Origin of the sequence: Rubinisphaera italica (genome assembly GCF_007859715.1) — a bacterium.
Classification (GTDB): Bacteria; Planctomycetota; Planctomycetia; order Planctomycetales; family Planctomycetaceae; genus Rubinisphaera; species Rubinisphaera italica.
This window is the reverse complement of the sequence record NZ_SJPG01000001.1, coordinates 4,956,803-5,014,473: the sequence shown is the minus strand read 5'-3', so window position 1 is coordinate 5,014,473 and position 57,671 is coordinate 4,956,803. Positions and strand designations below refer to the sequence as shown.

Annotated in this window: 53 protein-coding genes and 1 pseudogene (2 of these 54 running past the window's edge); 33 read left to right on the top strand and 21 right to left on the bottom strand. The window is 52.0% G+C overall.

Going from position 1 to position 57,671, the window contains the following annotated elements; all coding sequences use genetic code 11:
• Both Pan54_RS19170 and Pan54_RS19165 read right to left on the bottom strand, forming a co-directional pair.
• Positions 1–295, bottom strand: the 5' portion of a protein-coding gene (locus Pan54_RS19170) for an HYExAFE family protein (protein ID WP_146505015.1). The gene continues 218 nt to the left of window position 1, outside the view; 295 of the gene's 513 nt are visible here — the first part of the coding sequence; it begins with the start codon at positions 293–295; its stop codon lies off the left edge, out of view.
• Positions 296–372: 77 nt separating this feature from the next.
• The gene (locus tag Pan54_RS19165; protein ID WP_165441864.1) at positions 373–1,227 is read right to left on the bottom strand and encodes an SDR family oxidoreductase; all 855 of its coding nucleotides are present in this window, start codon (positions 1,225–1,227) and stop codon (positions 373–375) included.
• 214 nt (positions 1,228–1,441) lie between these two features.
• Here Pan54_RS19165 and Pan54_RS19160 point away from each other — a divergent pair, with 214 nt between their 5' ends.
• From Pan54_RS19160 to Pan54_RS19150, 4 genes are all read left to right on the top strand, one after another.
• Positions 1,442–2,338 carry a DUF58 domain-containing protein gene (locus tag Pan54_RS19160; protein ID WP_146506496.1) on the top strand — a complete coding sequence of 299 codons (897 nt, stop codon included), beginning with the start codon at positions 1,442–1,444 and terminating at the stop codon, positions 2,336–2,338.
• 201 nt (positions 2,339–2,539) lie between these two features.
• On the top strand, positions 2,540–2,668 hold the full coding sequence (locus Pan54_RS26610) for a hypothetical protein (protein WP_261343185.1): 129 nt from the start codon (positions 2,540–2,542) through the stop codon (positions 2,666–2,668).
• 128 nt (positions 2,669–2,796) lie between these two features.
• Entirely contained in the window at positions 2,797–3,264 is a 468-nt protein-coding gene (locus Pan54_RS19155) for a hypothetical protein (RefSeq protein ID WP_146505013.1), read from the top strand.
• A gap of 275 nt (positions 3,265–3,539) precedes the next feature.
• A complete protein-coding gene (locus Pan54_RS19150) occupies positions 3,540–3,863 on the top strand; it encodes a hypothetical protein (RefSeq protein ID WP_146505012.1) in 324 nt (107 codons plus the stop codon).
• 302 nt (positions 3,864–4,165) lie between these two features.
• Here the strand turns inward: Pan54_RS19150 and Pan54_RS19145 are convergent.
• Together Pan54_RS19145 and Pan54_RS19140 are read right to left on the bottom strand one after the other, a co-directional pair.
• A pseudogene (locus Pan54_RS19145) lies at positions 4,166–4,483 on the bottom strand (type II toxin-antitoxin system HicB family antitoxin); the annotation flags it as partial.
• Positions 4,480–4,734, bottom strand: coding sequence for a type II toxin-antitoxin system HicA family toxin (locus Pan54_RS19140; RefSeq protein ID WP_207310178.1), 255 nt, complete (start codon positions 4,732–4,734; stop codon positions 4,480–4,482). The pseudogene Pan54_RS19145 and the gene Pan54_RS19140, both read right to left, overlap by 4 nt.
• Positions 4,735–5,135: 401 nt before the next feature.
• On the opposite strand from Pan54_RS19140, the gene uvrA reads away from it, so the two are divergent.
• The 5 genes from uvrA (at position 5,136) to Pan54_RS19115 (ending at position 17,244) form a co-directional block, all read left to right on the top strand.
• Complete coding sequence (uvrA, locus tag Pan54_RS19135) at positions 5,136–11,519, top strand: excinuclease ABC subunit UvrA (RefSeq protein WP_146505011.1); 6,384 nt, start codon at positions 5,136–5,138, stop codon at positions 11,517–11,519.
• A 416-nt stretch (positions 11,520–11,935) separates the two neighbouring features.
• Positions 11,936–12,895 carry an SDR family oxidoreductase gene (locus tag Pan54_RS19130; RefSeq protein WP_146505010.1) on the top strand — a complete coding sequence of 320 codons (960 nt, stop codon included), beginning with the start codon at positions 11,936–11,938 and terminating at the stop codon, positions 12,893–12,895.
• A 109-nt stretch (positions 12,896–13,004) separates the two neighbouring features.
• Positions 13,005–15,344, top strand: coding sequence for a polysaccharide biosynthesis tyrosine autokinase (locus tag Pan54_RS19125; RefSeq protein ID WP_146505009.1), 2,340 nt, complete (start codon positions 13,005–13,007; stop codon positions 15,342–15,344).
• A gap of 414 nt (positions 15,345–15,758) precedes the next feature.
• Positions 15,759–16,172 (top strand): hypothetical protein, encoded by a 414-nt coding sequence (locus Pan54_RS19120; protein ID WP_146505008.1) that lies wholly within the window; start codon positions 15,759–15,761, stop codon positions 16,170–16,172.
• Entirely contained in the window at positions 16,129–17,244 is a 1,116-nt protein-coding gene (locus Pan54_RS19115) for an autotransporter outer membrane beta-barrel domain-containing protein (RefSeq protein ID WP_165441863.1), read from the top strand. Before Pan54_RS19120 ends, Pan54_RS19115 begins: the two co-directional genes overlap by 44 nt.
• 129 nt (positions 17,245–17,373) lie before the next feature.
• Here Pan54_RS19115 and Pan54_RS19110 read toward each other — a convergent pair whose 3' ends face one another.
• From Pan54_RS19110 to typA, 3 genes are all read right to left on the bottom strand, one after another.
• On the bottom strand, positions 17,374–18,048 hold the full coding sequence (locus Pan54_RS19110; protein ID WP_165441862.1) for a 3-keto-disaccharide hydrolase: 675 nt from the start codon (positions 18,046–18,048) through the stop codon (positions 17,374–17,376).
• A 145-nt stretch (positions 18,049–18,193) separates the two neighbouring features.
• Positions 18,194–18,688 carry a hypothetical protein gene (locus Pan54_RS19105; RefSeq protein WP_146505005.1) on the bottom strand — a complete coding sequence of 165 codons (495 nt, stop codon included), beginning with the start codon at positions 18,686–18,688 and terminating at the stop codon, positions 18,194–18,196.
• Between the two features lie 50 nt (positions 18,689–18,738).
• Complete coding sequence (gene typA / locus Pan54_RS19100; protein ID WP_146505004.1) at positions 18,739–20,556, bottom strand: translational GTPase TypA; 1,818 nt, start codon at positions 20,554–20,556, stop codon at positions 18,739–18,741.
• Between the two features lie 278 nt (positions 20,557–20,834).
• Here typA and Pan54_RS19095 point away from each other — a divergent pair, with 278 nt between their 5' ends.
• Complete coding sequence (locus Pan54_RS19095; RefSeq protein ID WP_146505003.1) at positions 20,835–21,569, top strand: (5-formylfuran-3-yl)methyl phosphate synthase; 735 nt, start codon at positions 20,835–20,837, stop codon at positions 21,567–21,569.
• Positions 21,570–21,956: 387 nt separating this feature from the next.
• On the opposite strand, the gene Pan54_RS19090 is transcribed toward Pan54_RS19095, so the two are convergent.
• Entirely contained in the window at positions 21,957–23,006 is a 1,050-nt protein-coding gene (locus Pan54_RS19090; protein WP_146505002.1) for a ThiF family adenylyltransferase, read from the bottom strand.
• A gap of 285 nt (positions 23,007–23,291) precedes the next feature.
• Between Pan54_RS19090 and Pan54_RS19085 the strand changes: the two genes are divergently transcribed.
• The 23 genes from Pan54_RS19085 to Pan54_RS18975 all read left to right on the top strand — a co-directional run bounded on the left by Pan54_RS19085 (position 23,292) and on the right by Pan54_RS18975 (position 43,959).
• A complete protein-coding gene (locus Pan54_RS19085) occupies positions 23,292–23,654 on the top strand; it encodes a hypothetical protein (protein WP_146505001.1) in 363 nt (120 codons plus the stop codon).
• A gap of 139 nt (positions 23,655–23,793) precedes the next feature.
• Complete coding sequence (locus Pan54_RS19080; protein WP_146505000.1) at positions 23,794–24,360, top strand: ParB N-terminal domain-containing protein; 567 nt, start codon at positions 23,794–23,796, stop codon at positions 24,358–24,360.
• Positions 24,361–24,610: 250 nt separating this feature from the next.
• A complete protein-coding gene (locus Pan54_RS19075; protein ID WP_146504999.1) occupies positions 24,611–25,345 on the top strand; it encodes an ABC transporter in 735 nt (244 codons plus the stop codon).
• A 38-nt stretch (positions 25,346–25,383) separates the two neighbouring features.
• Complete coding sequence (locus Pan54_RS19070) at positions 25,384–25,815, top strand: hypothetical protein (protein ID WP_146504998.1); 432 nt, start codon at positions 25,384–25,386, stop codon at positions 25,813–25,815.
• Between the two features lie 219 nt (positions 25,816–26,034).
• Positions 26,035–26,520 (top strand): hypothetical protein, encoded by a 486-nt coding sequence (locus tag Pan54_RS19065; RefSeq protein WP_146504997.1) that lies wholly within the window; start codon positions 26,035–26,037, stop codon positions 26,518–26,520.
• Entirely contained in the window at positions 26,477–27,889 is a 1,413-nt protein-coding gene (locus tag Pan54_RS19060; RefSeq protein WP_242631369.1) for a terminase large subunit domain-containing protein, read from the top strand. Before Pan54_RS19065 ends, Pan54_RS19060 begins: the two co-directional genes overlap by 44 nt.
• Positions 27,890–28,073: 184 nt before the next feature.
• Positions 28,074–29,141 carry a phage portal protein gene (locus tag Pan54_RS19055; RefSeq protein ID WP_146504996.1) on the top strand — a complete coding sequence of 356 codons (1,068 nt, stop codon included), beginning with the start codon at positions 28,074–28,076 and terminating at the stop codon, positions 29,139–29,141.
• 164 nt (positions 29,142–29,305) lie between these two features.
• Positions 29,306–30,223, top strand: a complete 918-nt coding sequence (locus Pan54_RS19050) for a hypothetical protein (protein WP_146504995.1) — start codon at positions 29,306–29,308, stop codon at positions 30,221–30,223.
• Between the two features lie 431 nt (positions 30,224–30,654).
• Positions 30,655–31,137 carry a hypothetical protein gene (locus Pan54_RS19045; protein ID WP_146504994.1) on the top strand — a complete coding sequence of 161 codons (483 nt, stop codon included), beginning with the start codon at positions 30,655–30,657 and terminating at the stop codon, positions 31,135–31,137.
• A 240-nt stretch (positions 31,138–31,377) separates the two neighbouring features.
• Positions 31,378–32,580: a phage major capsid protein gene (locus Pan54_RS19040; RefSeq protein ID WP_146504993.1), complete on the top strand. Its 1,203-nt coding sequence runs from the start codon at positions 31,378–31,380 to the stop codon at positions 32,578–32,580.
• A gap of 199 nt (positions 32,581–32,779) precedes the next feature.
• Positions 32,780–33,286, top strand: coding sequence for a hypothetical protein (locus Pan54_RS19035; protein ID WP_146504992.1), 507 nt, complete (start codon positions 32,780–32,782; stop codon positions 33,284–33,286).
• 601 nt (positions 33,287–33,887) lie between these two features.
• The gene (locus Pan54_RS19030) at positions 33,888–34,196 is read left to right on the top strand and encodes a hypothetical protein (protein WP_146504991.1); all 309 of its coding nucleotides are present in this window, start codon (positions 33,888–33,890) and stop codon (positions 34,194–34,196) included.
• 109 nt (positions 34,197–34,305) lie between these two features.
• Entirely contained in the window at positions 34,306–34,665 is a 360-nt protein-coding gene (locus Pan54_RS19025; protein ID WP_146504990.1) for a hypothetical protein, read from the top strand.
• Positions 34,666–34,860: 195 nt separating this feature from the next.
• Positions 34,861–35,292 (top strand): hypothetical protein, encoded by a 432-nt coding sequence (locus Pan54_RS19020; protein WP_146504989.1) that lies wholly within the window; start codon positions 34,861–34,863, stop codon positions 35,290–35,292.
• Between the two features lie 18 nt (positions 35,293–35,310).
• Positions 35,311–35,775, top strand: a complete 465-nt coding sequence (locus tag Pan54_RS19015; protein WP_146504988.1) for a hypothetical protein — start codon at positions 35,311–35,313, stop codon at positions 35,773–35,775.
• Entirely contained in the window at positions 35,776–36,288 is a 513-nt protein-coding gene (locus tag Pan54_RS19010; RefSeq protein ID WP_146504987.1) for a hypothetical protein, read from the top strand. It begins immediately after the preceding gene.
• Between the two features lie 100 nt (positions 36,289–36,388).
• Positions 36,389–37,147, top strand: a complete 759-nt coding sequence (locus Pan54_RS19005; RefSeq protein ID WP_146504986.1) for a hypothetical protein — start codon at positions 36,389–36,391, stop codon at positions 37,145–37,147.
• Positions 37,148–37,326: 179 nt separating this feature from the next.
• Complete coding sequence (locus Pan54_RS19000; protein ID WP_165441861.1) at positions 37,327–37,764, top strand: hypothetical protein; 438 nt, start codon at positions 37,327–37,329, stop codon at positions 37,762–37,764.
• Between the two features lie 148 nt (positions 37,765–37,912).
• Entirely contained in the window at positions 37,913–39,607 is a 1,695-nt protein-coding gene (locus Pan54_RS18995) for a hypothetical protein (protein WP_146504984.1), read from the top strand.
• Between the two features lie 60 nt (positions 39,608–39,667).
• Positions 39,668–40,813, top strand: a complete 1,146-nt coding sequence (locus Pan54_RS18990; protein WP_146504983.1) for a hypothetical protein — start codon at positions 39,668–39,670, stop codon at positions 40,811–40,813.
• Positions 40,814–40,818: 5 nt separating this feature from the next.
• Complete coding sequence (locus tag Pan54_RS18985) at positions 40,819–41,529, top strand: glycosyltransferase family 2 protein (protein ID WP_165441860.1); 711 nt, start codon at positions 40,819–40,821, stop codon at positions 41,527–41,529.
• 50 nt (positions 41,530–41,579) lie between these two features.
• A complete protein-coding gene (locus Pan54_RS18980) occupies positions 41,580–42,542 on the top strand; it encodes a glycosyltransferase family 4 protein (RefSeq protein ID WP_146504981.1) in 963 nt (320 codons plus the stop codon).
• Positions 42,543–42,849: 307 nt separating this feature from the next.
• Positions 42,850–43,959: a DUF1207 domain-containing protein gene (locus tag Pan54_RS18975; RefSeq protein ID WP_165441859.1), complete on the top strand. Its 1,110-nt coding sequence runs from the start codon at positions 42,850–42,852 to the stop codon at positions 43,957–43,959.
• Between the two features lie 125 nt (positions 43,960–44,084).
• Here Pan54_RS18975 and Pan54_RS18970 read toward each other — a convergent pair whose 3' ends face one another.
• The 13 genes from Pan54_RS18970 to Pan54_RS18910 all read right to left on the bottom strand — a co-directional run.
• Positions 44,085–44,402 carry a DNA methyltransferase gene (locus tag Pan54_RS18970; protein WP_146504979.1) on the bottom strand — a complete coding sequence of 106 codons (318 nt, stop codon included), beginning with the start codon at positions 44,400–44,402 and terminating at the stop codon, positions 44,085–44,087.
• Positions 44,403–44,501: 99 nt separating this feature from the next.
• Positions 44,502–45,926, bottom strand: a complete 1,425-nt coding sequence (locus tag Pan54_RS18965; protein ID WP_146504978.1) for a hypothetical protein — start codon at positions 45,924–45,926, stop codon at positions 44,502–44,504.
• Positions 45,926–46,639: a hypothetical protein gene (locus Pan54_RS18960; protein WP_146504977.1), complete on the bottom strand. Its 714-nt coding sequence runs from the start codon at positions 46,637–46,639 to the stop codon at positions 45,926–45,928. Before Pan54_RS18960 ends, Pan54_RS18965 begins: the two co-directional genes overlap by 1 nt.
• The gene (locus Pan54_RS18955; protein ID WP_146504976.1) at positions 46,636–50,952 is read right to left on the bottom strand and encodes a hypothetical protein; all 4,317 of its coding nucleotides are present in this window, start codon (positions 50,950–50,952) and stop codon (positions 46,636–46,638) included. The genes Pan54_RS18960 and Pan54_RS18955 overlap by 4 nt, the downstream gene beginning before the upstream one ends.
• 10 nt (positions 50,953–50,962) lie before the next feature.
• Entirely contained in the window at positions 50,963–51,895 is a 933-nt protein-coding gene (locus tag Pan54_RS18950) for a hypothetical protein (protein ID WP_146504975.1), read from the bottom strand.
• Positions 51,892–54,309 carry a phage tail tape measure protein gene (locus Pan54_RS18945; RefSeq protein WP_146504974.1) on the bottom strand — a complete coding sequence of 806 codons (2,418 nt, stop codon included), beginning with the start codon at positions 54,307–54,309 and terminating at the stop codon, positions 51,892–51,894. The genes Pan54_RS18950 and Pan54_RS18945 overlap by 4 nt, the downstream gene beginning before the upstream one ends.
• A gap of 35 nt (positions 54,310–54,344) precedes the next feature.
• The gene (locus Pan54_RS18940) at positions 54,345–54,545 is read right to left on the bottom strand and encodes a hypothetical protein (RefSeq protein WP_146504973.1); all 201 of its coding nucleotides are present in this window, start codon (positions 54,543–54,545) and stop codon (positions 54,345–54,347) included.
• Between the two features lie 35 nt (positions 54,546–54,580).
• Positions 54,581–55,036 (bottom strand): hypothetical protein, encoded by a 456-nt coding sequence (locus Pan54_RS18935; protein WP_146504972.1) that lies wholly within the window; start codon positions 55,034–55,036, stop codon positions 54,581–54,583.
• A gap of 49 nt (positions 55,037–55,085) precedes the next feature.
• On the bottom strand, positions 55,086–55,529 hold the full coding sequence (locus tag Pan54_RS18930; RefSeq protein ID WP_146504971.1) for a hypothetical protein: 444 nt from the start codon (positions 55,527–55,529) through the stop codon (positions 55,086–55,088).
• A gap of 30 nt (positions 55,530–55,559) precedes the next feature.
• Positions 55,560–56,057, bottom strand: a complete 498-nt coding sequence (locus tag Pan54_RS18925; RefSeq protein WP_146504970.1) for a hypothetical protein — start codon at positions 56,055–56,057, stop codon at positions 55,560–55,562.
• On the bottom strand, positions 56,054–56,521 hold the full coding sequence (locus tag Pan54_RS18920) for a hypothetical protein (protein WP_146504969.1): 468 nt from the start codon (positions 56,519–56,521) through the stop codon (positions 56,054–56,056). The genes Pan54_RS18925 and Pan54_RS18920 overlap by 4 nt, the downstream gene beginning before the upstream one ends.
• Complete coding sequence (locus Pan54_RS18915) at positions 56,518–56,904, bottom strand: hypothetical protein (RefSeq protein ID WP_146504968.1); 387 nt, start codon at positions 56,902–56,904, stop codon at positions 56,518–56,520. The genes Pan54_RS18920 and Pan54_RS18915 overlap by 4 nt, the downstream gene beginning before the upstream one ends.
• A gap of 57 nt (positions 56,905–56,961) precedes the next feature.
• Positions 56,962–57,671: the 3' portion of a major capsid protein gene (locus Pan54_RS18910; protein WP_146504967.1), read on the bottom strand. It continues 232 nt past the right edge of the window; only the last 710 of its 942 coding nucleotides appear in the window; its start codon lies beyond the right edge, outside the window; the stop codon is at positions 56,962–56,964.

Here is a 57,671-nt window from a genome sequence, read left to right as displayed (position 1 = left end):
AAGCAAATACCAGCAGACTCCGAAAGTCCGCTCCAAACACATCCTGCCATTTGATCAGAGCCGAGATATCTTCAACGGTCACCCAGTTTTCCCACTTCCGACCGCCTGTCCGCTTGCGACCCTTTACATCAATCAGCAGATTCTGCGAACCAGCCGAATAGACGATAAAATCCATCGATTTGAGCGAGACATCAGCCATCAAAGCCCGCCGGGTCTCATCGACCGCAACATAAGCCGTCCGCTGCTCACGCAGATAAGCTTCAAAGGCAGCTTCATATTGATTGGAGCGGATCATTGGACTTACTTTCACAAACAGGTCATGAACAATTGATCCTATCGGCTCCCTCCAAACCTGTCAATTCGTATAGAGCATTACTCCTTGATCGCCTGCCGCAACCCCTCACGAATTGTCGGGAACTTCAGGGACTGCATGAGTTCATCATGCATCCGATGGTTCTTGCAGCGTTTATTGAATCCACGATCCCCTTTGGGATCCGGTTTGTCAGCCGTGAAGACCGGAGCCGCAGCCTCAAGCAATTCGGCCAGCAGTGTATAATAAGCCCGACGAGTGATCGGTTCGTCATCGACGATCAAATACTTTTGATGTAACAACTCATTCACGCCCGCAGCCAGTACCGCCTGCACGGCATCCTCGACATGAATCAGATTCAGCCACGCCTCAGGATTTCCCGCTATCGGCTCGGACTGCTGACGTTCTTTCATACGAGCCAGCAGTCGATCCGGGCCATAGATTCCGGCAAGTCGCAAAACTGTCCCCGTGCATTCCGCATTCAGAACCAGTTGCTCAGCTTCCAGGCAAATCTGTCCATTCTCTCGCGTCGGCTCACAAACCGACTCCTCATCAACCACCGATCCATCCATCTGGCCGTAAACAGATGTGCTGGAAATGTAGATCATACGACTGACCCGCTGCTCCAGTTCGGTCAACACATTTCGCAATCCCTCCACATAAACAGCACGCATCGAATCCCCAGCCTTCCGATCGAGACCCACCGCATGCAGCACGACGTCTGCATCTGGCAAACTCTGCAAACTGGCGGCATCCATTACATTACAGACAATCGGCTGCAACCCCTGCTCGGCAAACTCCTGCGCCCGCTCTTCCGAACGCGTCGTCACCGCCACCGAAAACCCCTGCTCCTGCCAAGCCCGCGCAGCCCGGGAACCAAGATAACCGCAACCAATAATAAGACGATTGTAAGACATGGGCATTTAGGGTTTAGGGTTTAATTCTTCTGAAAGCTTGATGCGATCTTTTTTCAGTCAAGTTTGGCATCGCAAATTTCTACATTTACTGTGCAATTTTGGATTTCCAATTTCAACCTCGACAAAGAATCTTCAGTTTACACACGACTCAGACTGTCTTTGAGGATACAATTCAACCTTCAACCTTCAACCTTCAACCTTGCAACCTTCAAAAATGCCTACAGCCGAACAGTACCTCAAACCCGAAGTCATTCGCAATGTCGCTCGGCTCGACTTACGGGCGCGGTTCATTGTCGAAGGCTTTCTCAGCGGATTGCATGCTAGCCCGTTTCATGGGTTCAGTGTCGAGTTCAGCGAGCATCGTCGCTACTCCACGGGAGATGACCCGAAGGATATTGACTGGCTCGTGTATGCCAAGACGGATCGCTATTACGTCAAAAAATATCAGGCCGAGACCAACATTACCGGCTACCTCATGCTCGATCTCTCCGAGAGCATGGGCTACACCTTCCGCCAGCAGTTGACCAAATTCGAATACAGTGTTTCTCTGGCAGCCGCGCTGGCTTACATGATGATCCATCAGCAGGACCCCGTCGGCCTCGTCACTTTTGACGAAAAACTGCAGACCGTTCTCCCCGCGAAAAGCAGGCGGACCCAACTGGCCAGCATTCTCGCCCTGCTCGCCAAAGCCAAACCGACCGGCCCCACGGAAGTCGCTCAAGCCCTGAAATTATTCGCCCCGATGGTCCGCCATAAAAGTCTGATCATGCTCTTCTCGGATCTCCTCGTCGATCCCGAACCGGTCATGCACTCCCTCCGGATGATCCGCCATGCCGGTCATGATGTCATTCTCTTTCACGTGCTCGATGAAGCCGAAGTGACATTTCCCTTCTCGGGCTCGGTCGCCTTGCGGGACCCCGAAACCAACGAAGAAATGAAACTCGACGCCTCCGGCATGCGACGCGACTACCTCGATGCCATGCAGGCTCTTCGCGACCAGTACAAAAAAGACTGCCAGAACATGGGCATCGACTTCGTCCCCATCGACACCAGCCAACGCTTCGACAAAGCCCTCATCGAATACCTCTCCCAACGCCAGGCCCGCTTCTAGGAGCATCCTGCTCCACCCGATAGTTGTCCATGGACGCTGAGAGTTCCAGTCCGCTGAGTTTGCTCCTGCAGTTCGCCGTAGGATATTGTGGATGGCACTCAACCGCGTTCCAGATGAATACCGGAAAATTAACAAACCCGGGTGGCGGGGTTGCTCTCGAAGAGAAACCACCGAATTCTTGAACGTCGCAAGAAGTCCAAAGTGATTGCCAGGTTTCTCTATTTGATCCACTACGGCGAAACCTTCAATCCCGAAACAATGCGCTCGGCTAATCAGGCCCTGGAAGTTTACGATAATTACGATAATACGGTGTGGTCCAAAAACCTTTAATCAATACTCTTCCAATCGGTTGACGTTTGTTTCAACCAGACTCTACCCATATGATTATATGATGCGTGACTATCACCCTGCATTCACAATTCCATTCATTCGCAATTTATAAACTCACAGGAGTTGTCATGACAGAACCTCAAAAGAAATCGGCTCTCGTATCCGCCATTTTTGTCGGCGTTCTATCTCTGGGACTTCCCTGGATGACAATGGAGAGCGGGAACACCTTTCGAGGGATTGGATTTCCATTCGCTGGAGGAACCGTTGATGTTTCAGCTTTCAGTGGTTCCTCCACTTTTCTCGTGAAAATTCCCTTCTGGTTTCTGGTCTTTCTCTCGATTGCTGCGAGTGTCATTCAGTTGTTGAGAAACAACCCGTCTTTTGCCTTTCCTCAATTTATCAAATGGGGGATGGCGATTTTCCCAGTCGTCTGGATAAGCAGTACCATGCTGCTGGTCATCTTCTCCGCTCAGGCGACACTCGGCATTGGTTTAATTCTCGGCCTGGCTTCCGCACTCATTCCACTCATCTGTCTTTTCCTGCCCGCAGGCATTTCTGACAAATCAGACCCTCATAACGATGCGAATGGTGCCTGACAAACACTGGCAATAATAAAGCGACGACTTAGTGGATAGACTACCAAAATTCCAAAATTTCAGCGTAATTCCTAGCATTTAGGCAACATTCTTAGCGAATCCTACTTACTTCACTGAAAACAAGGAGGTCACTCTTCAACAAAATCACTTCTCAACTGCTCACGCATCTTGACTGCTGCAATTTAGCAAATCGGGATCAGACAAGAGACACTTTTGGGGTATCTCAACAAGTCGATTCTCTGTCTCACTTTACGATTCCCATGTGGGATATCTTGATGGATGTCGCCCTACAGGAAATGTTTGGAATTCGGCTACCACCCTCAATAAATCCCTGGGAAGGACTATTGGTATTGCCCGCTGGTTATCGCCTGCTCTTTTGTCTCAATCAAAAATACGCTCGGCAAGTCAGAGCCGACATCAGGAAACGCTATTTGGATAAGGATCGTCCAGAAGATTCGCTTTCGATATTCGCTGCCTATGGCTTACATATTCAAGACGATCTCATGCGCGAACGCGAAGGTCTCCAATTTCTTGCCAGGCAGGCAGATCATTTTTCTTCACAGGACAACTTCATTTTCATTGTTCAAGACTGTTGTTGAATTACCTTTAACCAGATCGACATGTATTACTGAAATCAACTGCTGTTCAATAGCAGTAAATAGATTCCCGTTCATATCCACACCCGCTGGAGTTCCAGATCTCACTGTCATCTGAGGGATGAATTTCACTTACGGTGGGGTTGTGGCATGAATAGCATCGAAAAAAACATCGGCGAATCTCAGAGCGTTATTGACCGGTGTTAAGCACGTTGTTCAATATCTTTCTTCTTTCGAGATGAAGTCTTGGCTGCTTTTTTCTTCTTTATTTTCGAAGTATCCTTCCTGCTCCCACCAATCATCTGAATGGCTGCCTGCAATTGTTCTGTGACGAACGCATTGAGGCTCTTTCCAGCCAAGGCAGCTGCAATGTTAATCTGGCGGTGCAATTCAGGCGGAATTCGGGTGACAAACTGTCCGGAAAATGGCTTGTCGGGAGACTCACCACGCTCGGTGCAGAATGCAAGGTAGTCATCGATCGATTCACGAAACGCTTTGCTCAACTCAACGACACTCTGGCCCTGGAATGTAATCACGTCGCGAGTGTTGATGATTTCCCCGTGGAAAATCTCCGCTTGGTCATCGAACTCAACTTTGCCGATGTAGCCTTTGTATTCCATCATGGAGTGACTCCCGATTCTGTCAGGAACCGCCTCATGGATTTGACGGCTCCCTTGTCGGTTTCTTTCTGTGGGTGTGGTCGATGAAAGATGGCGCGGACTCCATTCAGGGCGATCCGCACTCTTGATCCTGCCCCTTCGGTAATTTCGGCACCAGTCGACTTGAGCATCGCTTCAATATCCCGCCAGACAATATTCGACCTGACCGGATCCTCGAAAACTGCTGCCAGGGTGCGTCGATGTTTGGGTCCCATGCCAATTTCCATAGTATCACTGGGTGATACTGTCGTCAAGGTGCGTCTCTGTAGTCAGTACACCCGCATCATGATTGTTTAGTCGCTTATTCACCAGTGGCTATTATGACCAGATTCAAAGATGGGACAAGCAAGCATCCGACCAGACTATTCCGACATGTCATTTGAATACCGCAACTTCCGCAACTCCATTCCATGCAAAAAATCTGCGTTTATCCGCGTCCATCGTCGCTTCATAACAATAGTAACCAGCACTCAGTCGCATTTACTTTTGCTGATATCTCCCCCACTCCCCTCGAATTCTCTCTGTCCAGATTGTCTGACACTCCCGAACACCTATAATCCCCCTTAAACCTAAAGTTTTCAGTTTTGACTCACAGGATGAGGGTACGGCAGTATCGATGGCGAAAAATGAAATTGTGATTCGTGGAGCACGAGAACATAATCTGCAGGATGTCTCGGTCACACTGCCGAAAAATAAACTGATTGTCATGACTGGCGTGAGCGGCTCTGGAAAGAGTTCGCTTGCGTTTGATACGTTGTACGCCGAAGGGCAGCGGCGGTATATCGAATCGCTTTCAACCTACGCCCGGCAGTTCATGGGGCAACTGCCCAAGCCGAATGTCGATATGGTCAGTGGGCTTGCTCCCTGTATTGCGATTCAACAGAAAGTGACCGGCCGCAATCCGAGGAGTACCGTCGGCACCATCACCGAGATTTACGATTATCTGCGCATCCTCTATGCCCGCGTTGGCCAAGGATACTGCTACGTTTCCGGTTTGCCGATTCGGGCTCAAACGAGTGATCAGATTATCGATACGCTGCTCACCTATCCGCCCAAAACCGAACTGCAGATTCTTGCTCCGCTCGTTCAACAGCAGAAAGGAGAGTTTCGCGATCTGTTCGAAGATTTACGAAAACGGGGTTATCTGCAGGCACGCACGGATGGCGAATTTCACACGTTGAATGAGCCGCCGACATTGCGAAAAAACTACAAGCATACGATCGATCTCGTCATCGGGCAGGTGACGATCGGCACTGATGGTCGGACTCAATTTGCAGAAAGTGTCGAAGCCGCCCTCAAGCTCGGCAACGGACGGCTTATTGGAATTGTGACCGAGCCGAAAGCCGCACCAGTCGAACGGCTCTTCAGTGCACAATACTCCTGCCCGGAAAGTGGCATGAGTTACGAGCCCCCTTCGCCGCAGTTGTTCAGCTTCAACAGTCCGATCGGCATGTGCCCCGATTGCAACGGCCTGGGTGAACGGTTCGATTTTGAAGTCGATAAAATTGTGACGGAGCCTGGTAAGTCGATCAGCAGAGGCGCCATTCCCCTGATCGGCTCGTTTGGCAAAGTTGGCAAGGCGAAGAAGAATCGATACCGGGGAGCTGCCCGAATTGTTGAAAGTCAACTTGAGTTGACCGAGGGCTCGATTATCAAAACCGCCTGGAAAAAACTCCCTGAAGAAGCTCAGAAGTTGATGCTTTATGGCTTGGGTGACCGTGAGTTTTATTCCGCTTCCACATACGGAAAACGCTTCCTCAGCCATTACGGCAAATTCTCGGGTTTCATTGGCGAACTGCTCGACAGTTACCGCACCGCTAAGAATCCGATGCGGAAACGCCAACTCGAAAAATATATGGAGACAACTCCCTGTACGAGTTGCGAAGGAACTCGATTAAATCGGCAGGCTCGTAATGTGCGGCTGAACTCGACTGACAAAACCTTCCGCAAGACGCACGAAAATTCTGAATTGAGTATCACTGACGTCTGCGAATTGACGATTGCCGATGCTCATCAGTTTTTCAATGAAATCAAACTCGATGAAACTCAGCAGCTCATCGCCGAGGATGCCCTGAAAGAAATCCGCGGACGCCTCAGTTTCCTGCTGCAGTGCGGACTCGAATATCTTTCGCTAGCCAGAACTGCTCCCACACTTTCCGGCGGAGAGAGTCAGCGAATTCGCCTGGCCGGTCAGATCGGCAGCGGTTTATCGGGCATCGTTTACATTCTCGACGAACCCTCTATCGGATTGCATCCCCGCGATAACGACCTGCTGCTCGGCAGTCTGCTCAATCTGAAAAACATGGGGAACACCGTCGTCGTCGTAGAGCACGATGAAGAAACGATGCGGGCAGCCGACTATGTGGTCGACTTCGGACCCGGGCCGGGGCATCGCGGCGGAGAAGTCGTCGCGGCTGGTTCCTTTGACGATATCCTCAACTGCGAACGCAGCATCACGGGACAGTATCTGGCTGGCACTCAGGCGATCGAAATTCCGCAGGAACGACGCAGTCCCAAGGGACGTGCGTTAAAGATTATCGGAGCCCGTCACAACAATCTGAAAAATGTCGATGTCGAAATTCCACTTGGCTGCTTTGTCTGTGTGACAGGAGTGAGCGGTTCAGGGAAAAGCTCTCTTACGAACGATGTTCTCTGGCAAATCCTCAATCGCGATGTCAATCGCGGCAACGGCAACCCTGGAGAGTTCGAACGGGTTGAAGGGCTCGAAGAAATCGATAAAGCGATCGATATCGATCAAAGCCCGATCGGGCGGACGCCCCGCTCGAATCCTGCGACTTATGTCAAAGTATTCGATCTGATTCGCGATCTCTATACGAAACTGCCTGCTTCTAAGCTGCGAGGATACAAACCGGGCCGATTCAGTTTCAATGTGGCTGATGGTCGTTGCGAAGCGTGTGAAGGTCACGGAGCCAATAAACTCGACATGGATTTCCTGGCCGATATGTGGGTCACCTGTCCGGTATGTGAAGGAAAACGATTTCGACAGGAGACACTCGAAATCGAATACAAGGGTCACAATATCGCCGATGTTCTCGATCTGGAAATCGGCGATGCGATGCCATTGTTCGAGAATCATCCAAAAATCTATCGGCACCTCAAAGCACTACACGATGTCGGACTCGATTATCTAAAACTCGGCCAACCTTCGCCGACCCTCTCAGGGGGAGAGGCACAACGCATCAAACTTGCTCGCGAACTCGGGAAACGTTCGACCGGCAAAACGCTTTATCTCCTCGATGAACCGACAACTGGACTCCATTTTCACGATGTCAAAAAACTGCTCGAAGTCTTACATCAGTTCTGCGAGCAGGGAAACACAGTCGTCGTCATCGAGCATCATCTCGATGTCATCAAAACTGCAGACTGGGTGATCGACCTTGGCCCCGAAGGGGGAGCAGGTGGTGGAGAGATTGTTGTGGCTGGGACACCGGAAACGGTTGCCAAAAATGCGAAGTCCTACACGGGACGTTCGCTGATTGCCTCGCTGCCGGATGTGAAAACGAAAGCCCGCAAGAAAAAAGCCAATAATCGCAGCAATGGTCACAAACTGACGGCAGCCGAACTGCGGCAGATCTCGAAACAGATCACGATTCGCGGAGCCCGACAGCACAATTTGCAGGATGTCGATGTCGCGATTCCCCGCAATCGCATCAGTGTTTTTTCTGGCCCGAGTGGTTCCGGCAAAACGTCATTGGCGATGGACACCCTTTATGCGGAAGGCCAACGACGTTATGTCGAATCGCTTTCGGCTTACGCCCGGCAGTTTCTGGGGCAGATGCCGAAGCCGAAGGTGAGCCAGATTCAGGGACTTTCGCCTTCCATCGCCATCGAACAGAAAACCGTCGGAGCGACGCCCCGTTCCACGGTCGGCACCGTCACGGAAATTTATGATTATCTCCGCGTCCTCTACACACGACTCGGAACCCTTTACTGTCCAGATTGCGAAATTCCAGTCACACAGCAGACAGTTGATGATATTGTCAATCAGGTTCTGGAATCCCCTGATAAAAGTAAAGCCTTAATCACCGCAGCGGTTGAATTGCCCAAAGGGCAGACGTTCGACAGTCTGTGGGAGTCGTTGAATAATCAAGGATATTCCCGCGTCCGCATTAATGGTGAAACCCATTCTCTTGATGCTGTGCCGAAACTCGATCATAAAGCCCGACATCAACTGGATGTGGTGATTGACCGAATTGCGATCAAATCCTCAAAAGCAGGCCGCAGTCGTATTGCCGAATCTGTTGAGGTCGGTCTCGGTTTTGGTCACGGTCATATTAAGCTCGTACTTGTTGATGAAGACTTGCCCGAACCGAAGTGGCCGACGCGTGAGTTCAGTGTCCACTACAGTTGTTCGAGTTGTGGTCGATCATTCGAACAACTTGTGCCTCAGAATTTCTCATTCAACAGCAGTCTCGGCTGGTGCGATTATTGCGAAGGCCTGGGCATCGAAGAAGGGGTCAGTCAGTCAGCGATCATCGCCGACTCCTCCCGCTCGCTGCTCGATGGAGCGGTCTCGGCCTGGCCGGACCCGCAGACGCATCCCCAATTCCGAAACTTTCTGGAAGGGATGTCACAGGCTTACGGGATTCCAATCGATGTTCCTTTTGTTGAACTGACGCCGAAACAGCAGCGAATACTCTACTACGGTTCCGATCAGGAAATCTCGATCCCGAATCAACCGGGGTTGACCGTGAAGTACAAAGGTCTCTTCCCCGGCCTGCACGAAGCCTCGCGCATGTCATACGATTATCGTCGCGCCTTGTACGATCAACTCGGCGAGCAGGATTGTTCTCAGTGTCAGGGGAGCAGACTTCGCGAAGATGCGGCGAACATGCGGCTCGAACGCCTCACGCTTCCGCAGTTGTGTCGACAGCCATTAAACAGTGCCTATGAGTTTGTCAAAAGTCTAAAACTGAACAAAGAGGAGAAGAAGATTGCTGGCGATCTGGTGGAAGAAGCCGAGCATCGGCTCAAGTTTCTGATTGATGTCGGTCTCGATTATCTCAATCTCGATCGTGGCATGCCCACTCTTTCAGGCGGGGAAAGTCAGCGGATTCGCCTGGCGGGTCAACTGGGGCGTTCATTGACTGGCGTTTTATATGTTCTGGATGAGCCGACGATTGGCCTGCATCCTCGCGATAATCATCGTCTCAACAGTGCGCTTAAACAATTGCGAGACTTGGGCAATACAATCATCCTGGTCGAGCATGATCGAGACATCATTGCCGAGGCTGATCGGATTTTCGATTTTGGTCCAGCTGCGGGTCGACTCGGAGGTAAGATTGTTGCTCAGGGAACTCCAAAGAAAATCACCTCCGATAAAAACTCATTGACGGGCGGCTATCTGGCGAACCGGCTGGAAATTCCCGTTCCTGCTGATCGCAGATCCGTTCATGAAATGAATGGTCATTCCCGCAAGAAGGTTGGGGGAGATTGGATCGAAGTCATCGGAGCTAAGCATCATAATTTGCGAAATGTTGATGTGCGAATACCGATTGGTGCACTCACTTGTGTGACGGGTGTTTCCGGATCGGGCAAAAGTTCTCTGATTATGGATACACTGGCGCGAGCCGCCCGCAGGGCCATTCATTACAGTGGGGAAACGCCGGGCGTGCATCAGCAGATTCATGGGCTGGATCACTTCCGCAAAGTGATCCTCGTCGATCAGCAGCCCATCGGAAATACTCCCGCATCCTGCCCGGCAACCTATGTCGGCGTGTTCGATCACATACGCGATCTGTTCAGCAAATTGCCGGAAGCGAAAAAGAAACGCTTCGCGCAGGGGCGTTTCAGTTTTAATGTTCCTGGTGGTCGCTGTGAAGAATGTACGGGACTGGGACAGCAGTGTATCGAAATGCATTTCCTGCCGGATGTCTGGGTCGAATGTCCGGCTTGCCGAGGCAAACGCTTCAACGAACAAACACTGACCATCGAATTCAATGGCCACAACATTTCCGATGTCCTCGAACTTTCGATTGCTCAGGCAGCCGAGTTATTTGTGCATGTGCCGAAGATTTTCGCGCCATTGAAAGTCCTTTGTGAAATTGGCCTCGATTATTTAACTCTAGGACAATCCGCCCCCACTCTTTCGGGCGGAGAGTCTCAGCGAATCAAACTGGCAGCAGAGCTTTCACGTCCGAATCACGGCGAAACCCTTTATATTCTCGATGAACCGACGACTGGTCTCCACATTGATGACATCGCCAAACTTCTCAAGGTCATTAATGGATTAGTCGATTGCGGGAACACGGTCATCATTGTCGAGCACAATCTGGATGTGATCAAAACAGCGGACTGGCTAATTGATGTTGGTCCAGAAGCGGGCACTGGAGGCGGATGGATTGTCGCTGAAGGGACGCCGGAGGATGTTGTCGCGACTGCGAAACGCCTGCAGAAGAAAGCCGAGTATCTGGATGCCGCGAAAACGATTCGTAATCGATCATGGACGGGCGAATTGCTCGAACCGATTCTGAAATCCAATTCCCGCGAATCACGCGAAACCGTTAATGTGAATCGGCTCAAGACGATTTCGAAAAGTATTGCACAGCCGCGTATCGGCAAACAGATGCCGTGGGAAGAAGATGGCCGTGAATGGCATTTGAGTCAGAAGTCGATGACAAAGCCGAAGTGGGATGCGGAGTTGCTGTTGTTGCTGGTCAATCTATTCGAAGAAGAATTCGAAATGGAGTTTGACTGGATTCGCCCTCACGACATACAAGTGGTCGATAATGGTTATGGCCTGGTTGAAGGCGATCCGCCACTCATGCGAATCAAAACGAATGATCCCAGACATCTCATTCTCGAAATATTTTGGAAAGATGACGTTGACGACGAATTTCTCGAATACTTTGGGCAGATCCCAGGATCACAAAAAGTTCAGGCATCGGGTGTCGATTCCCTGCTGATATTTCATTTTAATGATATTCAGCAAATTGAAGATTATAGCTTTCAGGATTTAATCACTTATGCAATGGAATAAGGATCGGAAAGAGATCACTTGTTGCATCGCTCCCGATGAGTATCTTGATCTCCGGGAATGCAGGGCCACAGAGCCGTACAGGGTTTGATCTACGTAATCGATACTGTCGAAAATTCCGCTCCTGCCGATTGCTCGGCTTTTTCCGCGTGGTGAAATCTAATCCGTTTCAAAAATTCACCACGCTGCTTTGATTTCAAAGCTAGGGTTTGACATTAACCATTGTGTCATCGTACGCACTTCGTTGCTGAATACCCTGAACTGGGTGGCGGGGGCGCTCTCGCAGAGAAGCCCCCGAATGCAGAACATCGGGAGGCTTCCACTAAAATGGAGCGCCTCCGCCACTCCTGAACTTGCAACGATTGTGCCATCACAAGTGGTTCTCAATTTAACGATGCCGAAAAGGGAAAGTGAGTTTCATGTCGAAATATCTTGTGACGGGAGCAGCCGGGTTTATCGGATCGCACATCGCCAGCCGTCTGGTTCTGGATGGTCATGAGGTGCGTGTCTTCGATAATCTGAGCACTGGCCATCAGAGAAATCTGGATGCGATCCCGGGTAAATTCGAATTCATCGAAGGTGATGTTCGGGATCGCGATGCGGTTCTGAAAGCGGCCACCGGGTGTGAAGTGATCATTCATCAGGCTGCACTGGCATCCGTCCCCCTGAGCATTGAAAAGCCGGATGAAGTGCATGATGTCTGCGCGACGGGAACTTTGAATGTGCTTGACGCTGCTCGCCGTGCAGGTGTGCGTCGCGTCGTCTATGCAGGTTCAAGCAGTGCCTACGGCGATCGCCCACAAATGCCCAAAGTGGAAGATCATGTTCCGCAAACATTATCGCCCTATGCGGCTGCAAAGCTGGCTGGTGAGTTGTATTGCGAATCGTTTGCTCATTGCTACGATCTCGAAACGGTTCGCCTGAGATACTTCAACGTGTTTGGTCCGCGACAGGATCCGAATAGCCCTTACTCAGCTGTCATCCCTTTGTTTGTCACAGCTCTGCTGGATGGTCGAACGCCGAAAATCTTCGGAGATGGAAGTCAGTCCCGCGACTTCGTGTATGTTGGAAATGTCGTGCAAGCCAATCTGTTGGCTGCGACCGTTCCGGGAGTTTCGGGGAATGTTTATAACGTCGCTTCCGGTGAGCGGATCGGCGTGGGAGAAATGCTCAAGCAGATTTGTGATTTGCTCGACGTCCGTTTTGCACCGGATTTCGTAGCTCCACGAAACGGAGACATTCTGCATTCCTGGGCTGACATTTCCGCCACTACACGAGACCTCGGTTTTCACCCGGAAGTTTCATTCCGGGATGGATTGCGTGAAACCTTGCATGCGTATCGGGATGTTCTGGAAGAACAAAAAATCTCTGTCAGATAACCGTATGAGATGAAATACTCGGGGGCTTCCACTTTGTGGAGCGCCCCCGCCACCCTGCGAACTCAACAATACGTTAGCACATTAAATTCACTCGAAAGCGAATCCTGTGATGCCATCTTCCGATAAAAACTCCAACAACGCCGATGCTGTCCATGGTCATCCACTCATCAAAGCCGATGAGCCGGCTATCGATCTGGTCAAGCTGGCATTGAAAAATGTTGTTATCCTCGGCATTGCGGCAGTTGCCGGAATTGGTCTGGGGATTTTTGCATATAAGATTCTCGGCCCCAAATACACAGCCTCATCCCAGATTCTGGTCAAGCTGAAGAATCCGGTCGAAATTCGAGAGGGCGGCAATCGTGTGATTGTCGGTGAGCGAAGTGCACACGTGGAAATCATTCGCAGCCCGAAAGTCGTCGAACGAGCCGTCCGCGACTCCCATTTGGATCAGCTGGCGACTCTGGCAGGTAGCACTGAGCCTGCCCGTGATATCATTGACAGTTTGAAAGTCACTCGAACCGCAGGGGAAGACCATCATCAACTCAACATTCTCAACCTGCAATACACCACTTCAAAATCGAAAGACGCCACCGCGATTTTAAATGGGATCATCAAAGCCTACGATGATTATCTCAAGGACGATGCCCAAAAAAATCACTCGGAATTGCAGACTCTGCTTGAACAGATTAATAACGATTTGTCACCTCGCCTGGCAGCCAAGACTAAAGAGTATCATGAGTTTCGTCGCAGTGCACCACTCGTCTGGAAGGCACCTGCAGGAGCCGATAAAGGTCCGAACAATGTCACCAACATTCATCATCAGCGAGTCGATGCGATTGCCACCGAGCGTGTGAAGGTTGAATTACTCTACGAGGAAATCTCGTCTCGACTTTCGACACTCAAAGCGGCGATCGAACGCGGGGAATCTCATGAAGCGTTGATGCTGCTCGTCAAAACATTCCTGCAGAAAGATCAGACGTCAAATTCTCAAACAGTGGTTTCCGGAGCGACCGAGCGTCAACAGCTCGACAGTCAGCTGATTCCTCTCCTGCTTGAAGAACAAACTGCATTGAAGCGATATGGATCCGGACATCCAGATGTCATCAATGTGCGGAAACGAATCGATCTGGTGAAATCCTACTACCGCCAGATGGGAATCGACTTGCCGACAATGACGACAAAAGTCAATCCTGTAACCGGAGAGCCGGAACTGGTCACTGGAAATGATCCGATAGCCACTTACGTTGTGGCTCTTGAACAGCAGCAGGCGGAATTAAAAAACCGTATTGGCGAACTGCAGAAACTGTTCGATCGTTCAGCCGATCAGGCCAAAGATTTTGCACAATACGAAGAACGCGAGCAAACCCTGAGCGATGAACTCAAGCGGATTAAATCGCTGCACGATATCGTCGCCAATCGTGTCGAAGTTCTCAGCCTGGCATCAGATGAAGGGTATCAATTGACGCAGATTTCACCCAGCCGAGCCGAGCCGGATATTAAGCATGTGATTAAAATTGTCGGGGGCTGTCTCGTTATGACATTGATGTCAACCTACGCCTTCCTGTTCCTGCGGGAAATGCGGGATACATCACTCAAGAGTCTGGCCGACCTGCGAGCCATTGTCGACACGCCAATACTCGGAACGCTGCCTTCCATCGCCAACCCCGCCAAAAACCTGCAGGCGGCTCGCGAAACCGGGCTCGCACCGATGTTGTACTACTATCACGATCCCGGCTCTCCAGAAGCGGAAGCCTGCCGTTCGGTTCGTGCGACGTTCTTCGTCCGGGCTGCTGACGTTGATGCCCATATCATACAGTTCACCAGTTCCGAACCGGGAGATGGAAAAACGACAACCATTTCCAATCTGGCAATTTCCATCGCTCAGGCTGGCAAACGTGTATTGCTGATTGATGCCGACTTGCGAAAGCCGATGGTGCATCAACTCTTTGGGATGCGGGAGGAGATTGGCTTGAGCGAGTGTCTGTCTGGCGAAATTGAAATGGCCAACGCGGTTCAGGATTCCAGGATCGAGAATCTGGATATCCTGTCTGCAGGTTCAATCCCAGCCAAACCAGCCGAGTTGCTATCGTCATCGAAGCTGCATTATCTGCTCGGTCAGGCGAAACGAGAATACGATTTTGTTCTGGTCGATAGCCCACCTGTGCTGGCGGTCAGCGATCCTTGTATCACTGCTCAATCGGTCGATACGGTCATGCTGATCGTTCGGCTGCACAAAAACCGACGGCCTTCCGTCAAGCGGGCTCTCGAAATATTCGAAGCTCACGAGATTCCATTGCTCGGCGTGATCGCCAATGGATTGCAGGATGGTTCAGGTGACTATCAATACCGCGGCGGCTACGGCGGCGGGTACGATAAAAAGTCACCATATCAGCAAACCAACGACATGCCCGAATTCCTCGCACCGACTCAAGCCGTCATTCCGAGCTAAAATAATGTTGCCGAGTTAAGGGAATTCGATTTGTGCTCCACTGGCTTAGACCGTGTTCCATACAGTTCGAATTCGCCACTGGCAGAGCAACTGGCACACGGAACGTAATTTTGCCCGACCTTCACCTCCATCACTTCGTTCTGGTAAAGGCCATCTAGAGGAAGATTCCATGGAGCATTAAATTTAACTGACCGAAAGCTACCTATTCCCCCTAATCGTTAAAACACTAATAATGATTAATATCGTTGAATATCCAACAAAAACAGGAGTATTTTGTCCATATGATTTGTCAATATCGCGAACTGTAATCCGCTGGTCGAAATTGGAAATAAGCATTTAAAATTTTGATTCCAATTGCATATTGGAATCTTTGCTCAGATAACTATTTCCAAATAAAAGCAGGGAAAGCTTCACATGCAGGCCTATCGTCGGAGACTGAAACAGTATTTAAAACCACTTTGTGGATTTGGTTTAGCACTTTCTGGGATTTTAGGCAGCAATACTGTTGCGATGGCTCAGCTCAATCAAATCGGCTCATTAACCGTCGACAATGTCGAACTCGACTTTGACCTGCTTACGCCTGGTCCGACGTCATTAATGACGATCAACGATACCTTCTTCATGTCTCAGGGGGCTACAGGTTTAGAGGGTCTTTCTTTCCTGACGCGAACAGGTACAGGAAACTACAACTTCCAAACAGGTGCTGGAGCGGCAATCGCTGCACTCGATGGCTCAGGGCAACTCGGAATTATTCCACTGAATGGAGATTTTAACGAGTCGAACAGTGCACAACTCTTGCTTCCAGGGGAATCGACCCAATTCGGATAGTGCTGCACAGCTTCCTTCCAGTTTGGCACAGGTTGGCGTTCAGAATGGAACCGTAATTTTTAATCAACTGGCGACTCGTCTACATGGCATCGCTGGCTCCTATGGGCTTGGCGACGACTTTGGCTATTCTGCTACGATGCCAAATTTTGAATCAGGCTTCCAACTCGCAAGCGACTCTGCAGATGACCTTTCGAATCCACTGATTGTTCGCGGGCAATGTGGATCGGGATGCTGCAGTGACTGGTGTGCCTATAACAGCGAATGGGATGGATGGGCGAGTGGTTACGGAATCGGCGGTGAAGTTTCCAGCACTGGCGGAGCAGCTGGGTTAGACTATCGCACCGGAGGTGCACAGGTCGGTTTGTTCAAACGAGCAGACGCCGACACTTTGATGGGATTCTTCGGCGGCACCAGTTTCCAACAGGCCGATTTCACCGACAACTCACGAGCCGATGTCGATAGCGGAACGATTGGTGGCTTTATCTACAACCAAGACTGTAGTGGCAGTACCTGGATGGTTGCTGCGAATTTTTATCACGACAGCTATCGGACTTCACGACCTGTTGGTGCTGGAACTGCTCATGGAAGTTTTGACGGAATTCAGCAGGGAATTTATGCCGAACGTGGACAGATTCTCAATTACTGTGGATATCAGGTTCTTCCCAAAGTGGCCCTGCAACAGATCTGGTTGCATCAGGATGCCTATACGGAAACAGGAACCGGGGGAGCCGCCAGTGTTGCTGGCAATGATACGAACTCCCTGCGAGCTATCGCTGGGCTTGACGTCTCTACGGACCCGATTTGCTTTGCAGGCGGCGATGTGAAACTCAACGCAAGTGGACAATATATGTACGAGACACTTGACGATAGTACATCGGCGACGGCTTCCGTCGGCGCAGCTCCGGCATTTACCGCTCGGGGTGTTAGTTTCGGACGTTCCTGGGGAGTGTTCGGAACCGGATTCAGCTACGATCGATTTGATCGTGTTTCTCTCTACGGTAACTATGATCTGTATATTGGAGAAAACAGCACCTTCCACACCGCAGATGGTGGTGTGGCTGTGAACTGGTAAACCAGGATTATCATTCGGTCATCGCATAAGTTAATACAACGGACCTGATCGACTGTCATTGGATTACATAGGGAATGACGCTCCGCTTATTACTCGCGGAGCGTCATTTCGCATAAATTCTTACAGAGATTACTCACTCAGCGGACGCATCATAAAGTTCCGAATTTTGGCTGTCGTTTCAAACGTCGCCAAGCCCAGTGGAGCAGAGAGATCGACTTCGATGCGCGTCGAGATTTTCGAGTCTTCAATATCGACATTGATCACCTCTTCATCGTCCAGCCAGACGATAATTTTCTTATCGGTCACCTTCATGCGGATATCGTACCATTTGCCCTTTTCAAAAGTGGCATAGGTCGTCGTTTCATTTTCGGAGGCATCGTACCCATTCAGACTGGAAATGCCGATCACTCCGCCACCCCAGCCCCCCATGATCAGTGAGCAGTGGGCATCTTTCACAGGGACAGTCAAACCGACAAAGAAATCTCCTCCCAACGCCCGTTGAGCCTGCAGTTTGATTTCATAATTCCCCTTCGGCAACTTCTTAAACGCTTCCTCAGTCATCGTCACCCCATTAAGTGGAGCAGACATCTCGATGACCATTGCCCCCTCTTCAACGCTCACTTCCCCAGGCCCACCGAAGTTGGTTTTCTTCCAGCCGTTGAGTGTTTTGCCATCGAATAGCGGTATCCATTCGGATTCTTTTTTCTCGCCTAGCTTTTCTTCGGCAGGGCATGTTGTTGAGAATCCTGCAAGTAAGAGAGTCAAACAGATCGCGGATGAGACTGAATATTTCCAGGTGGACATGAGGAGTTCCGATGCAGGCTTGAGTGTTTGTGAGTCAGTTATTCTTCTAAGCATACACGAGAATATCTATGCAATAAAGAAAACTCTTGGAATTGGATTAACGGGACTCGTAACCAAACCAATGTCCAAAGCTCCAATGAATTAATCATTTATCTGGATAAAAAAGGATATTCAGTTTTGGATCAAATTTATAGATAAACAATGCAATCCTGTTGAAGACTGTAAAATTAATATTCTTAGGAAAATTTACTCTAACGCTCGTTCTCCAAATCAACCAATTTAATTCAAAGGAATCTAATTCCATTTTCAAATTGAATCCTGGTCCGTGCGTACGTTCATTCCTCTCCTGAACTTTTCGTTGTGTTTCAGGACTTCTTATTGGATGATTCGTTTTTTCAAGTTCTAAAATCGCTTGTTCAAGACTTTTCGCTCGTTCCTCGAAGTAGTTTTCTACAAAAGTAACACTGAATCCAAAATGTTCATTGAGTATCTTCACGAAACCAGAGGGTTCAAAAGGTGTTGAGGATGTATCGACAAAGATTTGGCTCATTGAAATCTTCTCTTCTTTTGTTGAGATGAAAAATTCAATAGTTACAATTTTATCACAAAAAAAATGCCACAACTCAATCGAGTGTGGCATCTCAAATTCAATTCAGACAGGCAGGATGCCTGTCCTACTTTTCTTTTAACTTACCCAACAAGCATCGGGCGGCGTTTGCGTTCGTTTTCGGTCAGGCCGATTTTTCGCAGTCGAATGGCAGCCGGGGTCACTTCGACATACTCATCGCGTTCGATGTACTCGAGTGCGATTTCCAGGGACATATCGCGTGGCGGCTTGAGCAGAATGGCGTCGTCTGAACCGGAAGCTCGCACGTTGGTCAGTTTCTTTTCTCGGACAGGATTCACGACCATGTCGTTATCGCGAGAGTTCTCGCCGACAATCATGCCTTCGTAAATATCCGTGCCCGGATTGACGAACATCTCGGCTCGATCTTGAAGTTTCCACAACGCGTAGGCCGATGATTTCCCAGGCAGCTGAGAGATCAGTACGCCATTGGCTCGGCCCGGCAATTCGCCTTCGCTCGGTTTGTAAGAATCGAATCGATGATTGATCACCGCTTCGCCGCGAGTGGCATTCATCAGTCGTGTTCGCAAACCAATCAAACCCCGAGCCGGGATCAGGAACTGGAGGTGCGACTGTCCGGTTTCACTCGACGTCATATCCTGGAGCTGACCCCGGCGGGGAGTGATCAATTCCATCGCTCCACCGACCAAATCTGTCGGAACATCAATCGAAAGAATCTCGAAGGGCTCGTGCATCACGCCATCGATCTCTTTGCTAATCACTTCAGGCTTACCGACTGAGAGCTCGTAGCCTTCGCGTCGCATTTCTTCAATCAGAATCGACAAGTGCAGTAAGCCTCGTCCCGAAACGCGGAAACATTCCTTCACATCTGTCTCTTCGACTCGCAATGCAACGTTCGACTGCAACTCCCGCATCAGTCGATCACGCAAGTGACGGCTCGTTACGAACTTGCCAGACTTTCCGGCAAATGGCGAACTGTTAATTGTGAAACTCATTGAAATTGTTGGTTCATCCACTTTGATTCGTGGCAATGCCTCGGTGATCGAAGGATGAGCAATCGTGTCTCCAATGTCTGGATCGGGCAATCCGACCAGAGCGACCAGATCGCCAGCGCTCGCCTGAGGCACAGCCGCACGACCCAGATTGTTAAAGACTTCGACCTGTTCCACGGTGGAATTCACACGAGAACCGTCTGCTCGCATCAGTACGACTTTTTCGCCGGTATTCACTTTGCCGGCCAGAATTCGTCCCGTGGCAATTCGTCCGACATACTTCGACCACTGCAATGTCGTCACCATCATCTGGAAAGGATCATCCATGGCGACGGTCGGAGCCGGTACATGTTCGATAATCATGTCGAGCAACGGGCGGATGTCGCCGGTGTGATCTTTAGGGTCATGTGTCGCAAAGCCGCTGCGTCCACTCGCGTAGACATAGGGGAAGTCAAGAACTTCGTCGCTCGCTCCCAGTTCGACCAGCAAGTCGAAAACCTGGGAAAGGACTTCATCGGGGCGACAATCCGGGCGGTCAATTTTATTGATGACCACGAGTGGTTTCAGATTCTGCTCGAGTGCTTTTGAAAGCACAAAGCGTGTTTGCGGACGGGGCCCTTCAAAGGCATCGACCAGTACGAGAGCACCGTCAGCCATACTGAGCACGCGTTCGACTTCGCCACCGAAGTCCGCGTGACCAGGCGTGTCGATGATGTTGATCTTCACCCCTTCGTAATTCAGGGCGATGTTTTTGGCAAGAATCGTGATGCCTCGTTCGCGTTCCAGATCGTTGGAATCGAGAATACAGGCTTCCTGCAGTTGGGAATCCCGGAATTGACCGGACTGCTTGAGCAGACTGTCGACCAGGGTGGTTTTTCCATGATCGACGTGGGCGATAATGGCGATGTTGCGGATGTCTGAACGTTGCATACTGATATCGACTCTTGTTACGGTTCTTCGGATACGGTTTACGGTTTTTCCGCGGAATGTTTGACGGTGGGCCGGGCTTCCCTCGGGAAGTCGAGTGGCAGGAACCGGAGGAGCATTCTTTTTCCGGTCTCACTGGCAAGCGATGTTTTATCGTATCGACGTCAACTCCTTTTCACGCGATGCGGGGATTATACGGCTTTTCCAGGAAACATCACCGTCAGTCTTGACTTTTTTTACAATCTTTCTAGGAATGATTCCCTTCGAATCAATACATTCCGATGCCTCAGCTGCTGATCAGTGTTCGTTCTTCCATCGAAGCAACTGCTGCGATAGCAGGAGGTTGCTACGTTCTGGATATCAAAGAACCCGAAAACGGCCCCCTCGGAATGGCATCCGCTGATGTGATCACTCAGATTTTCGGCCAAATCCCTCCTGAGCATTCCGACATTCTGAAAAGCGTCGCCTTGGGAGAATTACACGACTGGTCAGCCGATCGACGGCCAGACCCCATTTTGAGTCAAGCAAATATCCTCAAAGTTGGCCCCGGCGACTTCGAGGATATCGCGGGCTGGATTCGATCACTTAAAGCCTTGATCCATCGCTTTCAACACCATCAAATCCTGACCAATCAATTCATCGCCGTTATCTATGCGGACACCCCACTCGGACAATTGATCCTGAGTCAATCACCAAATGACCAGTTGCAACTCTTTCACGAACTCCGTGCCATCAGTTGCACCGGACTACTGATTGACACTCAAAATAAAACAGCAGGCTGCTTAACGAAATACGCCACCGAAACTCAACTCCTGCAATTTTGCAACCACTGCCAACAGGCAAATCTCACCTCCGCCCTTGCAGGCTCCCTGCAACTGGATGAGGTGACGAAATTGATGAACTCCGGAATCAAACCCAATTACTTCGGCTTCCGCTCAGCGGCCTGTGTGTCAGGTATCAGAACGCATGAAATTGATGCCGAGCTTGTTCGGGACCTCAAGAGATACCTCCGTTAACGAATAAATTTATCGATTGGGTGGCACGTCCCTGAACAAAGCGATGGGCATGGCTTTCCAGGAAATGCTTCCTCAAAAATGAGTGCCATGTTTGCATCGCGAAGCAGGGCAAGCATGATTCGAGTTGTATTGAAATATCCTCCCGGGCAATATCATCACGAGCAATTGAAGAAAATTACTGCTAATACGCCAAGGGATATAAGAACATCTTGCTTTAGCACACTCTTCGCTTGAGGGAGAAACCAAAGATCACAAGACCGCAAAAGCATCACTGCACTTCTGGCTGTAAGACAATGCTTAGCACGCAATGAAACACTGCTGGGCAAGCCAGCAGTAGCACGTTTCAAATGATTTATGAGGGTAGACAGGATACGACTGTCTGTTTTCTTATGAGCCGAGGTATCGGGAGTAGAGTGTTTTGGCGGTGTTGAGGTCTTCGGTGCCTTTGATGATGGCGCGGCGATCCTGGAAGAGATGGAGTTCGATTTCCGGTTGGTCGGTCGGTTGGAACCAGAGCAGAAAGGGATTTAATGTTGTGGTGCCGATGGTGTTCCAGAGGAGTTGCTGTTGCTTGAGGTCAATCGATTTGCCGGGGCTGGGGGAGATTTGTACGGCATTTCTACCACAGAGGATTGTGGATTGACTGGTTCGCTCGCCGCGGAGCCAGAGTCGTTCTTGTTGGTTGCAGGCCGGGCAACTTTCGTTGTCGGATAAACTGGAGAGGTCGATCTGCTGAAAAGATCCTTCCCAGAGATCGATGATAGTCATGCGTTGATCGATGAGCTGACCAGCAGAGGCGATCCACTGCAGCGCCCGCGTTGCCTGGAGTGAGGCGATCACATTGACGGCTGGGCCGATGACGCCGGCTGTGTCGCAGGTTTCGGTTTGCGGCGGATCTTCTTCGAGAATACATCTCAGGCAGGCTGTGCGGTGAGGGATGACGGTGAAGACTTGTCCGCGGGCGGCGATGACGCCGCCGGAAATCCAGGGTGTGTTCGATTCGAGAGCGTAATCGTTGATCAGGAATCGCGTTTCGAAGTTATCGGTGCCATCCATGATGAGCGTGCAAGAGGTGAGCAACTGTTCGATGTTGGAGGCGTGCAGGTCTTCAACGTGGGATTCGATGGTAATGTCGGAATTGATTCGCTGCAGCTTCTTTTGAGCGGCGACGGCTTTGGGCAGATGAGCGTGGACATCGTCTTCATCAAACAGGTGCTGTCGCTGCAGGTTGGAGAGATCGACAAAATCCCGGTCGATAATTCGTAAATATCCGACACCTGCTCGTGCGAGAGTTTCGGCAATGACAGAGCCGAGAGCTCCGCAACCGACGATGGCGACGCGTGCATTCTGCAGCTGTTTTTGACCTGCTTCACCAATGCCGGAGAAGAGAGTTTGCTTGCGATAGCGGTCGAAATTTCCAGTGAAATGAGTGGTCATGAATTCAAACAGAGCATGTGTAAAGAATGTGGGGAATCGTAGCGACAGTGTGGGTTAGTAGAGCGAGAATGTCCAGTGGGTGGAGTGGCCAGTGTTGAGTGGCTAGAGGCCAGTGTGGTTGAGTGTTGAATGTTGAGGGTTGAGAAACAAGATCGGCGTTTGAGATTACATTGTGGGTTTCATTGTCATCTGGTCACTGGTCACTGGGAACTCGCCACTCGACATTCCAGCGCAACAAAATCGGGTGGGGTGAACCATCAAACATTTTATACCGAGAGGAAACGTATGTCAGTGATCAGTGAGCGGGGGGAGCGGGTGTTTTTGCCGCGGATGGGGCGGGAGGATTTCTGGAAGATGCTGCATGAACATTATGCGGGAGATCATCCAGGTCGCTGGAAGTCGCTGGCGATCTTGGCTCTGCGTGAGAATGCGGGCTGGCCTCTGGAAACGATTGGGGCTGTGTTTGGTCATCATCGTGGGCATGTTTCGAGGATTCTGACGAAGGTGAAACGGGAATTGCGTGAGACGTTCGAGCAGTCTCCCGAGTGGTTGGGGATGGGAGATGAGGAGGAGTGGTCGGAGCATGGTTGTTCGGAACGGGGTTGTTCGGAGCGAGGGTTTTCGAATCCGAATCGGGAAAGAGGCTAGTGTTGAGTAGCGACATGAGATGAGTGGTTAGAGATTAGAGGTGAGAGTGTTGTATTCACGGCCTCCAATTTTCTCATCACTGGGCTCTGGGCACTGATCTTTCTGAATGTCGAAACCCGATTTACAAATGGAGCGATGAATGCGAATTGAAACGAAGAATGTCAATCAACTCAAGCCTGCTGATTACAACCCGCGGGTGGAGTTGAAGCCGGGGATGGATGAGTATGAGCGGCTGAAACGGTCGCTGGCTGAGTTTGAGTTGGTGCAGCCTCTGGTGTGGAATGAGCGGACCGGGCATGTCGTGGGTGGGCATCAACGGCTGGGGGTGTTGAAAGCCGAGGGGGTTCAAGAGGTGCAGGTGGTTGTGGTCGATCTGCCTCTGGAGCGGGAGAAAGCACTTAATATTGCCCTCAATAACGAACGGGTGGGTGGTCGGTGGGATGTCGAAAAGTTGCAGGATCTGGTGACCGAGTTGATTGAGTTGCCGGAGATTGATGAAACCTTAACTGGCTTCAGTCCCGAAGAGTTGAATGAACTGATGTTGAAACCATCCTGGTCGGGCGAAGAAATCGCAGAAGAGGGCGAACAGATTGTTGTCACCTGCAAAGTCGCTGAGGACGAGTGGGACGGGTTTCGGTCTGGGCTTGATGATTTGCTCAAAGAGTTCGATGTGGAACTGCATGTGCGGATGCCGGGAGGTGGATGAAAGCGGAAAGCGGGGAGTTAGAAGACGCTGGGACAATACCTCCGCTTTCGGCTTTCCACTGTCCGCTTTTGCAGCTCTGAGGGCTTCGCTGCGAACCCAGCCACCCTGAACAAAGAAAAATGGCTAGTGGCCAGTGATGAGTGGGCTTCGATCATGTCATAAGCACTCTCACCTCTAATCACTAATCTCTAATCTCTAACCTACACTGGCCTCTGGTCACTTAACACTGGACACTCCAATGATACTTTCTGTGAATTACGAATTTCTCCCCAAACAACGCACGGTGCGGACGTCGCAGGTGATGGATTTGTTTGGGATTGATTTTGAGCAGGGACGGCATGTTGTCGCTGAGGGATTGGAATTGCCTGTTGAGCAGGGATCGATTCTCTGCTTTACGGGGGATTCCGGTTCGGGTAAGTCGAGCATGATGCGGGCGGTTTGTCGGCAGATTGAGGGCGTGGTTGATGTGAATGCTCTGGAACTTCAGCCGGTCAGTTTGATTGATGGACTGGGAATCAAGGTGACGGAGGGGATGGCTTTGCTGGCTTCGTGTGGATTGGGAGAGGCGCATTTGATGTTGCGGACGCCGGCTGAGTTGAGTGACGGCCAGCGGTATCGATATCGGATTGCGTTGGCGATTTCTCAGCAACCTGCCTGGATTGTGGCGGATGAATTTACGGCGACACTGGATCGCACATTAGCAAAGGTGATTGCGTTCAATGTGCGGAAGATTTGTGATCGGACGGGAATCGGTTTTCTGGTCGCGACGACGCATGACGATATTGTGTCGGATATGAATCCGGATGTGCATGTGGTTTGCCGACTGGGTGATGAACCGGATGTAGTTTGTCGGGATGAGAATGTAAAAAAAAAGGGATCAGTTTTGGCGGGGAGATCTGGGTCAGTGAAGCGTCCCGAGTCGACTGGCCGTATTTTGCTGGGTGGCATTATCGATCGCACGACGTCGGCTTCGTCCAGTATGTGACGCTGTTGTGGCACAAAGAGGAGCCGATTGGGATTTGTGTGTTCTGTACGCCAGCGCTCTCTCTGGGCTTGCGGCGAAAATTCTTTGGGTTGTCTGGTCGTCGCAGCAAGTTGAGTTGCCGGGCTTTGAATCGTCAACTGGTGACGTTGTCGCGGGTGGTAATTGTGCCTAAGTATCGGGGAGCGGGGCTGGCGAGTCGGTTTGTGCGGCTCAGTTGCGAGAGTTGCCAATGGCCCTGGATTGAAGCGGTGGCGGAGATGGGGAAGGTGAATCCGTTTTTTGAACGAGCAGGATTTCAGCGAGTCGGCAGCATGGAGGTTCATAAGAACAGTTCGTCAAAAAAGCATGCGGGAATTTATGGAACGAAGCCAGGGACGAATCAGTCGGTGAAATTGTCGGCGGAGTCGCATCGTAAGAGTGAGTATGCGGAGCCGGAGTATTTTGTGTTTGATAATAGAGGCCAGTGTTGAGTGGCTAGGGAATAGTGTGGGTTAGAGATTAGGGGTTAGAGGTTAGAGTGTTATTTCAGTGGGTGGCACGCTCAGAACGAAGTGATGGGCGTGGAGAATGTGCTAGACGAGAGAGAACTACCTGTGCCACGGCTCTGTGAGCCGTGTGGATTACGCGTGGAATCACTACAGCACGGCTCACAGAGCCGTGGCACAAGATAAGAGATTTGAGGTGTTGCGATGTTTCGTGGGGCGCGGCGGGGACGCCAGTCGGAGCGGGAGGTGGAGTTGATTTCGGTGACGGAATTGAGTGTGGAGGATCGGCGGGCCTATCTGGAATTGCTGCTGCGGGGGGCGAGTCCGGCGGTGGCCTGTCAGCAGTTGCAGCTGGATTTATTTACGATTGTCGAAGCGGTCGCCGAGGATGATGATTTTCGGATGGAAGTCGATGCGGTGTACGACGCACTGAGTCAGAATGTGGCGGCTCGATTGTACCAGGAAGCAATGAAGGGGAGTGTGACGGCTATGACACAATGGTTGAAGCATCGACCTCCACCTGAGTGGAGCAGTACGGTCGTCGAGGGATTATCGGTGTCGAGTTGGGATTTGATGAGTGATGAAGAATTACTCGCGCATGCGCGGTTGGAAAAGATTGAAATACCAGTTGAGCTTGAAGGAGGCGATGACACGCCGGGCGGCGAGTCGGCATCCGAGTCGATTTCGTGAGGCGATCCAAGTTGAGGGACTGGAAGGGAAACGGTTCGTCAATGTGATGGAGGATTGGCAGCAACAAGACCTGGAAGCTTTGGATGCGGGCTGGTTGCGATTGGCGGGACGGAAAGCATCCCATGGATATCTGCGGGCTTATCTGGAGCGGCCGCGTGGGCATTCAAAAACGACTGATATGGCGTTGCAGTTGGTTTGGATTCTGCAGAATAGTGACATTCGTCTGGAAGGCGTGGCGGCTGCGGCAGATCGGGATCAGGCGGGATTGATTCATACGGCAATGCAGAAACTGGTCGAGCAGAATGCGGGGTTATGTCGCGATCTGGTGTTTCGCCAGCATGCGGTGATCAATTCCAGGACATCGAGTCGATTGACGATTCTTTCTTCGGATGCACAGAGCAGTTGGGGACTACTCCCTGATTTTGTGATCTGTGATGAGCTTTCGCATTGGGAGAAGCCGGATCTGTGGTATTCGCTGATTTCCTCGGCGGCCAAGAAACCGAATTGCATGCTGGTCGTGTTGACGAATGCCGGTGTGGGACGTGGCTGGCAATGGGAAGTGCGTGAGGCGGCTCAGAAGAGTTCACGGTGGTTTTTTTCGTCACTGGATGGTTGTCAGGCGAAATGGATTTCTCAGAACTGGCTGGAGGAGCAACGGGAGATGTTGCCGGGGGCGGTGTTTGATCGACTCTGGAATAATCGCTGGCAATTGAGTGATGGGAGTTTTATTTCACTGCAAGAAGCCGAGGCGTGTCGGGATGAGAGTTTGAAGAGCCAGGAGCAGGGACGACGGGGCGTGAGATACTTCGCGGCAATCGACTTTGCAGAGAAACATGATTTTACAGTTGGTGTACTGCTGCACTGGGAGGGTGAGCAGTTGGTGGTTGATCGGATGGATGTGATTCAGCCCAGGCCGGATCAGCCGGTGCAGGTGGCTTGGGTTGAGGAGTGGATTGACAAGATTTCGACGGCTTTCGGAAATGTCTGTTTTGTGGTGGATGAATATCAGCTGCTCTCGACGATTCAGAAATTTGAATCTCGGGTGGAAATTGAGCGATTTGCCTTTGGAGCGGGGAAGGGCAATCACGCACTGGCGATCAATTTGCGTCAATTGATACTACGGCAGGGAATCCGCTGGTATGCGGGATGTGGTCAGTTAAATGATGTGGCTGAGCGGAACGATCTGGAGACGGAACTGGCCAGCGTGATGTTACGACAGAATGCGAGTGGACGTTGCCGGATCGATCATTTGTCTGATGGTGTGCATCATGACGATCGTGTGTTTGCATTGGGGGCAGCGGCATTAAAAGCCTCCGAGACGGGTTGTGTGGCGGACTGGATGGAAGTGAGTGAAGGGGGATTGGTTTAGCGTGGCTAGTGTCGAATGGCTAGTGTGGGTTAGAGATTAGGGGTTAGAGGTTAGAGTATTTTGACGGGTCCGAAGCTCCCTCATCACTGGGCACTAGCCACTGGCCATTGACGGATTCTGAATCCCAAATAAATGCGCACCGGACTTGGTTAGGGTAAACAGAGGTCATAAACGAGGAGTGGTGATGCTGGGATATGTTCGAGATAAAATGATGACGGCTCGGTTGCGGGCGCGGTATGAGCGTCAGGTGCAGGAGCGATTGAGTCAGCTGGTGGAGGGAGTTGGTCCGCGAGCGGTTTCTGAGGAACTTGGGGGATGGATGCCGGTGGGGTCGGGGAAAACTCGCATGACGGAACAGTCGCGTCAGGATTTGCGGCAGCAGGTTCGTGAGTTGGTGCGGGGGAATCCTCATGCCCGGAATGTCTTGCGTCTGTTGGAAGCGTATGTGGTGGGGGATGGATTGCGATTGACGGTTTCACCGAAGAGAGGAGCCCGTCTCGCGAGTGATGCTCCCGAGTTGGATCAGCTGGCGGAATTGTGGCAGACATTTCTGGATGAGAATCGGAATCATTTTTCGTATCGGGAATATGCTCGACGAGTCTGGCGGGATGGAGAGTGTTTTCTGCGGTTGTTTGCCGATCAGTCCTGGCCGCCGACGGTGCGGTTTATTGATGCGGAGCGAATTGGTCCTTCGATTGACGATCCGGAATCTCAGGGGATTGTGACAAATCAGAATGATGTGGAAGAAGTGGAAGGTTACATCTTATTACATCGCGATCATGGCGATGTTGTTCAAGTGATTCCCGCAGATGTGGTGCTGCATACCCGGTATGGGGTGGATACGAACGAGAAGCGGGGAGTGAGCTTCTTTGTCTCGATTTTGAAGCCGTTGGAGAAATTTCAGGAGTGGCAGGAGACGGAACTGCTGGCTCGGAAACTACAGGCTTCGATTGTGCTGTGGAGGAAAGTTCAGGGAGGGGCAGCTCAGGCGAATTCGCTCGCGGAGAGTGCGAGGTTGGGAACTTCGGTTGAGGTTGGCGGAGGTGTTCGTCAGGAGCGGGTACGTCCAGGAACAATATTGACGACCTCGGCTGGTACCGAGATGCAGTATTTGCAGCCGAATACGAATTATGGGGATGCGGTGCCGTTGGGTCGGATGATGCTTCTATGTGCGACTGGTGGAGGCGGGAATTTTGAGCCGGGCGGAAGTGCAGCGTCGGGAGAAGTTGGATCCGCATCAGGTGGGAGATGAGATTGCACGAGAGGCGGGGGAGGTTAGGGATTAGAGGTGAGTGGTTAGAGTGGAATTTTGAACGAAAGCTGGGGAAACGACTTCCTCGATAATCACTCTAACCTCTCATCACTAATCTCTAACCTACGGTTTGGCTGGGCATTAATCGAGAGAGGAATAACGAAATGGGTTTTTGGAATCGGCGTGAGCGGATTGTGGAACGGCTGGCGGATTGGCGAGTGAGTGGAACGCATGTGGATGAGAGTTTGCTGCGTGTCGAGAATGTGGTGCTGGCTGGGCCGGAGTCTCGGAATGGGTATCGCTATGCAGAGGTAGCTTTGCGGGGTGCGGTGCCGTTGTATGAGGGGAAGCCGGTTTTTCTGGATCATGCGATCAATTCGAGTAAGCCTTATGAGCGGAGTGCGCGGGACCTGGTTGGTTCGGTGAGGAATGTCCGCTTTGAAGGAGATCGCGTGCGGGGAGATATCCATGTGCTCGATACGGATTCCGGGCGGACGTTTCTGGCACTGGCGGAAGCGGGGACGGCCAGTGTGGGGATGAGTCATGTTGTGTTGGCGAGCCGGAATCGGGAGAAGACGATTGTCGAGCGGATTGAAGATGTGATCAGTGTCGATGCAGTGGTCTTCCCGGCGACGACGAGCACATTTCGTGAACAGCATCAAGCAGGAGAGATGATTTTGGTATCGGGATCTTATGAGGCTGTTATCGAAGGTATTGATGAGGTGTTGGCTGGGGTGGATGAAACGCTGCAGCGGGTGGCGGTGTGGGATGGTTATGTGGCGGTGAGAGCCGAGGCTGATCCGTTTGAAATTCGGGAATGGTGGGAAGAGGAGTCGGGAGAGTTTGCGGTTTCGGAAGTTGTCCTGGAAGTAACGGAAGAGGAGTTGCAGACGGGTAACTGGTGGTCGCGGATTGGTATGGATGGTGATGATGATGGAGAAGAGTCGGTTGAAGAGACAGTGCAGGAGTTGCGGAGTCAGTTGAAGATGTTAATGGAGCGGAGTACGCCGACGAGTTGGTCACGTGGTGGGGGAGTTGGGTTGAGTGAGCGGGAGTTGTTTTTAAGGGCGATTCGAGGGTAGGTAGACAGCGGAAGACGGAAAGCGGAAAGCGGAAAGCGGAGGATGGGGGAGTAGTTATTGCGGGCAGAAGTTGATTGATTTTTATCGTCAAACTGTGGGCTTCTTGTGGACTTCGTCCACCCAGATAGCGGAGCTATCTGGGCCACCCGAGGATGGTGGAAGGTTGATTGTGGGTGGCTATGAACACTCTCACCTCTCCCCTCTAATCTCTAACCTCTACTGGCCTCTGGGCACTAGCCACTGGGCTATTGAGTTACGTTTAGGATTTTTCGTGTCAGGCACAGCCTGATCTACGGGTCCAGCTATTGCCAAATTTCGTGTACGTTCAGAGTTTTGGAGCAGGCAAACTGCCTGCGGAATAGCGATTTGAGGTTGACATTGAAAGCTCGAAAGAGCACTACGGATTGGGTTTTTAGAAAGGGTGTTTGGAGATGGGGAATCAGTTGCGGTTTCGGTCGGGGCAGGTGCAGTTGGTGAAGGTACGGGTGGATTCGGGTTCGGTGATTTCGGTCGGCGATCTGGTTTATCTGGATGGAGATGATGCGAAGCCGGGGAGTAGTTTCGCCTGGGATACAGACCTAGCGACGACGCAAGCGGCGTTTGCGGAAGTGTTTCTGGGAGTGGCTCATCAGCCTTCGGCAGCAGGCGAGACGGAGGCAATTTCAGTCGATGTGAGTCCATTTTCGGTTTACGAATTCGATGTGCAGACGGGGACGTATGAACTGGGGGATGTGCTGGGGCCAGATGAAGGATCGTCGACTTTGCAAAGTCAGCAATTGGAGAGTGTCGGTTCGGCTGGATTGGGGATTGCCCGTGCGATGGAGTTCAAGGCGAGTAACAGTGGGTTGCTGCGGGTGAGTTTTGCCTCGGCGTTTCATGCGGCTTCGGCGAATGTGAATGCGACTGTGGGGTAGTTAATAGTTAATAGTTAATAGTTAATAGTTAATAGTGATTGGGTTTCGGGGGTCGGTTGCTGGAATGGCTAGTGGCTAAGGGCTAGTGATGAGGGGGTGGGGCAGTTTGGGATGTGATTTCCCTGGGCACTCGGCACTGGGCTTTCTGTACTCTCACCTCTAATCTGATTTATGGAATGTTGATCTACTAAAGAGTGTAGATCGCGATTTTCGCTTTGTTAGTTAATAGGATGTCTCAATATGCGTGGGCAAAATGTGCGGGAGTTGGTGGAGTCTCTGGGGGCTGAGAAGTTCTATCGGAAGGCTTGTGATTTGTTGAATGAGAAGGAGTTGTCGGTTGATGACTTTAGTTATTACGAGTTGGCGGATGCGTGTGATGTACTGCCGCGTTTGCGGAGTGTGCAGGAGTCGATGCGTGGGGAAACAGCTTCGCTGGCGTTGTTGCGGGAGTCGAATCCTGGAGTGAGTACGCATCTGTTTCAGGTAATGTCGGGGGAGTTGATCGGCCGCAAGGTTCTGGAGGGGTATGAGAATAGTGATGGGTTTATTGGTGATGAGCTGGTGACAGTGGTGCCGAGTTCGTTGCGGAATCAGAAGCTGGCTGGTTTTCGAGCTTTGGCTGGGCCGACGGAAGTGGCGGAGGGGCATCCGTATGAGGAGTCGAGCTTCGAAGAGAAATATGTGACGACTGCGGAGGCGAAGCAGGGGCGGATTCTGTCGATCAATGAGGAGTTGATTGCGTTTGATCAGACGGGAGAGATCAATCGGCGGGCGATGGCATTGGGGCATTATCTGCGACAGGAACGTGAGCGAACGATTGTGCGTGGCGTGACAGATGCGGAGTCCGGATCGGGCAATTATGTGTATCGTCCGAATGGGAGCGGGAGTGCGTTGTATGCGACGGATGGTTCGCATCGTAACTGGGTGGGGGAAGGGAATACGACCTCGACTGATTTTGATGCGGCTGTGCCATTGGTGGACTGGACGGATGTTGAAGAGGTGCTGCATTATCGGGCGACAGAAGTGCGGGATGATCGGATGGATGGGACTTCGCGCCCGGTGATTGCTCCGGCCAAGTATGTGCTGGTGCCGGAGGCGTTGCGGGGGACGGCTCGCAGCATCGTCAATGCTACGGAAGTGACTCTGGTGAGCAGCGATGGCGAGATGACGATCGCGAATCCGTTCGGCGGGATGCTGAATGTGCTGAGTTCGCCGTTCATTGATGAGCAGAGCGGGACGGCGAATCGGGACTGGTACCTGGGTGATTTCAAGCGTCAGTTTGTGTGGACGGAAATTTGGCCGGTGCAGACGTTCCTGCAACGTTCGGAAAGTGAAGCGGCTTTCGAGCGGGATGTTGTGCTGCGAGTGAAGGCGCGGTACTTCGGGGGAATTTCGGCTGTGGATACGGCTTATGTCACGAAGGTGAATGGAGTGGCGAGTTAGAGGTTAGGGATTAGAGATTAGTGGTTAGAGAGGGGATAGGCCACAGGGCTTTTTTAAAGCGGAAGGTGGAAAGCGGAAAGCCGAAAGAGGTGATATTGTTACAGCGGTTCCGAAGCTCTCGGCTTTCCGCTTTCCCCTTTCGGCTTTCAATACACGGGCCTCTGGCCACTGGATACTGGGCATTCAAAAGGAGATGTGGATGAAGTTTTGTGGGAAGAGGGTGGTGGGGGAGTTTTGTCGGGGGGTGAGTTTGTCGCGGCCTGATGGGACGGTATGGGAAATGGAGATTCGTCCACTCCCGTTGAGTTTTCAGCGTTCGTTGCGGGAGCGGGGGATTTTGCAGCCGACGGCTCCGACGAAGGTGAGTCGGGATTCTCAGGGACGGGTTTTGCGGGATGGGGATGGACTGGCGGTTTTGCAGCGGGATGAGTCGGCTGCAGAGTATCTGCTGGAGTTGGAGAAATATCATCAGCGGGTTGCGGTGCTGGTGGTTTGGGAATGTTTGCGGGGTGATACACGGTATGAGTTTGAGACGCTGGTGCCGAGTTCGCGGGAGTCCTGGGTTTCGTTTGCGGACGCGTTTCATGAAGAGCTGGAGCAGGCGGGCTGGTCGTCGGGGGATGTGATCTGGTTTTGTGATCGGGTGGCGGAATTGAGTCATCTGGCGGGAGATCATGTCCAGGAGAGCCGTGCTGTTTTTTTCTGAATGGGGAGTCGAAGGCGGATCTCAACACGCCTCGCAGCTTGACTTATTGTGTGCTGCGAGTGTGTGAGCGGATGTCGCTTTCGGCGGAGCAGTTCTGGGCGTTGCGGTACGGGGAGCAGATGGAGCTTTTGGCTTATGAGCGGTTGCGGGAGCAGGAGGAATTGGCGGGTTTCGGGGTTCGGTAATCGGGGTTCGGGGCATTGAAGAACATTGCTAGGCAAGCCAGCAGTGGCACAAGTCTAATGAAATTGAGCGATTGACAGAGCGGTTCGAAGCGAGTCAAGCAGTCAAAGAATATTGAATAAGAGTAAACCACAGAGACACAGAGACACAGAGAGTTTTTACGAGGTTGAATAAAAATGGCAAATTGATCCGAAAACTGCATTTGCATTTGATAGTAAAAGTTCTCTGTGTCCTCTGTGCCTCTGTGGTTCAAAAATTCAAAGACCGTCTGGAGGTTGATTAATGAAGTTGTTTTATGGCCTTCAGAAATCAATTCAGTTTATTTAATAGGTCATATGACTTCTTAAACTTTTAAGTCCATTTCATACAGGTGAGATAGTAATCAATGGTCCGCACAGCGGACCCTACGGGGGTAGAGATGAGTGATTTGGAAGATCTTTCGGGGGTCGCGGGAGTTGAGCTGAGTGTTGAGGCGATTTATGGGATTCTTGAGCAGATTGATCTGGATATCTTGAATCTGGTTCGAGAGGGGAAATTGTCGGCTTTGAAGTATGCGGTGGGGACGGATCCGAAAGCGAGTGTGGATCGGGGGGCGAATTTGAAGGCGTTGATGCTGGCTCGGAAGCAATATGAAGAGTTGGTGCAGGAGAAGTTGAAACGGCAGGAGTTGGTAGAGCCTGGGTGGGAGGTTTCTCAGGGGGATTGCTCGCGCACCGGAATGGGTTAGGGCATGGGGGTGAGTGAAGAGTGGATCTTCTGGGGGCTTCGCTTCGCTGCGACCCCAGCCACCCTTAAATAAATTAATCCGCACAGCGGACCCTACCATCGGGAGACGAATGATGTTGAATGCGATTGTTAATAGTGATTTGAGTCTGGTGTTTTCTGATTTTGGGAAAGCGGTTGTGTATCGCGTTGTGGAGTCGAGTGTTGATGCGGCGTCGCTGGTGGTTGAGGAAGAGTTGACGGATGTGGAATTGCTAGCGATGCCAGGGCATGTGGATGAGCAGCGGTTGGATGTTGCGGATGGTCAGTCCCGTTCGGGCTTGATGGAGTTGGTGATTCGAACTGATGAACTACCAGAGGATTGTCCCTCTTTGACGGATCGCGTGCTAATGGAGGGGGAGGAGTATGCAATTGTGGATTTCCGGTTTGAGCAGGTGTTGGGGGTGGTTCAGTTGACGGTTCGTCGACGGTGAAATTTACAGAGTTCTGGGGGATTCATTGTGCTTCGACCCCAGCCACCCAGGTTAAAAGAAACACTGCTGGGCAAGCCAGCAGTGGCACACGCGGTGAACGCACAGGGATCGTGGGAATACCCGAGCCATGACTGACTCGGCTCGCCTGGACTCAGTTAAAGTTGGTGCGTCAAGACGCACCCTACGGAGGGTAGTATGAGTGTTTCAGTGGAATCAGACTTGGAGTCGTTGCTGGCGAGGTTGGAGGCTGGGCGGGGGCGGATTCGTGAAGGTCGGCGGCGGGGCTTGGTCCAAGTCGGTCAACAGGTGTTGAGGGATGTGATTAGTGAGCATCCGGTGGAGACGGGACGATCTCGGGCGGGATGGGGTGCAGCTTTGAGTTCTCTCGGGTTGACGACGGGAGATGGAGCGGGGGATGCGGGCGGGGAAGGGGAGGCCTCAGTGATTGAGGAGGCTGAGCAGACGGAGGTTGAGGCGATTAATTTTGTGGAGTATGAGCCGTTTGTGGAGTATGGCAGTCGCGGGCGGAGTGGGACGGGAAGTGTCCGAAGAAGTCTGGATGAGAATCGTAGCCAGGGTGCAGACATTGTGGGTGAAGAGATTGCTCGGGCCGCTTTCGAAGAATAATTCAAAGGAAGGTTTCCGATGGTGCAGTTGGGTTGCAGGAATCTGGTGCAGAGTTTTTCGGCGTTTTGGGATGATCAGTTTGCGGGTGGGTGTCCAACGATCTTTCCGGGGATGCAGGTGGATGCGTCGGACTGGAATAGCTGGGTGGAATTGCAGACGCCAGTGATTCGCGAAGTACAGCGGTCGCAGGTCGGTTTGCAGATGGTGCGTTTTTTTGTCGATGTGCATTGTTTTGTGCGACGGGATACGGACTTAAAGAAGGTGCACTTGCTAGTTGATGCGGTGCGGGAAGTGTTATCGAGATCGGTCTGGACGGTGCGGGATGGGACGTTGTCGGGGTTGCCAGTCATTGGTGCGGCTCGAATGGGGGAAACGGAAGTGCGGGATTTGTCGCGGATTGAACAGCGGGTGCTCGGTGGGGATTTGACGCACATGCTGGTGAGCAGCCGCGGGTTGGCTCAGTTAACTGGAGAAGGGGAATAGATGGCGGTTTCAAATCTGGTGAGGAATTTGCGGGATGCGGAGTTGATGCTGGTCGATGGGACCTCGCCGACGCCGTTGTCGTTGACAGTGGTGCTCGATGAGGGCGATCTGACCTGGACGGAGCGTCTGAATACGATTGAGGTGAAGGATCGGGGAAAAATCTCGGGAGGACATTTGCGACGAGGCGATGACGTCTCTGTGACGTTGTCGTTCTCTGCGAAATGGACGCAACTAATCGGTAAGAGCGCGAGTAGTGGGGATCCCCTTCAGTTGTATGAGTTTCTGACACTTGCTTCTGGGACAGAGGTCGTGAGTACCTCTGCTGATGGTGAGCAGGAAACGTTGACGCTTGTGTTTAAGGTTGTCGATCCGGCGGGTGTGGCGGGGGAGACGATTACGTTCGAGAAGGTGTATCGAGAGACGTTGAGCTTGTCGGAAGGGGATGAGTTTAATGTGATTTCGTTAACGGGACGATCGTTTGCGGTGGCACCGACGGTGGAGAGGTTGGTTTGAGGTTGAGGGTTGAAGAGGCTTCGGTGATCTTTTAGATCACTCTAACCTCTCATCACTCACCTCTAATCTCTATGAAGACGCGATTGTTTGGAGAAAAGTAATGGCTGGGTTTTCTGAGTCTTTGAGTATTCAGATTATGGGGGATAGTTCTGGTTTTCAGTCGGAACTGGATGAGGTGATTGAGCGGCTGGAGTCGTTAAATCAGTTGCTGGATCGGTTGGGAAGTTCGGGGAGTGCGTTCAGTCGACTGGGAGCAGATGCGCGTCGGATGTTGAGTCCACTGTCACAGGTTTCTTCGCGATTGCAGCAGGTGGTGAACCAAGTGCGGCAGCTGAGTGGGATGTCGGTTTCGATCAATGTCTCGCCGGCGTTGGCGGCTTTGAATCAGTTGAGTGCGGCGATAGCCCGAGTGGCGGCTCAGTTAGCATCTCTGTCGGGAAGTGGCGGGGGTGGTCGTGTTGGCGGTGGGATTCCGAATGTGCCGAATCCTGGAGGAGGTAATCCGAGTGGAGGATATTCAGGTGGCGGTGGTGGTCGGACATCAGGGTCGCGTCAGTTTGCAGGTGGGGGACTGGTGACAGGACGCAGTGGAATTGATCGGATTCCGGCGATGCTGACAGCGGGTGAATTTGTCGTGCAGAAGGCGGTCGTATCGCAATTGGGCTTGGCTCCACTGGAGGATGTGAATCGGGGAGTGGAGCGGAATTCGAATCGAAACCCCTCAGAGCAGCCGAGTGGTTCGCAGACGATTCATCAATACGGTGAGATTTCCGTGCATGTGAATGAGATGGCCGATGTGAGTGGGCTGTTGAGTGATTTGCAGTTGGAGGGGCATCGGTTGAGGAACCGGAGGGGGTAGAGGTGAGTGGTTAGAGTAGGGAGAAGGTTTTCAGAGGGCTTCGAAGTGGAAATCGAAACTTCGATAATTCTCGTACTTTCAACACTCAACCACACTGGCCACTCGACACTAGCCACTGGGCAATATGATTGCACGGCTCACAGAGCCGTGGCACGAGGACGTTTGAAGAAGGAAGAGTAATGGGAATGGTGTTTAAGCCCTCTGTGCGGAAGGGGGGAGAGTTTTTTGGGTTGCCGGGGCCGATCAGTAAGTTTCAGGTGCAGGATGCCTGGGATTATGAGCGGTACAAAGTGCTGCTCGAAGATGGTGATGGGACGGTGGGGATTTCGCGGAATGGAGTCGATATCACGATTCAGGGAGAAGTGGGAAGTATTGATGGGGAGCCGGTGCTTTCGGAAGTGGAGATGCTGGAAGCTCTGGAAACGCTGCGGACGGCATTGGATACGTCGGATGAGGAGTTGCTAGAGTTTTTTCTGTATCGGGATGATGAAGCGGAGGAGTATCGGTACTTTCGACAGTGTTCGGTTTCGCGATTTCGGTATGAGTTGTCGAGGCCGGAATTGTATGAGTATTCGTTGATTTTGCATGCGGATGATCCGGTGATGCAGACGAGCTGAAACACGGTGTGCAATTATTGCAGGTCAGGCTGAATCTATCTTTGACGCCGAATAAAACACTACTGGGCAAGCCAGCAGTGGCACACAGCGATCACCTCCAGGTCCGCACAGCGGCCCCCTACATTTGTGGCGAGTAGAAAGAAAAACGATGGGTTATCAGAGGCTGATTTTGCATTATGGATATGATCCGGAGGATTTTCTGGGGGTGTTGTCTCAGGGGGCGGTGAAGCGTTGCTGGTTTGAGTTGGATCGACTGGGGGGTTGCGGTGCGGGTGAACTGCGGTTGAATGAAGGGTTTTCAAATCGGGATGCGATTGAGCCGGGGCATTGGATTGCGTTTGAGTATTCGACAGGTGAGCGGTGGTATCTGGGACGTGTGGAAGATGTTGAAAGTGAATCACCAGCTGGGTTGCGAATTCGTTTGGAGGGGCCAGCGATTCAGTTGAATGAAGTTTTTCCGGGCTCGTTCACTGCGAAGTCGGAGGGTGTGAAGCCGCATCGGTATGGGCGGACGGATCAGTTTGGTCAGGATCCCGATTACGATCAGGAGTCTCAGGATTATGTGGTGAATTCGGCCGAGTTGATTCGCAAAATGATCGAGCAATACGTCGTTGGAAAGACGAACATTATTTATGATCCGGATCTGGTGGAGACGGGGCCGTTGGCGAATGATGTGACGACGATGAAGTTTCGGGGTGAGGAATCGGTGCGTAGTGTGATTAAGGACCTGGCGTTGCGGGCGCGGAATGCGACATGGGGAGTGGATGCGGAGCGGCGGTTCTTTTTTCGGCAACGGCGGGACGATGTACTGGCGGAATATCGGGAGCATCGCGATTTAACGAAGTTACAGGCTTCGCGGTCGCGGGAGTTATTGTTTAATCGGGTGATGCTGACGGGCGATTATGTCTACGATTTTCGAAATTATTCGTCGCAGCTGGCGCGGCGGTCGTATCGGTGGCGGGGGAATTATCGGCAGCCGACGAGTATCGATCAGCATGGGGAACGACGGATTCGAGTGTGGGTCCCCTGGATTCGGACGGCTGAGGATTCACGCTCGTTTGTCTCCGAGTTCTTTCGGATCTATTCGCAGCCAGTGACACGGTTTTCATTGCAGACAAAACCTCAATCGGTTTTGCCGTTGCCTTGGGAGGGATGTGTGAGGTTGAAGGATCGGAATCTGTCTGACTTGGAAGAATGTCCAGCGGAGCGTATTCGAGTGCTGTTTGATCATGCTCCTCAGTTTCAGATTGCATTGGGGCCTGGAGATCCGCGGGAGTTGTGGCCGGAGCCGCCGCACGATGAACGGTGGGAGTTGCCAGAGAAGAATTCGGGAAATGGCGATACGGATTTGACGAATTCGGAGCCGTCGTTGACATCGGTCAGTGGGAGTGGAGGTGGGAGCACAAATCCAGGATCGAGTTCGGCTGGTGAGAGTTCTGACAATGGATTTTCTGAGACCTCTGCTGCGTCCGACCACTCTCTGGGCAGCAGTGAGGATTCGATGGATTCGCAAACATCGTCTCATACTTCGTATTCCTCAAGTACTGCGGAATCCAGTAGCGGAATGGACGTGACGAGTTCAAATGGCGAAAGTTCTGAGCTTAATAGTTCTGAGATAGGTAGTTCTGGAAGTGGGGGTTCCTCAGTTGGAGAATCGGGTGAGAGTTCGATTGAAATTGTCAGCTCCGGGAATACGTCTGTCGGAGTTACGGATTTGAGTGGCGGGGCGACGAGTTCGAATCAATGGGATTCTTCTGGCAATTGGAATTCCGGTGGAGGAGGTTCGACTCTGATTTCTGACGAGAGTGATGAATCCACGTTTGCCAGCTTTGAGTCCTGGTAATGAATGTTTAGTCTTATTCGCCGAGCAGTGTCTGACCGACAAAGTTGTAAGGATAAAATGATGCAGGGAATTGAGGGGACATTTTTTCGAGGGACGACGGATCGTCAGCGGAAGGATGCAAATCTGAAGGGGAACTTTGCTGCTCCACACGGTAGTGCGTGCTGGTTAGTTGGCGGTGGCCCTTCATTGACGCAGGAGTTGGCAGATGTGATTGAGCGGACGCCGGTGCCGGTGATGGCGGTGAATTTAGCAGGGAGTGGAATGCTGAGACCGACGTTCTGGACCGCTTATGATCCGACGTCGCGGTTCTTGCGATCTGTGTATCTGGATGCGGGAATCACGAAGTTTGTCAATTTTCGACGGAGTTCGGATCTTGTGCCGGAGTCAACGTACAAAGTTTGTGAGTGTCCTAATCTGTATTTCTTTGAAGGCGAGCGAGAGCGGGGCTTTGATGACTTTCTGGATTGGGCTCACAACAGAATTGTTGATTGGAATGATAGTTTTGTGCAGTCCATCGACATTTTGTATCAACTGGGATTCCGGCGGATTTATCTGGCCGGATGTGAAATGCACATCAAGGTCTCTGCAGAAATGTGTAGCTATGCGACGAAGAGGGGAGTCTCCTTTGGGGAAAATGTTTCGCTGAGTGAATTTGTCTCAACCTGTGAAAAACAGGGAATCAGCTGTAAAGAGCTAGCGCAGTTGGAGTCAGCCCAGGTCTATCACTTCGATCAGGAGAAATCGCTGGCGGCTGCGGTGGCGACGGATGCTCATTATTTCCGTGTGTCCCAGTATTTGCGATTGTCGCGATTGTCAATGTCGCGAGCAGGATTGCAGTTGGTCTCGGTCACGCCGGGGAGCCGATTGAATGATTATTTTCCGTATCAGAATGTTGAAGAAGTCTTTGCTGAAGTTTGTGAGCGGGTGGGAAATCCCTCCGAAGAAGTGACGGCAGGATTGTATTCGATCACTGGTCCGCGACTGCCCAGGCTGGACTGGAAAATGCGTGACTTTCAACCGCTTCACTGGCCAGAAGAGAGGAGAGATTGTCATCGAGCTCGATGTGAGAAGAAGAGAGAACAAGAAGAGGGACAGATTCAGGATGAGGCAGATCTTGAAATTCGTGATCATGACAATGATCGACGATATCGTGAGAAACTATGCGCGTTGCAAGCTGCGAAAATCGAGATTCATGAAGAGGGATGATGCGGATGGCAGAGAATCTTAAAGAGATCACAGTGGTGATTCCTCAGCACAATTGCTGGTTTGAAACGGTTGCGTGTTGCTCTTCGTTATGGCGTCATCATCAAGAGAAATTTCGAATTGTTATTGTGGATGATGGTAGCGATGCGAAAAACCGTGGATATGCGAAGAAGTATTTGAATGCACGAGTGACGATCCTCACACAAAATCATCGCGGTGTAACCGCGGCCTGGAACAGAGGAGTCGCGGCTGTGGACTCCCGGTTCATAGTCCTGCTAAACAATGATGCCATGACCCTGGGGGCCTGGTTGCCGGAAATGCAGACGTTATTAAAAAGAAACGAGCATGGCCTGGCTGGGGCGGCTTTGCGATGTGAGAAGATGTTGGCGAAAAATCTTCGCAGGCATTGCCCTCATGGTGATGCGACATTTCTGGAAGGTTGGTGTCTGGGCTTTTCCAAAGCAACATTTGAAAACGTTGGTTGTTTTGACGAGTCGTTGAAGCTGTACTGGTCAGATACAGACTGGCAATTGAGGTGGTTGCAGTTGTTTAATCGCAACTCCCAGGATTTATGCCTGTTGAATCCGGGGCGAATCAGGCATCGCGGGCATCAATCGACCCAATGGTTGAGTGAATCGACACAATGGTGGAAAGAGGATCGAGAGCGGTTTCTGCTCAAGTGGCAGAAAGTGAAACATGAATTTGGAACTGTTCGATAGGATCGTGGTTTGAGTGGACTGGTGGCTTACGGTGAATTCCCGAAAGGAATATGATGCGGCTGATTCAGTATTGTAATGTGGGAAATATTGTGGGCGGCACGGCTGCATGTGCTTGGTCGGTGACACGGGCGTTACCCGATTTCGAGCATGTCGTGCTGTTTCGATCGCAGCCGACGTTGGAAACAAGACAAGCGTTTGAACATTGCAAAATTGCCTTTGTTCCACATCTGACAAGTGAAATACTGATGTCATGGCGAGCGGATGTCCTGATATTGCACAACATTTCGCCAGCAAATGTTTTTTGGGGACATGAGAAAAAGAATTTGCCCGTACGCGGACTGCAGTACATTCACTCTACTGGGGGAAGTCGAGCCGGCGCGGCGCGGATGGTCTGTTGTTCCGAGAGTCTGAAAGAGCAACTTGGCCATCCATCGATTGAGGTTTTAACACAAGGTGTTCCCGTCGCAGTCTCTGGGTCGACATGTCGTCGAGAGCAGAAGCGGTTTGTGGTAGGACGAATCTGCACTCCAGTGGACCGAAAATGGCCGACAGAGTTGCTGAGCTTTTATGATCGACTCGTAAAAATTCATCCTCAGATTGACTGGGCGTTTGTCGGTTGTCCGAAGTCCTTAGAACAATCTTTACGTGAAGTTTGTTGCGGGCGTGCCGTTTTTCATCGAGCGGAATTCAATGCCCGGAAATTACTGAGAGATTGGCATGTATTGCTCTATCATCATCCGAGTTTGACAGAATCGTTCGGGCGGACTGTTGCTGAAGCGATGCGTTGTGGGTGTGTACCAGTTGTGGATGATAAAGGTGGATTTCGGGAGCAAATCATTCCAGGAGCGGGTTACTTGTGTGGAAATGTGGAAGAGTTTTCAGCTGCGTTAGAGGAGTTGTTAATCCCCGAGAGATGGATCTCGCATTCTCAAAACTGCCAGAGCCATGCGGACGAGCATTTTTCCCTCCGATCATTTCGTCAGCGACTGCTCTCGCAGTTGATTTGCTTGTGAACTGCCTCGTTATCCAGAGATCGCATTGTTGAATTTACAATTTATTGTGGAATCACAGCAGTAATCAGACGGTATTTCCTTCTGAGAAAATTTCGCTAGGCGATTGTTAAGAAAATCCGTTATAAGTCTCCTCCCTCCTTATTATCCCACCGATCTCCTGCTATCAGGGCTTCTGATGTTCTATCGTGAATGCGGCTGGGACACTCTTGTGTTCCTGTGCACTACCATGATCTGCCTCTGTGCAAATCCAGAATTAACTTTAGGGCAACTTCACAAGCCTGAAGTGACCAAATTCCCGTATGAAATAATGCCTCCTCCCGCCCCGGGCGTTCAATGGGATCGAAATTCAGATTCTGAAATGCTTCCAGGGTTTCCCAAGCCAGATGATCGGCCTTCACCGCTCGAACTTTCGGACCCGAGTATTCCAGAAGCACTGTCTGGCCAACCCTACTCTTCATCTGTCCCGCAGCCTCCTGTTGCACTCCCTTTGCCGGGAGGACACACCTTTGAGTCTGGAAATGGTCCCTATTTTTCTGAAAATTATGGGACAACCGGGCAGGAACAGTGGCTAAATTCCCCGAGTGCGATGGGGAACTCCCAAAGTTACCCGACAGACGATTATTGCCTCGATGGATATTGCGATGACGGCAAGCCCTGGCAATGGACGCTGCTGCCGGCCGAAGTTCTCTACAAATCTTATCTGGGAGGCCCGCGCGAGCCTCGATTTGCGTCTAATATTGCCTACCTGAAGGGAACGGGCTGGATCTGGGAGTTGGAGTCGGGAGGGCGAGCTGGATTATTGCGATATGGAACCACGCGGCATCGATTTAACGAAGGCTGGCAGTTGGACATTTGGGGAGCGGCATTTCCCCGATTAAATTTTGTAGAAAGCTTGGATGTCGATGCCGTCGATTTTAAAGTGGGTGTCCCGATTACCTGGACGAAGGGACGATTTCAGGCCAAGATGGAGTGGTATCACATCAGTTCGCACCTGGGAGATGAGTTTTTATTGAAAAACCCAGGTTTTAATCGACTGGACTATCTTCGAGATTCGATCGTACTGGGCGGAGGTTTCTTTCCGACCCCTGATGTACGAATTTATGCAGATGCCGACTATGCCTACAATACAAACGGTGGAGCAGAACCCTGGCATTTTCAGTTCGGGGTCGATTATTCACCAATCTGCGTCTCAGAACATGGTATCCCGCAGCCTTTCATGGCTGTGAATGGACTCATCCGACAAGAAGTCAACTACAGTGGTGGCGTCAATTTTGTGGCGGGCTGGCAATGGCGAGGACACGAAAAGGACAGTTTGTTCCGTGCCGGAATTCAATATTATGCCGGTCAGTCGCTGCAACTTTCGTTTCTGAATGAATACGAAGAGTTACTGGGCTTTGGCTTGTGGTATGATTTTTAGGATTTAAGAAGTGCGCATAAAAAAATCTCTCTCAAAAGTTTGAGAGAGATTTGACCCCAGGGGGATTTGAACCCCCGTTATCGGACTGAAAATCCGTTCCCGATGAATATCAGTCCGGTGATCTCTTATTTGACACGTTCCATAATCTCACCCCGGCTTGCCGCTTCGAGTCTTTTTGCCGCGATTTCGCAGTACTCTTCAGACTGCTCAATCAGGACAGCCCGGCGACCCTGCAAGCTCGCAGCGACTCCCGTTGTTCCGCTTCCCGCGAATGGATCGAGAATCAGCCCATCGTCCGGAGCGACTCGCACAAGTTCTTTCAGCAGTTCCAGCGATTCCCCTCGATACAACCGGACCGAATCCGATTCGTAGTACGGTTTTTGATCAATTTCAGGCCAGCACATTTCCTCAGTTGACCGACCATTAGTTTTGCCTCCGTGCATCACTTTCACATTCCTTACAACTTTGGTTTGGTCAGTGTGTTGACCAGGCCATTGTTGAGGAGCCGGCGACGGGGAACAGCCGTCGCCGTGCTCCGACTTTCACATCAGATAAAACAGCCGCGTTCCATCGCCGCTGATTGAGATTGATCTGGCACCGAATTGCAGATCGGCATTCCAACCGAGGTCGATCGACCAGCGATCGACGCCGTTTGCCGTGATCGACTTGATCCGGGCGTTGCCCTGTTCGAGTTCTGGCGAATACCAGTTTCCCGCCGCATCGCGGACCGCTGGTTGCGATGGTTCGCCTTTGATTCTTGTTCGCTTGTCGATGTTTGATCCCGGTACCAGTGGCCAGGGAACCGAAATGTCGTCGGGAATTTCCACTTCCGATCGCCACAAGCCGACGAATGTTCCGAACTGATCATTCCAGGTGAGGCCATTCACATTGCCTTTGAGGTAGCCAATAATCGAATCATCAGCACCGCCAACGGCTGAACGATCTTCCCGCCATTCGGTGATTCGCAAATCGTTATCCAGAATCCCGCTGATCACTTGCCAGAGTGGCAGCGCACCAGGTGGAACTTCGCCAATGGTCATCGTCGGTTCCGGATAGACTACAAACTGGTCGCCGTCCTGATATCCGTAAACTTCGCCCGTATACATGGAATTGAAACCGATCCGACCGTCGGGCAGGATGAAAAAGCCGCCTCCGGATCCGTCCGGACCTGGTCGACCGTCGCCGATGAACGAATAACGTTCGTCGGCATGTTCGCTGGTTGCCATGATGGCCCCCGTTGAGCCATTGAAACGAATCAAACGCCCGTCGTAGAACTCACGATTCCAGAGCAGCAAATCTCCGTTGGGATACAGAAAATAAGCCGGCTCCCGGAGATTCGGCAAATATGATCGCGACCAGAGCAGCTGGCCATTGGGACGCATGACACCGAACTGGCTGCCGGATCCGACATAGATTGAGCCGTCGCTCCGGACCATTGGGCCGAGGTCCTCGGATCCCAGAATTCCAAAACCGGTCGGACGCGATTGCAGACCGCCAGCAACATCGATCGCGAGCAGCTCGCCGCCAGTGTTGTGAATTGTTTGAATCCACACGATCCCGGATCGAGCGGCCGCATTGATCACTTCCGTGCCATACGGGAAATCCCGCTGCAATAATGCGAACGATAAGCCGCCAGAATGCTCCCACGACGTGACGATGGGAACCAGGCTGGATAAATCGCCGCGATCTTCACTCGATTGCGTCACAGCCACCACGTGCGAACCGTTCGCATGCAGAAATGCAAATTCACGCGAATATAAATTCTCAGCCGTGGTCCCCTTCTCGATCGAGAACGAACCGCACGAATCGGAAAACGAGACCGACGCATCGACAGGACGTGAGTGTGCTATCCCATCGCCACGGGACCAGAGCAGCTGGCCGTTGGCCGTCGATCGGCAAAACAGGACCGGCAGCCGGGAACGGGATCCCGGAGAAAGGATCTCTTGTCGCGTTTGAATCGTTTTCATTAGTCCGACCAGGTGGGAGCCAGCAAGCGAAGACGTAGGCCTTGCCCGGGTGGCAATCCCAGATTGCTGATTTGTAACGGCTCGATCGTCTTGCCCGTCATTGAAGGGCCAAACATCAGATTGATAGCACAGTAAGTGAGCGGACCGCCGATGGCTTTCACATGCAGCGGATCCAGAATGCGGGGATGCGATCGCACGGCTGTGAGCAGCTGCTCTTTGGTCGCGTGTGTCGATAATGAAAACGCATGACTCGTTTCATCAATGACGAGCGTGCAATCGACCGTGCCATCGGGAAAGCCGTCGGCGTCGATCTGCTGAACCATCACCGGCCATTGCTCGGCGTGAATGATTCGCCAGGCCCCTTCCGACTGCACCGCAAACACCAATGTGCGATCGCACAAACGCAAGCCAGGCAGCGCGTGATAAATCGTTTCCTCGACTGGCAGTAAATTGCCGTATTCGTCGCGTTCGTCCTGGAAGATCAGTTGCGGCGTTTCCCCTTCGAACGGCTGTGCTTTCACGGCCACTGGTTTTTGTGGGGATTCCGGAGGCGCAGCCGATTCGAGCAGCTGAAACATTTTGAAGGGTGTCACCTGAAAGAATCGGCGCGGGGGATCCTTGGTCGATTCCCCGCTGATGATTCGATTCTCATAGGCGAGAACCGCTTCGCGTGTCCTGGCCGCATCCCGTTGTGAGAAAATTACGCCGCTCATGGCTTGCTCGAAATCTTTCCGGAAATGGTTCCCTCGCGTCCGTCGATCGAGCCGCCGAGGTTGCGGAATTCACAGGCGACCGAGGAATAAATCCGCCCGTAAAACAGCGAGCCCGAATGAATTCGAAGTTTGGTGAAGTGAAAGGCATCGCCCTCGAAGAATCCCAGGCCGACGTCGCCGTCGAGCTGCTCGTATTCGTTGCTGGAATTCGTGCCATTGATGACGAGTGCCGGCACACCGAGCTCGATGGCACCGCCGGTATTGTGGATCTCGACAAATACCTGATCGCCGCCCACATCGAATCGCATCCGTCCGGAACTCGATCCGTTGCCTTCGCCGATCTGGAGCAATTGTTGTCCATCCGGATCAACACCGATTTCGAGGGAGGTCGGCAAGTACTCCTGATATCCGCCTGCATTCATACGCGGCAAACCGATTGCGGCCGTGAAACGGGAGCGGTGCAACAATGCATCGAACACCAGGCGAATTGTGTGGGTGCCTCCTCCGTAATTGTTGATGGTGACAGGCACGCCAGCGAGCGTCAGTTTAAGCCGCAACGAATCGCGATCATATTCCGCGACTGTGTAAGCCTCGGCAATGTCGAGGCCGCCAGGCAGCGTGTCTGATGTCTTGACCATCAATGTTTGACCGACCCGGAAATCGGCCTGCTGGTCGAGAATCAATTCGTTGGTGGCCGGATCGACTGTAAATGTGATGCGTTGCCGTAATCCGTACAAACAGGGAATTCGACCCGATTCAAAAATGATGACGTCCCCGGAATTCGGGATCCGGCTTTCCCCGGTATCGACGACTCGCCAGTTGAGCGGATCATCAAAATGATTGGCCCCCGCTGAGCGGACCAGCTCGGAGGCCTGCAGGCGACCGCCTGGAATGTATTCGAGAGCAGCAATCTGAGAGTTCGTGAGATTGAGATCCGCCGCCGACATTGTGATAGGTCCGACGGACGTGTTGAAATCGAACAGCATTCCCGATGCGAGATCACCAATCACAAGGACATCGCCCGCTCCCAGGCCATCAAGTCCTTCGAGCGCGGTTTTGTTATCGGTTGCCGTGGCGTCGAATTCAATCGGTTCAGTCGTCACTGGCGCTAAGAACGTCGTCGATCCATCGATCGACGTTAATGTCAATTCATAGAATCCGAAATGCGGATCGCCCAGGACAAACAGGCGATATTGAGCCCCCACGGCTGGGGACCCTTTTTGTTGTTCTGTGATCAGGATAGACGCTCCGTTGGAACCGACCTGAATCCGGTACCAGGTCGCGGTTGAAAATTCTCCATTGGGATCAATTGGATCGAGATAGGAAGTCACCTGAATCAAGGCGACATCCTCGCCGGCCAGGTCGCCGTTGAATTCAATCTGCCAGGCGTTGAAAGCCAGGCCGGTGACAAAGACATTGCCATTGAGTGCAGCAATCTCATTGAGCGCCGTATGGATGGCCTGATCGTCGATCGGCAGATAGACCACACCAGCATTGCCCGAATGACGCAGCTCGATGTAACCGCCGCCCAGGGATTCGAAATCGTCGATGATCAGTTTTTGCCGCGTGTTCGAAACGGCTTCGTATGGTCGAGTGGTTTCGACCGAGGGCACCGGTGCGGTTCCGGCCAGCGTGTAGTTTTGCACGGATCCACTCAGAGCGGCCTGAGAGACAATCGAAAGGGTGAATGCGTTGCTCGATCCCGTGGCGGTCACTTCAAGTCCGGAGACGCCTGAGAGAGTACTGGCAATCTGAGCGGGTGTTTTATTCCAGAGGGTGGTTGTGGTCGCAAAGATGCCGCCGCCCAGACCATTCAGGTTCAAAATCCACGATCCTGAAGTCGGTGTGCCATCGATCACAATTGCAAGGGAAGTGACATAGCTGGTCTGATTGGTCAAATTCCCCTGAAACTCAGATCCAAAATACGCTTGATTCGGAAAGTTGAGGGAGATTTGTCCGGCCTGTCCGACCGTTTCCAGGATGATTCCCCACGTTCGCGAGAAACCACCGGAGTCGATCGCCTGGATCGTTCCGCCGTTGGCCGAGACCGAGAGAACCGAATTCCCGAACAGCGTCCGGAACCAGTTCTGAACCGTTTCAGCATTTGCATAGAAATCACCGTTCACAACATTGCCGCCGCCGGTCAGGGTGACGGTGCCCGGATTCGAAACCAACACCAATTGATATTGAGTCGTGTAGCGATAATCCGTGGTCGTGATCTGCTGATATCCCTGGTCGGCCACGCGGACGTTGACCGCTTTCAGATTGTTGATGACCTGCATCAACGCGACATTGCCGAGAGTGACGTCGAACTCACACAAGAAACCGCTGGCAAGTGTGCCTGACACTTCGACTTTGCCCGCTCCCACATTGGAGAGTGCTTCAAGTGCCGTCTGCAGATTCGCCGCCGTGAAACCGTAGTTGAGAGTGGCCGTCGTCTGCGTGCCAATTTTGATCGCCAGAGAACCGCCAAACACATCGCCTGAGATCGTGAGCTTTTGCTGTTGTCCGAGGCCTTCAGCTCCTCCGTTGATCGGTTCGATCCGTGCAACTGGATTGCCGGTTTCACCATTGAGCAGATACGGGAACCAGTACAACACCAGGTCGGCTGGAATGTTCGTAGCTCCAGCACGATCGCCGATCAGTTCGACATGCACTCGACCGGCAATCGCCGGATCATTCGTGATTTGATAATTGGCCGATCCAAAGTAGGCATCGAGCACTGTCACTGCAGCCGCATCGAACGCGACCGGTGCGTCATTGGTACCAGCAAAATGTTTGAGTGTCGCCCCTTCAAACAGTTGCAATGAACCTGGTGTGCCGAATGGGGCCCCCGTGTCTCTGACGATATCGATTTGCCAGATTGTGTTTTGCCGGATCGGAGACAATCCCGAAATGTCCGCCGTCATTAACGGCAGATCGGTTTCGGCAAGCGTTCCCATGAATTCGACATCGATCACCGTTGGACCGGTTTCACCATCACGATAATGCACTTCGAGTCTTGGCCCTTCTCCGTCGACGTATCCGACCGAATGATCTTCGAAGGTGATGTTGCCAGTCGTCGGGGCAATGCATTTGAAATGCAGCAGCACTTTCGTGAGGTCGCCATAGGAATCCATCAACTCCTGAATGATGGGAGCGAGTGTCGAAAGGACGATCGTGTTTGAGGAACCGTACAGCGTCGTGACGACTTTTGCCGTTGTCAGCGGACGTGTCAGCAAATCAGTATCATCCGCAATTGCCAAAGGGGACGCCTGGTCGATGGCTTGAATTTCAACCTTCACCGCCGCGTTCGGTGTTGAGCTGATGCGATTGAGAGTCAGTCGAGCCAGATCGAGATCGACGTTACCTGGCAGCGTCCCATTGAGATCAATCAACATGAACATGCTACTGACGATCTGACCGACGGAATCAATGCCATGGCCAATCTTCATGCCGCCAGTCGTCTCGAAACTTTCGGATGTTGCATAACCATCATCGGAATTGACCTTGGTTGTGCCGAACAGTTTTTGGAGTGGTCCGGTTTCGCCATCATCGGTGACGAACGTCACTTCGGAATTGTCCGCTCCCAATGCATCATCAAATGCGGTTTGATACTCGGCCTCATCCGCATCAAAATCGACCGGACCGATCGGCGTGCCGTCCAGTCCGTAAATGATGGCCCCAGATTCCGGAGCTCCTCCAATAATGATTCGCTGGATTTCGTTTTGTCCGGCGGAATAACTGCGGAGTGATTCAATGGAGACGTCAGCCGTTCCCCCACGAAGGTCCTCTCCGGAGAGTGTCAAATCGCTCACATTCTGACCGGCGAATTGCCCCTGGAATGTGACGCGAATCAATTCGTCGGAAACATCTTCCACAACCACATCGCCCTGGTTGATCGCATCCAGGGCTTCCAGTTCCGCCTGCAGATCGGACGCATCGAAATCATGATCGAGTGTGAATGATTCGCCAGCAAATAAGCCGTCGATGGTGCCCGATGTGGATCCGCTGAAATTGGCTTTGCTGATCAACACCACTTCGTTGAACGTGGATGAACCGCCGTAGTTGATCCACGCCAGAAACGGCACACCAGGTGTTGCGGCGGTGAGGAGGACTCCAGCATCGACAACAGAAGCACGTGCGGTTTTGAATTCGGGCGAACTGGCCGAATTCCAGCCGGCCGCGATCGTGGATTTGCTCCAAGTGTCGAACTCGATCGACTTGTTGGAAATGCCGATTTTGATGGATCCGGCAAAACCGGCTGGCGGATTCGGCAGCAGTGTTTGTTGGGCGACGTTGGGAGAATCGCCGCGATAAGTCAGACGTGACATATTAAAAATCCTAGCCTGTTTTGAGGGGGAGTACGGAAAAATCGAGAGCCTCACGAACGCGGAAATCCAAGATGACGACGTCGGCAAACTTTTCGGGATCGAGCTGGCCATCTTTTACCAGCTGCAGGAATCGGCCATCGGCATCGAGCAGCTGCGGTTCCACGGACGGGACACCATCGACTTTGATTTGTTGGAATTCATGTTTGATCTGATCTTCCAGTTGGGTACCGCCATTGCCATCGTCGACTTCGACTTGCACCGTGCGTTTGATCAATTCATAAAATCCACGATTGAGGATTCGCTTTTGCCAGCCTCCTGGACGGCTTTGCAATTGCATCCGGAGAGTACGGAAGCGGATTCCCTGATCGTATTGATAACGGCTGCAGCCGGCGGACTTGATTCGCAGTTCCCCTTTTTCGAACGTCTCGCCATCGAACCGGACGGCTCCGGAATTGACGACGCCGCCTGAGTACTGCCGAAACCATTTTGGTTTCTCGGCCACGGGCACTTCGATGTCGGCAATCAGGCCCGGCATTTCGACCAGGACCTCGGAGAGTGGTTCTCCGGTCACTGTCGTGAACGGTTTTCCGTCGAGATCTTTCGGGACGGCAACCTGATATTCAACGGATGACCAGTCGATTGACGGTGGTCGGTCGAGTGGGTTTTCTTTTTGATCGAACAGATCGTTTGTGTAGAAGGCTTCGCAATCCCATTCTTCGCCGGCTTTCGGTTTTTGAGTTGCGCGTCGTGAAACGCACCGCATCGTGGGATCTTCCAGTAGGGCTTCCCAGCGACGCGGAAAGAGCGGATATTCTTTGACCGTTTCGGCTGTGTCCCAGGCCGAGTCTGTGATGGCTCGGAATCGTCGGCGAAGTTCTTTCACGCCCGAGCGATCTTCGTTGAATTCATCGGCTGGTAATTCATGCCACGCAATGACACTCATGCGGTTCCTCCCCAATTGGTTGTTTCGGGACCGTCGCCGTCCTGCAGAGTCTGTTTGATCTGCGCGAGTGTGACATTGCCATCGAGCAGACCGGCGACCATCTGTGAGAGCAGTTGCTGATTCTTCTGTTCTGACTTCGGCTGAAAGGCCGCTGAGAGAACCGCGTTCAAACCTTCAGAGGATCCGAGTTCGACGGCTCGGTTCGTTTTATTGCTGGCGTTCTCGCTGGCCTCTTCGAGGCCGAGTGTTCTGGCCAGTGATGTTGATTCTTCTTCTTTGAATTTGTCGGCCGCGTCTTGCGAGACCAGGCCGGCATCGACCGCTTTGGTGAGCTGCTGCATCCGTTCTTGAAATTCAGCCAGCGGATCGGCTTGCCGATTCACCTGGTCGGCGAATTGTTCCAGATCTTTTTGGCCGTCGTCGCCGAGTACTTCGGTTCGCTTCATCGCGTAGGCGCGGTCGTACTGTTCGTTGGAGATGTCACCACGCTCCAGAGCGTCGTACAGATCGTTGGCGAACTGCTCGAACTTCTCTTCGGGAGTCTGGACGGAATCGAGGATTTGAGAAACGAATGAATCCTGTTCGTTCTTTTTTTGATCTCTTCTTTGATCTCTTCTTTGATCAAGCATCGCAGGATCAATTTGAGGACCGACAACCATTTCTGTTGGATCGGCTTCCGTCTTTTTTTTGCCGAGTTCATTGAATTTTGTTTGCAGGATATCCACATAATTGGCTGTCGTATCGAGCCGGTTTTGCGTGTCCTCCAGTTCTTTCTCAGCGACTTTCAGAACCTTGTTTCCAGGCAACGTGAGCCAGCTCGCGTTAAGTCGATCGACCTCTTTCTGAGCTCCCTTCACGCTCGCTTCATAGCCCTGTAACTCTTTTTTTGCCATTTGAAGCTCGCGAGCCAGAAAACCGCGTTTTGCCTTGGGATCGGAGAACGTTTCGGCTTTTGCGAGTGTCTCATTCTGCCTTTTGCTGGTGCGATCATTCAACTTTTTAGTGAGCTCATCCCCACGTTCCATTTCTTTATTCAGCGCACCGAATTTGTCTGATAATTGCGAGACCAGCATGATCACACCAACAAGCGCCATCGCTCCCAATGCAATCCCGAAACCGGTCATCAGAACCGTTGCCGAGGTGAGAACAACCTTAACAGCACCGATTGCCGTCGCCAGACCTTTCATTACAAATCCCGCCGCTGAGACAGACGCTCCCAGGACAACCAGTCCGCCGCCGAGTGCCGTAACAGATCCCAGGACAGTCAGCAGCGACTGGTTAAGTTCTTCATTCTTTGAGATCCATTCGGACGTTTTGCCCAATACCGTCGTAAGATCCTGAATAAACGGCTCTAACACTGGCGTGAGCGATTCGCCGAGCTGAATCATCGAGCCTTCCAAGGCCGAGAGCATGATGCGGATTTTGCCGCCAAGGTTGTCGTCCATTGCGGCGGCCGTCTTTGCGGCGGCACCGCTGACATCATTGAGCTTGTCAGCCAGGCCGGTGACACCGCCAGCTGTTTCAGACAACACGTTTGCCGACGTAATACCCAACAAACCGAAGGCCGCTGCCATCTTTTCCGTTCGCTCGGCAACGGGCATGTTTTTCGTGGCTTCGTTGATTTCATCGAGAATTTGAATCAACGGTTTCAGATTATTAGCCGCATCAACGTTGGAGACACCGAAGATTTTCTCCAACTGTTCGCCGGATCCCGCTGAGATCACACCGAGACGACGCAAGGCCGTTCCAGCTTCCGAGCCCTGGATGCCGACGTTCCCCAACACGCCGAGCAGGGCAACCGTGTCTTCAAAACTCATTCCCAGAGATTTGGCCACCGGTCCGGCGTATTTCAGCGATTCGCCGAGGCCTTCGACGGTGTTGAACGTGCTGTTTGCGGCGAGCGTGAGTACATCGGCGACTCTTGCCGCGTCTTCGGCTCCCAGGCCGAATTGTCGGATACTCGAGGCCATGATGCCGGCACTAATCGCCGCTTCAGTGCCGGTGGCTCTTGACAACGCGAGAACCGATTCGGTCATCTTGTCGACCTGGCCGGCGGTAAAACCGGCCCGGCCGAGTTCGGTCATGATTTGTGCAACTTGCGTCGCCGTAAAACTGGTTGTGGCCCCGAGCTGCTTGGCCTTGGCTCTGAGCATTTCCAGATCGTTTGCCGAGGCGTTACTGACGGCTCCCACCGCTGACACCTGATCTTCGAACGTCGAAAGCGTCGTAATGACCGGAATCAGCCCAGCGGCGGCCAGAGATCCGCCCAGGACCATATTGCGTCCGATGGTCATCGTCTGAGCGCCAAAGGCTTTCAGACGATTGGCCACGCGCGTGAGTGCCTGCTCGGCTTTGGTCGTTTTGGCGTACACCTCGACATAGGCGCCGCCAGCTCGTGTGTCTCTGGCACTCATGTTGGTCGAGCATCCTTGCTCTGATGATTAAACGATCAATTAGTAAACATCGGTTTGAGAATCTTCAAATCCACTTCCTCAAAATCGATGTCATCCTGACGTGATTTCGGATCCGTGAACGGATGAAAATCCGACCGCTTGAACGGTTCGGAATCGGCTGATCGATGGCAGTTGGCCATCAGTGACAACAGGTCGGCCGTGTGGTTCCAGCGTTCACGGCCGTGCCCTTCTGTCATCCAGTCGAGTTCGCGAAGCGTGTAGGGCTCCGGATTTATTCCGAGGATTCCGGCGAGCTCGTAACATCGCTGGAGGATGTCTTTTCGCCGTTGATCGGAAGATTGTTGATCTGCTGAATCGTCTCGGTGATGATCCGGTCCTGTTCCCGTTTCACGTTCGCATAGATCGCCCGATTCAGATCCCGTCGGGCTTTCGGGAAAAAATCGAACAGTTCCTCTATGAACGCCTCGGACGCCGCTTCGAGCCCGTCGCCGCCGAGGCCCTCGGCGAATTGTTCGGGTGTCACTCCCGGATTCTGAGTCTTGTCGACCAGCTCCCAGAGCAGATCGACGAACAACGCGGGATCGTTGGCCAGGCGGGTTGGCAAATGAGGATCGAGCAGATCGAACGGTTTGCCATCCTCGCTGAAAACCCGACGCACTTTTTTGAGCGTGCCAACGTTAATCTGGATCCGCCATTGGCGTTTCAGATCGTCATAAAAAACTTGCATCGAAATTCCTCATCCTGCAGAGATTACGAAATGTCAGTTAATCTGAGGCTTATACCGTCGCGTCGATGAACCATTCCGGGACGCCTTCGGTTTCCCCTCGCGTGATTTTGACGTTGCAGTCGTAGACCAGGACTTCTTTGCGGGCTTCCGTGCGGTTCATCTGCATGACTTCGAAGTCCGCATGAATGCCTTCTGAACCGGCCGTTCCGAGCGAACCGTCGAGGAAATGCATTTCCAGAGGCGTGTTATTGAGCAAAGAATCCAACAATGCGGTTTTGATGGGATCGTCCGCTTTGACGAGCAGCTGGAAGTCGACAGAAACAACTTTGGTTGTTCCTCGGACCATATCCCACTCATCCCCTTTGGCAGAATCATCCGATTCATTCTTGGAGAAGTTGAGAGTGACCTGATCTTTGATCGTTGTCATTTCGGTGTCGGTGCCTGCAAGGTTGACGTAACTCTTGGCCTTGAAGGAAAGTTTTGAACGTGACATGTTTCAGAGTCCTTTCTGAGGAAATATGAATTAAGCGTCGGCGAACATCTTCGCCAGACGTGGTTCAGCTTCATCGAGTGCCGGATCCATGAATGGTCGCGGCCGATAGGTTCGTGGCCCGGCTGGGATCCGGATCCAATTGTCTTTTTTCTTTTCCCCAGGGATCCACATGGCCGGTCCCCAGGTGACACCGCCGAATTCGAGCAGTGAGGCCCCTCTGAGAGTTCCGCCCGAATCCGCTTGTCGCCAGGCCGCCGATGGCCCGATGACGGCTGATTCGTTCATTTTGTCCAGACCGTAAAAGATCGATTTGCGAAGTGACCCTTCGTGTGAACTTGGTGGAGTTCCAGGAGTAGAAATCGCTTTGCGTTTGCGAATCGACCGTTTTGCAATCAAACGGATTGTTCCACCGGCCCGGCGGAGGTATTTGAACTTCTTGCGCTGGATGCCCGCCATCTGGCCGCGACGATCAAAGAATTGATCGATGCGCACAGAGGGGAGTAGTGAGCCCTGGACGGTCGTTATCATTCGTCGATGTCCTCCCATTCTTTGAATGAGAGAACCAAACCCGAATAGCACTGGCCTTTAGCCAGCAAATGCCGGTCGAGATACGGATCGGAGGCAATATCAGTGAGCAGGAATTCATCGTCGCCAATCGTCACAATGCGATTCCGATTCAAATAATCACGCACCTGACGCACGATCTGCAGGACTGCATTGGTCTTCGTGGGATCGCTGCGTTCGACGCGTTGCTGAAATGAAATTCCAATCAACCATTCGTTTTCGACGGTGTCACCACGATCGGCCAATTCAGACGCGAGCAGCTCCCCAGGGATGACGCGGACCGTCAAATCTTTCAGATCCTTGAGATCCTGTTCAGGCAGCAACTCATACTTCGCCAAAAATGTCCCAGCAAATTCCAGATTCAATTTGTCGACGTACAAACAGGCCAGCTGAACCGGACGATCGTCAATCGGATTGATTTCGGTCATTCGACATCCCTCTCTTCAATCAGCTCGACATGCAAACGCCAGGTGAGGCGATGCCGATCGGAATACCGAAACGGCTCCTCGTTTCCTCCAGGAGAAACGACCCGATAGACATACACCCGGTCGCCGACGGTCTCCTCAATCAGATCATCGAGTTCCGGTTCCACCGGGATGTTGTCGATAATCAATTCTGCTGCATCAATCAAAAAATCGCGGATTTGTTTTCTTGAAATGTGTCCGTCATGAAACTGCTGATCGCGGCGCGTATTCCCGACAGTGGCGATCGGTGAACAGGTCAACTCTCCTCGTTTGTAGAGGACAGCGAAGCCGTTCAACTTTTTGTGAGCCCTGCGTGAGACTCGCGCCGCGATGATTTCAACAGACATTTCCACCCCTCACAGGACCGGCCCGAAAGCCGGTCCTGTTCACCCCTTCAACAATGATTATGCAGCAGCAGCCGTAACCGCTTCGGTATTCTTGAGCGATTCCGCGACAATCAATGGAACACCTTCGTATTCCTGTGGTAGCGGAGCTGGCATGCCCGTTGGAGAGTACGTCGTACGTGAACGCTGCAACTGTCCTCGGGTCGTGCGGCTGAATGCACCGAAGGCGGGCATCTTGGGGAACTTCTCAAGAAGCTTAGACAGAAGTTCGTCGGTCAAAGGATGATCGAAGTCGATGTTGCAAATCCGACCTACCGAATGAATCGAACCAACCTGCAGCCCCATCCAGCCTTCAATCGGCGTGTAATACATCGGCAGTCCTTTCCCGTCGGCATCGTAGCCTTCGATCGTGACAGTCTCGCCAATGTCAATTTTGCCATCCTGGCCAGCGATCGCGGTGACGTCAGTCTCTTCATCGTTAGTCACGAAGAACCAGACGGAACTGGTTCCGTTGACCGTGTCGCCACCGGCATCCACGACCATATCGGAATCTTTGAACTTCACGATGTCATTATCGATTAGCCCCGTGAAACCATCAGCATCGTTTCCAGTGCCATAGATCGACTGTTGTTCCGCCATGAAGAACGCCTGTTTTAGGTGTCGTCTGGCTTCTTTCCCGACATAAGCTTCCGGACCTCCCTTCTTGTAAGAATTGGCGATGGCCTGGTCGCATCTAGTGTTCGCGCTGAGAATCTTCAGCTCGATTGTGA

Coding starts and splice junctions, on each gene's coding strand:
- Pan54_RS18950 (WP_146504975.1), bottom strand. CDS start 51,895: ATGAGTGTCATTGCGTGGCATGAATTACCAGCCGATGAATTCAACGAA.
- Pan54_RS19060 (WP_242631369.1), top strand. CDS start 26,477: ATGACACGCCGGGCGGCGAGTCGGCATCCGAGTCGATTTCGTGAGGCG.
- Pan54_RS18935 (WP_146504972.1), bottom strand. CDS start 55,036: ATGCAAGTTTTTTATGACGATCTGAAACGCCAATGGCGGATCCAGATT.
- Pan54_RS18925 (WP_146504970.1), bottom strand. CDS start 56,057: ATGATAACGACCGTCCAGGGCTCACTACTCCCCTCTGTGCGCATCGAT.
- Pan54_RS19005 (WP_146504986.1), top strand. CDS start 36,389: ATGGCTGGGTTTTCTGAGTCTTTGAGTATTCAGATTATGGGGGATAGT.
- Pan54_RS18915 (WP_146504968.1), bottom strand. CDS start 56,904: ATGTCTGTTGAAATCATCGCGGCGCGAGTCTCACGCAGGGCTCACAAA.
- Pan54_RS18985 (WP_165441860.1), top strand. CDS start 40,819: ATGGCAGAGAATCTTAAAGAGATCACAGTGGTGATTCCTCAGCACAAT.
- Pan54_RS18975 (WP_165441859.1), top strand. CDS start 42,850: ATGCCTCCTCCCGCCCCGGGCGTTCAATGGGATCGAAATTCAGATTCT.
- Pan54_RS19065 (WP_146504997.1), top strand. CDS start 26,035: ATGTTTCGTGGGGCGCGGCGGGGACGCCAGTCGGAGCGGGAGGTGGAG.
- Pan54_RS18930 (WP_146504971.1), bottom strand. CDS start 55,529: ATGTCACGTTCAAAACTTTCCTTCAAGGCCAAGAGTTACGTCAACCTT.
- Pan54_RS18995 (WP_146504984.1), top strand. CDS start 37,913: ATGGGTTATCAGAGGCTGATTTTGCATTATGGATATGATCCGGAGGAT.
- Pan54_RS19035 (WP_146504992.1), top strand. CDS start 32,780: ATGAAGTTTTGTGGGAAGAGGGTGGTGGGGGAGTTTTGTCGGGGGGTG.
- Pan54_RS18990 (WP_146504983.1), top strand. CDS start 39,668: ATGCAGGGAATTGAGGGGACATTTTTTCGAGGGACGACGGATCGTCAG.
- Pan54_RS19125 (WP_146505009.1), top strand. CDS start 13,005: ATGCCATCTTCCGATAAAAACTCCAACAACGCCGATGCTGTCCATGGT.
- typA (WP_146505004.1), bottom strand. CDS start 20,556: ATGCAACGTTCAGACATCCGCAACATCGCCATTATCGCCCACGTCGAT.
- Pan54_RS19105 (WP_146505005.1), bottom strand. CDS start 18,688: ATGCCACACTCGATTGAGTTGTGGCATTTTTTTTGTGATAAAATTGTA.
- Pan54_RS19165 (WP_165441864.1), bottom strand. CDS start 1,227: ATGTCTTACAATCGTCTTATTATTGGTTGCGGTTATCTTGGTTCCCGG.
- Pan54_RS19050 (WP_146504995.1), top strand. CDS start 29,306: ATGGGTTTTTGGAATCGGCGTGAGCGGATTGTGGAACGGCTGGCGGAT.
- Pan54_RS18955 (WP_146504976.1), bottom strand. CDS start 50,952: ATGTCACGTCTGACTTATCGCGGCGATTCTCCCAACGTCGCCCAACAA.
- Pan54_RS18945 (WP_146504974.1), bottom strand. CDS start 54,309: ATGAGTGCCAGAGACACACGAGCTGGCGGCGCCTATGTCGAGGTGTAC.
- Pan54_RS19160 (WP_146506496.1), top strand. CDS start 1,442: ATGCCTACAGCCGAACAGTACCTCAAACCCGAAGTCATTCGCAATGTC.
- Pan54_RS19010 (WP_146504987.1), top strand. CDS start 35,776: ATGGCGGTTTCAAATCTGGTGAGGAATTTGCGGGATGCGGAGTTGATG.
- Pan54_RS19055 (WP_146504996.1), top strand. CDS start 28,074: ATGCTGGGATATGTTCGAGATAAAATGATGACGGCTCGGTTGCGGGCG.
- Pan54_RS19095 (WP_146505003.1), top strand. CDS start 20,835: ATGCCTCAGCTGCTGATCAGTGTTCGTTCTTCCATCGAAGCAACTGCT.
- Pan54_RS19000 (WP_165441861.1), top strand. CDS start 37,327: ATGGGAATGGTGTTTAAGCCCTCTGTGCGGAAGGGGGGAGAGTTTTTT.
- Pan54_RS19130 (WP_146505010.1), top strand. CDS start 11,936: ATGTCGAAATATCTTGTGACGGGAGCAGCCGGGTTTATCGGATCGCAC.
- Pan54_RS19120 (WP_146505008.1), top strand. CDS start 15,759: ATGCAGGCCTATCGTCGGAGACTGAAACAGTATTTAAAACCACTTTGT.
- Pan54_RS18920 (WP_146504969.1), bottom strand. CDS start 56,521: ATGACCGAAATCAATCCGATTGACGATCGTCCGGTTCAGCTGGCCTGT.
- Pan54_RS19020 (WP_146504989.1), top strand. CDS start 34,861: ATGAGTGTTTCAGTGGAATCAGACTTGGAGTCGTTGCTGGCGAGGTTG.
- Pan54_RS18940 (WP_146504973.1), bottom strand. CDS start 54,545: ATGACAGAAGGGCACGGCCGTGAACGCTGGAACCACACGGCCGACCTG.
- Pan54_RS19155 (WP_146505013.1), top strand. CDS start 2,797: ATGACAGAACCTCAAAAGAAATCGGCTCTCGTATCCGCCATTTTTGTC.
- Pan54_RS19140 (WP_207310178.1), bottom strand. CDS start 4,734: ATGGGACCCAAACATCGACGCACCCTGGCAGCAGTTTTCGAGGATCCG.
- Pan54_RS18980 (WP_146504981.1), top strand. CDS start 41,580: ATGATGCGGCTGATTCAGTATTGTAATGTGGGAAATATTGTGGGCGGC.
- Pan54_RS19090 (WP_146505002.1), bottom strand. CDS start 23,006: ATGACCACTCATTTCACTGGAAATTTCGACCGCTATCGCAAGCAAACT.
- uvrA (WP_146505011.1), top strand. CDS start 5,136: ATGGCGAAAAATGAAATTGTGATTCGTGGAGCACGAGAACATAATCTG.
- Pan54_RS19015 (WP_146504988.1), top strand. CDS start 35,311: ATGGTGCAGTTGGGTTGCAGGAATCTGGTGCAGAGTTTTTCGGCGTTT.
- Pan54_RS19110 (WP_165441862.1), bottom strand. CDS start 18,048: ATGTCCACCTGGAAATATTCAGTCTCATCCGCGATCTGTTTGACTCTC.
- Pan54_RS19080 (WP_146505000.1), top strand. CDS start 23,794: ATGCGAATTGAAACGAAGAATGTCAATCAACTCAAGCCTGCTGATTAC.
- Pan54_RS19085 (WP_146505001.1), top strand. CDS start 23,292: ATGTCAGTGATCAGTGAGCGGGGGGAGCGGGTGTTTTTGCCGCGGATG.
- Pan54_RS19045 (WP_146504994.1), top strand. CDS start 30,655: ATGGGGAATCAGTTGCGGTTTCGGTCGGGGCAGGTGCAGTTGGTGAAG.
- Pan54_RS19150 (WP_146505012.1), top strand. CDS start 3,540: ATGGATGTCGCCCTACAGGAAATGTTTGGAATTCGGCTACCACCCTCA.
- Pan54_RS19030 (WP_146504991.1), top strand. CDS start 33,888: ATGAGTGATTTGGAAGATCTTTCGGGGGTCGCGGGAGTTGAGCTGAGT.
- Pan54_RS18960 (WP_146504977.1), bottom strand. CDS start 46,639: ATGAGCGGCGTAATTTTCTCACAACGGGATGCGGCCAGGACACGCGAA.
- Pan54_RS18970 (WP_146504979.1), bottom strand. CDS start 44,402: ATGCACGGAGGCAAAACTAATGGTCGGTCAACTGAGGAAATGTGCTGG.
- Pan54_RS19040 (WP_146504993.1), top strand. CDS start 31,378: ATGCGTGGGCAAAATGTGCGGGAGTTGGTGGAGTCTCTGGGGGCTGAG.
- Pan54_RS19025 (WP_146504990.1), top strand. CDS start 34,306: ATGATGTTGAATGCGATTGTTAATAGTGATTTGAGTCTGGTGTTTTCT.
- Pan54_RS18965 (WP_146504978.1), bottom strand. CDS start 45,926: ATGAAAACGATTCAAACGCGACAAGAGATCCTTTCTCCGGGATCCCGT.